At 42.2% G+C, this 57,671-nt stretch carries 58 protein-coding genes and 1 pseudogene (1 of these 59 only partly in view); 51 read left to right on the top strand and 8 right to left on the bottom strand.

Annotated features, from left to right (window positions below; genetic code table 11):
- On the top strand, positions 1-420 hold the 3' end of the coding sequence (locus tag AC3ISE_RS20530; RefSeq protein WP_489222408.1) for a glycosyltransferase family 4 protein. 663 nt of this gene lie to the left of the window's left edge; the window shows 420 of its 1,083 coding nt (coding positions 664-1,083); its start codon lies beyond the left edge, outside the window; it ends in the stop codon at positions 418-420.
- 364 nt (positions 421-784) lie between these two features.
- Here the strand turns inward: AC3ISE_RS20530 and AC3ISE_RS20525 are convergent, their stop codons facing one another.
- Positions 785-1,786, bottom strand: coding sequence for an LCP family protein (locus AC3ISE_RS20525; RefSeq protein WP_489222407.1), 1,002 nt, complete (start codon positions 1,784-1,786; stop codon positions 785-787).
- A 19-nt stretch (positions 1,787-1,805) separates the two neighbouring features.
- Complete coding sequence (locus AC3ISE_RS20520; RefSeq protein WP_489222406.1) at positions 1,806-2,441, bottom strand: YigZ family protein; 636 nt, start codon at positions 2,439-2,441, stop codon at positions 1,806-1,808.
- A gap of 139 nt (positions 2,442-2,580) precedes the next feature.
- On the opposite strand from AC3ISE_RS20520, the gene degS reads away from it, so the two are divergent.
- The 35 genes and pseudogenes from degS (at position 2,581) to AC3ISE_RS20345 (ending at position 34,078) form a co-directional block, all read left to right on the top strand.
- The gene (degS, locus tag AC3ISE_RS20515; RefSeq protein WP_070878233.1) at positions 2,581-3,738 is read left to right on the top strand and encodes a two-component sensor histidine kinase DegS; all 1,158 of its coding nucleotides are present in this window, start codon (positions 2,581-2,583) and stop codon (positions 3,736-3,738) included.
- 72 nt (positions 3,739-3,810) lie between these two features.
- Positions 3,811-4,500, top strand: a complete 690-nt coding sequence (degU, locus tag AC3ISE_RS20510) for a two-component system response regulator DegU (RefSeq protein WP_489222405.1) — start codon at positions 3,811-3,813, stop codon at positions 4,498-4,500.
- A gap of 428 nt (positions 4,501-4,928) precedes the next feature.
- A complete protein-coding gene (locus tag AC3ISE_RS20505; RefSeq protein WP_489222404.1) occupies positions 4,929-5,771 on the top strand; it encodes a DegV family protein in 843 nt (280 codons plus the stop codon).
- 394 nt (positions 5,772-6,165) lie between these two features.
- Positions 6,166-6,345 (top strand): Myb-like DNA-binding domain-containing protein, encoded by a 180-nt coding sequence (locus tag AC3ISE_RS20500; protein WP_070878227.1) that lies wholly within the window; start codon positions 6,166-6,168, stop codon positions 6,343-6,345.
- A gap of 2 nt (positions 6,346-6,347) precedes the next feature.
- Positions 6,348-7,814, top strand: coding sequence for an ATP-dependent helicase ComFA (locus AC3ISE_RS20495; protein ID WP_489222403.1), 1,467 nt, complete (start codon positions 6,348-6,350; stop codon positions 7,812-7,814).
- Positions 7,815-7,895: 81 nt separating this feature from the next.
- Positions 7,896-8,177, top strand: a complete 282-nt coding sequence (comFB, locus tag AC3ISE_RS20490; RefSeq protein ID WP_070878223.1) for a late competence protein ComFB — start codon at positions 7,896-7,898, stop codon at positions 8,175-8,177.
- Entirely contained in the window at positions 8,177-8,869 is a 693-nt protein-coding gene (locus tag AC3ISE_RS20485; protein ID WP_489222402.1) for a ComFC family protein, read from the top strand. Before comFB ends, AC3ISE_RS20485 begins: the two co-directional genes overlap by 1 nt.
- A 57-nt stretch (positions 8,870-8,926) precedes the next feature.
- Positions 8,927-9,343, top strand: a complete 417-nt coding sequence (locus AC3ISE_RS20480) for a TIGR03826 family flagellar region protein (RefSeq protein ID WP_489222401.1) — start codon at positions 8,927-8,929, stop codon at positions 9,341-9,343.
- A gap of 71 nt (positions 9,344-9,414) precedes the next feature.
- Positions 9,415-9,675, top strand: coding sequence for a flagellar biosynthesis anti-sigma factor FlgM (flgM, locus tag AC3ISE_RS20475; RefSeq protein WP_489222400.1), 261 nt, complete (start codon positions 9,415-9,417; stop codon positions 9,673-9,675).
- Positions 9,676-9,692: 17 nt separating this feature from the next.
- Positions 9,693-10,172 (top strand): flagellar protein FlgN, encoded by a 480-nt coding sequence (locus AC3ISE_RS20470; protein ID WP_489222399.1) that lies wholly within the window; start codon positions 9,693-9,695, stop codon positions 10,170-10,172.
- An 18-nt stretch (positions 10,173-10,190) separates the two neighbouring features.
- Positions 10,191-11,711 carry a flagellar hook-associated protein FlgK gene (gene flgK / locus AC3ISE_RS20465; protein WP_489222398.1) on the top strand — a complete coding sequence of 507 codons (1,521 nt, stop codon included), beginning with the start codon at positions 10,191-10,193 and terminating at the stop codon, positions 11,709-11,711.
- Positions 11,712-11,721: 10 nt separating this feature from the next.
- Positions 11,722-12,603 carry a flagellar hook-associated protein FlgL gene (flgL, locus tag AC3ISE_RS20460; protein WP_489222397.1) on the top strand — a complete coding sequence of 294 codons (882 nt, stop codon included), beginning with the start codon at positions 11,722-11,724 and terminating at the stop codon, positions 12,601-12,603.
- Positions 12,604-12,647: 44 nt separating this feature from the next.
- On the top strand, positions 12,648-13,217 hold the full coding sequence (locus AC3ISE_RS20455; protein WP_489222396.1) for a DUF6470 family protein: 570 nt from the start codon (positions 12,648-12,650) through the stop codon (positions 13,215-13,217).
- A gap of 27 nt (positions 13,218-13,244) precedes the next feature.
- Positions 13,245-13,673: a flagellar assembly protein FliW gene (gene fliW, locus AC3ISE_RS20450; protein ID WP_489222395.1), complete on the top strand. Its 429-nt coding sequence runs from the start codon at positions 13,245-13,247 to the stop codon at positions 13,671-13,673.
- Positions 13,673-13,891, top strand: coding sequence for a carbon storage regulator CsrA (csrA, locus tag AC3ISE_RS20445; protein ID WP_489222394.1), 219 nt, complete (start codon positions 13,673-13,675; stop codon positions 13,889-13,891). The genes fliW and csrA overlap by 1 nt, the downstream gene beginning before the upstream one ends.
- A 189-nt stretch (positions 13,892-14,080) precedes the next feature.
- Positions 14,081-14,815 carry a flagellin N-terminal helical domain-containing protein gene (locus AC3ISE_RS20440; RefSeq protein WP_489222393.1) on the top strand — a complete coding sequence of 245 codons (735 nt, stop codon included), beginning with the start codon at positions 14,081-14,083 and terminating at the stop codon, positions 14,813-14,815.
- Positions 14,816-15,158: 343 nt separating this feature from the next.
- Positions 15,159-15,272: pseudogene (locus AC3ISE_RS20435) on the top strand (flagellin); the annotation flags it as partial.
- A gap of 149 nt (positions 15,273-15,421) precedes the next feature.
- Positions 15,422-15,754, top strand: a complete 333-nt coding sequence (flaG, locus tag AC3ISE_RS20430) for a flagellar protein FlaG (protein WP_489222392.1) — start codon at positions 15,422-15,424, stop codon at positions 15,752-15,754.
- Between the two features lie 15 nt (positions 15,755-15,769).
- Entirely contained in the window at positions 15,770-17,548 is a 1,779-nt protein-coding gene (locus tag AC3ISE_RS20425) for a flagellar hook-associated protein 2 (protein ID WP_489222391.1), read from the top strand.
- A 15-nt stretch (positions 17,549-17,563) separates the two neighbouring features.
- Complete coding sequence (gene fliS, locus AC3ISE_RS20420) at positions 17,564-17,965, top strand: flagellar export chaperone FliS (RefSeq protein WP_489222390.1); 402 nt, start codon at positions 17,564-17,566, stop codon at positions 17,963-17,965.
- Positions 17,965-18,315, top strand: a complete 351-nt coding sequence (gene fliT / locus AC3ISE_RS20415) for a flagellar protein FliT (protein WP_489222389.1) — start codon at positions 17,965-17,967, stop codon at positions 18,313-18,315. Before fliS ends, fliT begins: the two co-directional genes overlap by 1 nt.
- Complete coding sequence (locus AC3ISE_RS20410; RefSeq protein ID WP_489222388.1) at positions 18,299-18,697, top strand: DUF8042 domain-containing protein; 399 nt, start codon at positions 18,299-18,301, stop codon at positions 18,695-18,697. Before fliT ends, AC3ISE_RS20410 begins: the two co-directional genes overlap by 17 nt.
- Before the next feature lie 206 nt (positions 18,698-18,903).
- Positions 18,904-19,476, top strand: a complete 573-nt coding sequence (gene hpf, locus AC3ISE_RS20405; RefSeq protein WP_489222387.1) for a ribosome hibernation-promoting factor, HPF/YfiA family — start codon at positions 18,904-18,906, stop codon at positions 19,474-19,476.
- A gap of 455 nt (positions 19,477-19,931) precedes the next feature.
- Positions 19,932-22,442 (top strand): preprotein translocase subunit SecA, encoded by a 2,511-nt coding sequence (gene secA / locus AC3ISE_RS20400; protein WP_489222386.1) that lies wholly within the window; start codon positions 19,932-19,934, stop codon positions 22,440-22,442.
- Between the two features lie 57 nt (positions 22,443-22,499).
- A protein-coding gene (gene prfB, locus AC3ISE_RS20395) for a peptide chain release factor 2 (RefSeq protein ID WP_475423742.1) occupies positions 22,500-23,601 on the top strand; the annotation gives its coding sequence in 2 pieces (ribosomal slippage) (positions 22,500-22,571 and positions 22,573-23,601; 1,101 coding nt in all).
- A 353-nt stretch (positions 23,602-23,954) separates the two neighbouring features.
- Entirely contained in the window at positions 23,955-24,821 is an 867-nt protein-coding gene (locus tag AC3ISE_RS20390) for a YitT family protein (RefSeq protein ID WP_070878185.1), read from the top strand.
- Between the two features lie 53 nt (positions 24,822-24,874).
- The gene (gene cccB / locus AC3ISE_RS20385) at positions 24,875-25,207 is read left to right on the top strand and encodes a cytochrome c551 (RefSeq protein WP_489222385.1); all 333 of its coding nucleotides are present in this window, start codon (positions 24,875-24,877) and stop codon (positions 25,205-25,207) included.
- A 430-nt stretch (positions 25,208-25,637) separates the two neighbouring features.
- A complete protein-coding gene (gene ftsE / locus AC3ISE_RS20380) occupies positions 25,638-26,324 on the top strand; it encodes a cell division ATP-binding protein FtsE (RefSeq protein ID WP_070878181.1) in 687 nt (228 codons plus the stop codon).
- Positions 26,317-27,207, top strand: coding sequence for a permease-like cell division protein FtsX (gene ftsX / locus AC3ISE_RS20375; RefSeq protein ID WP_489222384.1), 891 nt, complete (start codon positions 26,317-26,319; stop codon positions 27,205-27,207). Before ftsE ends, ftsX begins: the two co-directional genes overlap by 8 nt.
- A 67-nt stretch (positions 27,208-27,274) precedes the next feature.
- Entirely contained in the window at positions 27,275-28,633 is a 1,359-nt protein-coding gene (locus AC3ISE_RS20370) for a murein hydrolase activator EnvC family protein (RefSeq protein ID WP_489222383.1), read from the top strand.
- A 337-nt stretch (positions 28,634-28,970) separates the two neighbouring features.
- A complete protein-coding gene (locus AC3ISE_RS20365; protein WP_489222382.1) occupies positions 28,971-30,434 on the top strand; it encodes a S41 family peptidase in 1,464 nt (487 codons plus the stop codon).
- 263 nt (positions 30,435-30,697) lie between these two features.
- Entirely contained in the window at positions 30,698-31,051 is a 354-nt protein-coding gene (locus AC3ISE_RS20360) for a swarming motility protein SwrAA (RefSeq protein WP_286166235.1), read from the top strand.
- A 99-nt stretch (positions 31,052-31,150) separates the two neighbouring features.
- Entirely contained in the window at positions 31,151-32,329 is a 1,179-nt protein-coding gene (locus AC3ISE_RS20355; RefSeq protein ID WP_489222381.1) for a cell division protein, read from the top strand.
- A 347-nt stretch (positions 32,330-32,676) separates the two neighbouring features.
- Positions 32,677-33,405, top strand: coding sequence for a MerR family transcriptional regulator (locus tag AC3ISE_RS20350; RefSeq protein ID WP_489222380.1), 729 nt, complete (start codon positions 32,677-32,679; stop codon positions 33,403-33,405).
- Positions 33,406-33,463: 58 nt separating this feature from the next.
- Positions 33,464-34,078: a hypothetical protein gene (locus AC3ISE_RS20345; protein ID WP_489222379.1), complete on the top strand. Its 615-nt coding sequence runs from the start codon at positions 33,464-33,466 to the stop codon at positions 34,076-34,078.
- An 18-nt stretch (positions 34,079-34,096) separates the two neighbouring features.
- Here the strand turns inward: AC3ISE_RS20345 and AC3ISE_RS20340 are convergent, their stop codons facing one another.
- On the bottom strand, positions 34,097-34,255 hold the full coding sequence (locus AC3ISE_RS20340; protein ID WP_489222378.1) for a hypothetical protein: 159 nt from the start codon (positions 34,253-34,255) through the stop codon (positions 34,097-34,099).
- 159 nt (positions 34,256-34,414) lie between these two features.
- On the opposite strand from AC3ISE_RS20340, the gene AC3ISE_RS20335 reads away from it, so the two are divergent.
- On the top strand, positions 34,415-34,735 hold the full coding sequence (locus tag AC3ISE_RS20335; protein ID WP_133312692.1) for a ribonuclease E inhibitor RraB: 321 nt from the start codon (positions 34,415-34,417) through the stop codon (positions 34,733-34,735).
- Positions 34,736-34,763: 28 nt separating this feature from the next.
- On the opposite strand, the gene cyoE is transcribed toward AC3ISE_RS20335, so the two are convergent.
- A complete protein-coding gene (gene cyoE, locus AC3ISE_RS20330) occupies positions 34,764-35,678 on the bottom strand; it encodes a heme o synthase (protein ID WP_154318545.1) in 915 nt (304 codons plus the stop codon).
- A 235-nt stretch (positions 35,679-35,913) separates the two neighbouring features.
- On the opposite strand from cyoE, the gene AC3ISE_RS20325 reads away from it, so the two are divergent.
- The 6 genes from AC3ISE_RS20325 to AC3ISE_RS20300 all read left to right on the top strand — a co-directional run bounded on the left by AC3ISE_RS20325 (position 35,914) and on the right by AC3ISE_RS20300 (position 40,935).
- Positions 35,914-36,327: a VOC family protein gene (locus tag AC3ISE_RS20325; RefSeq protein WP_489222377.1), complete on the top strand. Its 414-nt coding sequence runs from the start codon at positions 35,914-35,916 to the stop codon at positions 36,325-36,327.
- A gap of 369 nt (positions 36,328-36,696) precedes the next feature.
- Positions 36,697-37,128, top strand: a complete 432-nt coding sequence (locus AC3ISE_RS20320; protein ID WP_489222376.1) for a MarR family winged helix-turn-helix transcriptional regulator — start codon at positions 36,697-36,699, stop codon at positions 37,126-37,128.
- A gap of 203 nt (positions 37,129-37,331) precedes the next feature.
- Positions 37,332-38,282 (top strand): ABC transporter permease, encoded by a 951-nt coding sequence (locus tag AC3ISE_RS20315; RefSeq protein WP_489222375.1) that lies wholly within the window; start codon positions 37,332-37,334, stop codon positions 38,280-38,282.
- The gene (locus AC3ISE_RS20310) at positions 38,275-39,225 is read left to right on the top strand and encodes an iron chelate uptake ABC transporter family permease subunit (RefSeq protein ID WP_489222374.1); all 951 of its coding nucleotides are present in this window, start codon (positions 38,275-38,277) and stop codon (positions 39,223-39,225) included. The genes AC3ISE_RS20315 and AC3ISE_RS20310 overlap by 8 nt, the downstream gene beginning before the upstream one ends.
- Positions 39,219-39,974 carry an iron ABC transporter ATP-binding protein gene (locus AC3ISE_RS20305; RefSeq protein WP_489222373.1) on the top strand — a complete coding sequence of 252 codons (756 nt, stop codon included), beginning with the start codon at positions 39,219-39,221 and terminating at the stop codon, positions 39,972-39,974. The genes AC3ISE_RS20310 and AC3ISE_RS20305 overlap by 7 nt, the downstream gene beginning before the upstream one ends.
- A gap of 22 nt (positions 39,975-39,996) precedes the next feature.
- Positions 39,997-40,935, top strand: coding sequence for a siderophore ABC transporter substrate-binding protein (locus AC3ISE_RS20300; RefSeq protein WP_489222372.1), 939 nt, complete (start codon positions 39,997-39,999; stop codon positions 40,933-40,935).
- Positions 40,936-41,200: 265 nt separating this feature from the next.
- Here AC3ISE_RS20300 and AC3ISE_RS20295 read toward each other — a convergent pair whose 3' ends face one another.
- Positions 41,201-42,184, bottom strand: coding sequence for a zinc-binding dehydrogenase (locus AC3ISE_RS20295; protein WP_489222371.1), 984 nt, complete (start codon positions 42,182-42,184; stop codon positions 41,201-41,203).
- 164 nt (positions 42,185-42,348) lie between these two features.
- Here AC3ISE_RS20295 and AC3ISE_RS20290 point away from each other — a divergent pair, with 164 nt between their 5' ends.
- Together AC3ISE_RS20290 and AC3ISE_RS20285 are read left to right on the top strand one after the other, a co-directional pair.
- A complete protein-coding gene (locus AC3ISE_RS20290) occupies positions 42,349-43,344 on the top strand; it encodes an aldo/keto reductase (protein ID WP_489222370.1) in 996 nt (331 codons plus the stop codon).
- Positions 43,344-43,925, top strand: coding sequence for a TetR/AcrR family transcriptional regulator (locus tag AC3ISE_RS20285; RefSeq protein WP_489222369.1), 582 nt, complete (start codon positions 43,344-43,346; stop codon positions 43,923-43,925). Before AC3ISE_RS20290 ends, AC3ISE_RS20285 begins: the two co-directional genes overlap by 1 nt.
- A gap of 38 nt (positions 43,926-43,963) precedes the next feature.
- Here the strand turns inward: AC3ISE_RS20285 and AC3ISE_RS20280 are convergent, their stop codons facing one another.
- Both AC3ISE_RS20280 and AC3ISE_RS20275 read right to left on the bottom strand, forming a co-directional pair.
- Positions 43,964-44,662: an ABC transporter ATP-binding protein gene (locus AC3ISE_RS20280; RefSeq protein WP_489222368.1), complete on the bottom strand. Its 699-nt coding sequence runs from the start codon at positions 44,660-44,662 to the stop codon at positions 43,964-43,966.
- Positions 44,663-44,675: 13 nt separating this feature from the next.
- On the bottom strand, positions 44,676-46,139 hold the full coding sequence (locus AC3ISE_RS20275; protein WP_489222367.1) for an ABC transporter permease: 1,464 nt from the start codon (positions 46,137-46,139) through the stop codon (positions 44,676-44,678).
- Between the two features lie 189 nt (positions 46,140-46,328).
- Between AC3ISE_RS20275 and AC3ISE_RS20270 the strand changes: the two genes are divergently transcribed.
- From AC3ISE_RS20270 to uvrA, 6 genes are all read left to right on the top strand, one after another.
- Entirely contained in the window at positions 46,329-47,033 is a 705-nt protein-coding gene (locus AC3ISE_RS20270; RefSeq protein ID WP_489222366.1) for a winged helix-turn-helix domain-containing protein, read from the top strand.
- The gene (locus tag AC3ISE_RS20265; RefSeq protein WP_489222365.1) at positions 47,023-48,435 is read left to right on the top strand and encodes a sensor histidine kinase; all 1,413 of its coding nucleotides are present in this window, start codon (positions 47,023-47,025) and stop codon (positions 48,433-48,435) included. The genes AC3ISE_RS20270 and AC3ISE_RS20265 overlap by 11 nt, the downstream gene beginning before the upstream one ends.
- 450 nt (positions 48,436-48,885) lie before the next feature.
- Entirely contained in the window at positions 48,886-50,475 is a 1,590-nt protein-coding gene (locus AC3ISE_RS20260; protein WP_070876464.1) for a peptide chain release factor 3, read from the top strand.
- Between the two features lie 15 nt (positions 50,476-50,490).
- Positions 50,491-50,730, top strand: coding sequence for a DUF2198 family protein (locus AC3ISE_RS20255; RefSeq protein ID WP_489222364.1), 240 nt, complete (start codon positions 50,491-50,493; stop codon positions 50,728-50,730).
- A gap of 315 nt (positions 50,731-51,045) precedes the next feature.
- The gene (gene uvrB / locus AC3ISE_RS20250) at positions 51,046-53,028 is read left to right on the top strand and encodes an excinuclease ABC subunit UvrB (RefSeq protein ID WP_489222363.1); all 1,983 of its coding nucleotides are present in this window, start codon (positions 51,046-51,048) and stop codon (positions 53,026-53,028) included.
- 6 nt (positions 53,029-53,034) lie between these two features.
- Positions 53,035-55,911: an excinuclease ABC subunit UvrA gene (uvrA, locus tag AC3ISE_RS20245; protein ID WP_489222362.1), complete on the top strand. Its 2,877-nt coding sequence runs from the start codon at positions 53,035-53,037 to the stop codon at positions 55,909-55,911.
- Positions 55,912-56,148: 237 nt separating this feature from the next.
- Here uvrA and AC3ISE_RS20240 read toward each other — a convergent pair.
- A protein-coding gene (locus AC3ISE_RS20240; protein ID WP_489221085.1) for an IS3 family transposase occupies positions 56,149-57,506 on the bottom strand; the annotation gives its coding sequence in 2 pieces (ribosomal slippage) (positions 56,149-57,035 and positions 57,035-57,506; 1,359 coding nt in all).
- Positions 57,507-57,671: the final 165 nt, after the last annotated feature.

Here is a 57,671-nt window from a genome sequence, read left to right as displayed (position 1 = left end):
ATCGCGATCCTTTCGACAATGGGATTATTTAAGAACATCACATTATTCGGTTTTATTATACCGATCATTGTTTTGGCTATACCTATTTTCGACACACTCTTTGCGATTGTGCGAAGATTGGTGAACAGACAGAATATCGCTGCACCTGATAAGCTGCATTTGCACTATTGTTTAGTGGACATGGGATTCAGCCACAGAAAATCCGTGCTGCTTATTTATTTCTTCAGTGCATGCTTTGGACTGTCGGCTATTCTTTTCTCAAATGCAACGATGTGGATGGCGCTCTTGATTATGATGATCCTGCTGTTTTTCATCCAGATTACAGCTGAACTCATCGGACTAATTGGGGAAGGCCATAAACCGCTTATCAATGCATTCAGAAAGCTTATGGCTAAGCCTAAGCCTCAAAAAGATAATTAATTCCGCATAGCTGCTGCTGTGCGGTTTTTTTATGTTCTTTTAATGAGGGCTGCGAGTTGGACCAAGTCTTTTACGAGTTGATTAACTCCAGTAAAAATAAAAGGCTGTTTTCGCATAGGTTATTGTTTTCTATTATAAATGTGTCCGTTCCTTTCCGCTCCAGGAACTTGCTTTCCGCGGGGAGCATGGGAGCCTCCTCGGCGTTGCCTGTGGGGTCTTCCATTTCGCTCTATTTTCCCGCAGGAGTCAAGTTCCTTCCGCTACAATCCACTTTAGGTTTTAACATATAGTCTAAAAACAACAATATTTACGATAAGAGTCAAATAAAAAAATCCCTAGCCAATGAGGCTGGGGATTCTCTCTATTAATTACTCTCTAACTTATCATCCTGTGATGTTTGAAGCTCTAAATGCTCTTTCAGTTCATCTCTTACTTCTTCAAGGCTTTCATCATCAGGAATCCAGTAAGCGGCGTTGCCGATGTATTCTCCGACGCCTTCTAGCTTAACTGTATCGATCTTATTCGTGTTAAAGTTGTTGTACTTTTTATAAAAGCCTAATAGCTCGGACATTCTCATGTTGGTTTCAACGTTCTTGCCAACTTCGTTTGTCAGCTGGTCGACCTTCAGCAGAGTGCCTGCTGATACGATTTCATTGATCACTTCTTTTACAACCTGCTGCTGTCTTTCGTTACGTCCAATGTCATTGTTAGGATCCTGCAGCCTCATTCTTGCATAGGCCAATGCGTATCTTCCGTCCATTTTCATCGGGCCTTCGGTGAACTCGAGTTTTTCGGCTTTTGGATCATCACTGTTTTGAGTGAAATCGAAAGGAACATCCACAGTAATGCCGCCAACGATATCGATGATGTTTTTGAAGCCCTCAAAGTTAACTGTTGCATAGTAATCGATCGGAATTTCCAAGAATCCTTCGACTGTTTCAATCGTCAATTCTTTTCCGCCTGTTGAATAGGCTGAATTGATTTTTCGCTTTGTTTCTTTACCTGGGATTTCTACGCGAGTATCACGTGGAAGACTCAGCAATTTCATTGTTTGATCCTTTGGATTGAATGTAGCAACCATAAGTGTATCAGCCCGTCCTCCAGATCCGCCGCTCGAGTAATTTTCAACACCCATTAACAGGATTGAAACCGGATCGTTGGAAATGGTGACCGCCTCATCGCGCAGTTTCGATTTATCTCTTCCTAAATCATCAAATGAATTGTTTGCTGCCTGATAGGTTTGATAAAAAACATATCCAGCGTATCCGCCGACTAATAAAAATAGTATGAAGAACAAAAATAAAATACGTTTAAAGACACTTTTCTTCTTCTTTTTCTTTATTTTTTTAACTTCCTGCCTATTCATAAGTTACTCCTCTGTACATTTAAATTTTTGGCTGTTCCAAATAAATTTGAGCACCTTCGCTGATTTCACCCTGGCCATTAGTCAGCTCCGTCATCCACTCTATGAATTGATCCTTCTGACCTTCTTCGACAAACGTCTCAACCTCAACGTTATCAAGATAATGAATTTCTTTAAGCTGATAGTGTGAGTTTCTCAGTTCATTTTCCACTTTTCCAAGCCATGTATAATCAATCTTAGTATGCATCACCCGAGTTAACTTACGCTCGACGATGCCGATTGCATTCAGGGCTTCAGAGGTTGAGCTTCCGTATGCGCGGATCAATCCGCCTGCACCGAGCTTTATGCCGCCGAAATAACGGGTGACAACGGCAACGGTATCTTTCAGCTGTCTCTTTTTAAGTACTTCAAGGATCGGAACTCCTGCGGTTCCGCTTGGTTCACCGTCGTCATTTGCTTTTTGAATCAGATCGTGTTCGCCGATTAAATAGGCTGAGCAGTTATGTGTCGCATCCCAATGCTTCTTTTTTATCTGCTGAATGAAGGCCTGCGCCTCTTCTTCGGTTTCTGCGCGGTTTATATAACAAATAAAACGTGATTTCTGTATGGATATTTCATGCTCTCCGTATCCTTTTACGGTATAATAGTGTGAAAGCATGCTCGTACACCTCCTTGCAAGCTTATAGAAGGCAAATGGAATTATAAATGCACATTCTTATATTATAAAGCGACAAAATTTTCACTTCAATCATTATATTGTGTGAAGTTTATTTTAACCCATTAGTGGAGGAGATATAGTGGACTCCAAGAAGCTTGACTGCAAAGTGCTTGATCAAATTCTGGATAAGATGGTAAAGACGGTTGACGGCAGCAAAGGCGAGATTTTTAAAATCGGCGAACAGTCCCGTCAGCAATACGAAGAGCTTGTAGAAGAACTAAAACAAATTAAAATACAGGTTAATGATGTGATTGAACAGGGAGACAAGCTTGAGGTCCATGCCAGGTTTGCCAGAAAGCGTCTGTCTGAGGTGAGCAAGCACTTTAAGCAATTCAGCGAGGAAGAGATCCGGGAAGCCTATGAGAAGGCCCACAAGCTTCAGGTGGAGCTCACTATGCTTCAGCAAAAAGAGAAGCAGCTCAGAGACCGGCGTGATGATTTAGAGAGAAGGCTGCTTGGGCTTCAGGAGACGATTGAACGGGCTGAGGTGCTTGTGAGCCAAATCTCTGTTGTCTTGAATTATCTTCATCAGGATCTTCGTCAGGTAGGCATGCTGATTGAAGACGCACAGCAAAAGCAGGATTTCGGTCTGAGAATCATTGAAGCTCAGGAAGAAGAGCGCAAGCGTGTTTCGAGAGAAATACACGACGGGCCTGCGCAGATGCTTGCAAATGTCATGATGCGTTCTGAGCTGATTGAACGGATCTTCAGAGAGCGGGGTTCTGACGAAGGATTTAAAGAAATCCGCAGTCTTCGCCAAAATGTTCGCAATGCCCTGTATGAGGTTCGGAGGATTATTTACGATTTAAGGCCAATGGCACTGGATGACCTTGGACTCATACCGACCCTCAGAAAGTACCTTTATACAATCGAAGAGTATAACGGTAAAACCCGCATCTTATTTTCAAGCCTCGGCGATTTTGAAGAAAACCGGCTTCCGCCGCGTTTTGAAGTAGCGCTGTTCAGACTGGCTCAGGAAGCAGTCACGAATGCTTTGAAGCACGCCGAAGCCCGTGAGATTCAGGTTAAGGTTGAGGTGAATCAGAATAATATCATTCTGATGATCAAGGATAACGGAAAAGGTTTCGATACAAAAGAAATGAAGCAAAATCAGAACAAATCGTTCGGTCTCCTTGGTATGAGAGAGCGTGTAGAGCTCTTAAACGGCCGAATTACAATTGATTCTAAAATAGGTCTTGGGACATTCATAATGATACAAGTGCCTCTCAACGTCTGAAAAAATAGACCAAAGACATATTGACGGCATCACTGTGTAATAGACTAGAATAAAAAAATGGGAGGCGTATGCATGAAGACAAGAATTGCGATAATCGATGATCACCAATTATTCCGAGAAGGCGTCAAACGAATCTTGGATTTCGAACCAAGCTTTGAAGTTGTATCAGAAGGCGATGACGGCGAAGATGCATTAGCCATCGTTGAAGACAGCAAGCCTGATGTTGTCATCATGGACATCAACATGCCAAAAGTAAACGGCGTGGAAGCTACAAAACAGCTCGTGGAAGCAAATCCAGAAACAAAAGTCATCATCCTGTCGATTCACGACGATGAGAACTATGTAACTCACGCTTTGAAAACAGGCGCTCGCGGCTATCTGTTAAAAGAAATGGATGCAGACACACTGATCGAAGCTGTAAAAGTCGTTTCTGATGGCGGATCATACTTGCATCCTAAAGTAACACATAACCTTGTGAATGAATTCAGACGTCTTGCGACAAGCGGATCAGGATCAGGCGGAGGCACAACAACCATCACGACTGAAATCCGACGTCCATTACATATTTTAACTCGCCGCGAATGTGAAGTGCTGCAAATGCTTGCGGACGGAAAAAGCAACCGCGGAATCGGCGAAGCCCTTTTCATCAGTGAGAAAACCGTTAAAAATCACGTAAGCAACATTCTTCAAAAAATGAACGTAAATGACCGTACTCAAGCTGTAGTCGTTGCCATCAAAAACGGCTGGGTGGAAGTGCGATAAAACCTGCTTCGGCAGGTTTTTTTCTTTTCACGGCTCTTTTTTTAGAATGCATTTCTATATCTCTCAAATCCCTGTTATAGTAGATAGCAGGGATTTATTTTTTGTTCTCAATTTATTTACACAGGCTCTTTTCGTAAACATTGTTGTTTTTAGACTATATGTTAAAACCTAAAGTGGATTGTAGCGGAAGGAACTTGACTCCTGCGGGAAAATAGAGCGAAATGGAAGACCCCGCAGGCTCGCCGAGGAGGCTTCCACGCTCCCCGCGGAAAGCAAGTTCCTGTAGCGGAAAGCAACGGACAACATTAATAATCGAAAACAACAATCTATGCGAAAACAGCTTTTACAAACAAAGTAATGAAATGAAAAGGATTATCTTATAAAATAAAAGAACAATAAGAGAAGTCGATTACAAGGATGGTACATATATGAAAACGGCAATAGTTACGGACAGCACAGCTTATATTCCAAAAGAAACACGGGAGCGGTTAAATATTCATATGATTCCGCTGAGCGTGATTTTTGGCGGGGAAGTGTACCAGGAGGAAGTTGAAATTACAGCTGCAGACTTTTATGCAGAAGTCAAAAACAGAGGCGAGCTTCCGACTACGTCACAGCCGTCAGTGGGAAAATTTGTTGAATTATTCGAGGAGCTTTCTAAAGAAAATGATGCGGTCATCAGTGTTCATTTATCAAGCGGAATCAGCGGGACCTACAACGGGGCTGTTTCTGCAGGACAAATGGTCGATAACATTGAGGTATATGCTTTCGATTCAGAAGTCAGCTGCATGGTCCAAGGATTTTATGCTATTGAGGCCGCGGAACTTGCTGCAGAAGGCAAATCGCCTGAGGAAATCATGGCACGGCTGAACGAAGTGAAAAAAACAAATCAAGCTTATTTCATGGTAGATGATTTATCACATTTACAGCGCGGCGGACGTTTAAGCGGTGCACAGGCTATGATAGGCAGCCTCCTGCAGGTCAAGCCAATCCTGCATTTTGTCGACAAACTGATCGTCCCGTTTGAAAAAATCCGCACACGCAAAAAAGCAATTAACCGCATCTACGATCTTTTTGATGAAGTTGCAAGTGCAGGAGACCCAATGCGCGCGGTCATCATTCATGCCAACCGCCCGGATGAAGCTCAGCAAATGAAGGAAGAACTAGAAGCGAAGTATCCCCATGTCGAATACTCCATCAGCTATTTCGGACCGGTTATCGGGACGCATTTAGGAGAAGGTGCGATGGGACTTGGGTGGTATAAGAGATAAGGAATGAGAGACTGACTCTATAGGTCGCAGCTTGCGGCTTTTGGGGTCGGTTTTTTTGATGCAGATGTATTTGTTATATTAGAAAATCTACTAACAAGCAAAATGAAAATTTTAAAAGCGAAAATGAAGATTTGAATCATCATTCTTTTAAGAAACATCCATATAAAAAACGCTCAACTAATTCAATGCACGAGCAATTTTCCCTTGATTTTAGAGGGCCCGCAACGTTCTTTCGGTCCCCGAAACAACAAAATATGAAATTCAACGAAAAAATAACGAAAACGGCACCGAAAATATTGAATCCAGTTTATGTTATTTGTGGATAACACTAGACATTTCCTGCAAAATTTTAGATACTAAGGATAATACTTCATTATGGTAGAGGAGCGATGATATGCAGGAAATTGACATACAGAAACGGGCATACCGACACTGGACGACATTAGAAGACAAAAAACTAGTCGACTTGAGAAAAAAAGGCATTAAATTTAGAGAAATTGCTCAACAGTTAAACCGTACACCTATTAGTGTGGAAAAACGTTTCAGAAAAATCGAAAAAACGAAATTTGATTAAGAATGAGATTTCACATACATAATGGATTGTTGAAACCCACAGAGAAAATCGAAGAAGGACTTCCAATTTCAAAGCATCACCTCCGTGTTAGCCAAATCAATCCATCGTTTACCTATTCCATAGACCTCCAAAAACATCTTCAGGGAAAAAAGCTGCTCATTGATGAAATTCCATTTCCGTTCGAAATCATACAACAGCATTATGAAAACGGCTATATTGAGTATGAGTATGGCTTTGAGAAAGTGAATAAAAAGCAAAAATGCAATCGCTGCAATAACAGTGATCAAAGCATGATTGGTTCATTTAAGTGTGCAAGGTGCGGTGAACATTGCTCTTATTGCCGCGCCTGCATCCTTATGGGAAGAGTCAGCGAGTGTACACCTCTTCTTAAATGGACCGGTCCTGAACCTGAGATCCAGCAGCCTGTTTTTAAAGCGATGAAATGGGATGGACAGCTATCAAAAGAGCAGCAAAAAGGGTCAGACCGTATGCTTGATGCTCTAAAAAATAAAAGCGATCTGCTAATCTGGGCTGTATGCGGTGCAGGAAAAACAGAAATGCTTTTCAAAGGAATTAAACAAGCTCTGCTTGAGAGCAAGCAAGTCTGCATTGCTACCCCGCGCATGGATGTTGTTCTCGAACTTGCTCCTAGACTTAAGTCCGTCTTTCCTCAAGCGGAAATTGCTGCGTTGCATGGAGGAAGCGAAGATCGATTTAAACGAGCTAACCTCGTCATATCCACGACTCATCAGCTTCTCCGTTTTAAACAAACGTTTGATTTAATGATCATCGATGAAGTCGACGCCTTTCCCTACTCAGCTGATCAAAGTCTCCAGTTTGCTGCTGAACGGGCAAGAAAAGAACACAGCTCCCTCATTTATTTAACCGCAACCCCATCCGATGCCCTGAAAAAACAGATCGGCAATCAAGTCAAAATCCCTCAAAGATACCACGGTCATCCGCTTCCTGTACCTGTCTTTTCATGGTGCGGGAATTACAAACGCGCCCTTCAAAAAGGAAGTCTTCCAAAAAATGTTCAAGCATGGATCACTTCCCATCTGGAATTTAAAAAACAAGCCTTTCTATTTGTTCCATCTATACCTATATTAGAAGCAGCGACGGCTCTTTTAAAAAAGCAGAATCCTTTGATAGAAGGAGTCTATGCAGAAAACCCGAACCGCAAGGAAAAGGTTCAGCGCTTCCGAAATGGCGAGGTCCCTATTATTATTACAACCACTATTTTAGAAAGAGGTGTCACCATTCCTAATTCTGATGTCGCTGTGTTAGGTGCAGAGGACAGCGTATTTACAGAGAGTGCGCTTGTGCAAATTGCCGGCCGTGTCGGAAGAAGTGCGAAGCATCCAAGCGGCGATGTGCGCTTTTTCCATTACGGGAAAACGGAAGCGATGATTCGTGCCAAAAAGCATATTCAAATGATGAATGATGCTGCGAAAAAAGTGACTTTGTAACTGTTTAAGGTGTTATTTCTATCCAACATATTCCTTCTGTGGCATAATCATTTAAAAGATGAACAGACAGGGGATAGAGCCTTGGTAGTAAATGCAATGGAACGAATCATGATTGATTTATTATATGAATATAAGACTGCTCTGCAGATGACTTGTACGTGTGAAGAATGCTTAAATGACGTGCTTGCCCTTGTTTTAAACCGTGTTCAGCCAAGATATGTAACCAATCCTGAAAAGGTTGCATATGTAAAAGCGGAATTTGTCGACAAACAGCAGATGACGACATTAATCGTCAATTTAGCTGAATGTGCAAAAATGGTCTCAGATATGCCGCGGTGCGAAAATTATGTTAGAGGTGAGTAATGAACAACTGTCTTATTTGCCATGCTGAACTCGAAAAAGCAGTATCCTGGAGGAGCGTATTTTTTTTAGATGAGCAAGAAACTGCCTGCTGTTCTGATTGTTCATCTAAATTCAGTTTGATAGAAGGTGCTGTGTGCCCGATGTGTGATCGGCCGCAATCGGATGCAAATCCCTGCTATGACTGTGAACGATGGCAAGCAGATCCCGTGTTTGGCAGCGTTCTTGCGGGTAATCGATCTGTTTACCAGTACAATGAATTTATGAAAGAGGTAATCGTCAGATACAAATATAGAGGGGATGCCAAATTAGCGGACCTCTTTTCCGAACCCCTTCGTAACATCTTCTCGAAACACTTCTCAAAGGATTATCTTCTCGTCCCCATTCCTCTAAGTAAAGAGCGGCTTTATGAACGAGGATTCAATCAGGCGCGCCTGCTTGCTGACTTGCTCAATGCTCCCATTCACGAACCTCTCATGCGAATTCACTTAGAAAAACAATCCAAGAAAACAAGAACGGAACGCCTTCAGACTGAAAATGTTTTTTTCATAGAGGATGCCTCTGAAATTTACGGAAAAAAACTGTTTCTGATTGACGATATTTATACAACAGGGACCACAATCAGACACGCAGCCAAACTGCTTATCGACCATGGCGCCGAAAGTGTTTCTTCATTAACACTAGTTCGTGGCTAAACGTTTTTAACCTCAATCCGATAGTAAAGATATAGTACAATGATAGGAGAATCATCAATGGGAGAACTATCGAACTGTCCGGAATGCTACCAGCTATTTGTGAGAACACAGTTTAAAACCGTCTGTGATGCATGTTATAAAGAAGAAGAACAAAAATTCGAAGTGGTTTATGGCTTTTTAAAGCAGAGTAAAAATCGTATAGCAACACTCTTCGAGGTGGAAGAACAAACAGGTGTGGAAGAAGACTTGATTCTAAAGTTCATTAGACAAGGCAGAATTCAGCTGGCTAACTTTCCGAACCTTGGATATCCGTGCCAGAAATGCGGAAAGCTGATCAGAGAAAATAAGCTTTGTACTTCATGCGGAAAAGACATCAAAACTCAGCTGTTTGAATTAGAACAGGAAGAAGAACGCCGGCAAAAAGTCACAGAAAAGCAGGCAACCTACTATACCATTCAGCCTAAAAATAACTAAATATATTAACAACAACTTTTTTCAGCCGATATAGATAGTAACGAGAAGAACGAAAGAATGGAGGAAAAGGGATGAAGATCAATCACTTAAACTCAGCAGGGATTAACCCTTATAAACGGAATACAGAAAAGCCGCAGGAAGCAGCGCAGCCTGCCAAAAAGCAGGATAAGGTAGAAATTTCATCACAGGCTAAAGAGCTTCAGCAGCAAAATGCCATTGATCAGGCAAGACAGGAAAAGGTTGCAGCCATAAAAAAACAGATTGAAACCGGCACCTATACGATTGATCCAAAAGCTATCGCGAACAGCGTGATTAAACACTATCAAAAATAGATTCGGGAGGACTTGCAGTGTCAGCACAGTCATTAATTCTAAAGCTTGAGAAGCTGCTCGGGCTAAATCAGCAGCTATTTCAATTAGCGCAAACGAAAACAGAAGCCTTGAAAACAGAAGACCTGACTGTGTTGCAGCAAACACTCAAGCAGGAACAAATCTATATACAGGCCATCAAGCAAGTGGAAAATGAACGGATCGCCCTTGCTTCGGCTTATTTAAAACGTGAAAATGATTTAACTCTATCGGCCTGCATTGAAAAAGCAGAGGGAGCTGACAAAGAAAAATTTTCAGGTCTTTTTCAGTCATTAACAGAAGTTATGGAGAAGCTGAAGAACGCCAACAAGCTGAATCAGCAGCTTACCATCCAGGCCCTTCAATTTGTCTCGCTTTCATTGGACATGCTGATGCCTAAGGAACAATCTCCAGCCTATAAGCCTCCGGGCGGAACGGCTTCAGCACCGAAACGAAGATCCTTATTTGACTCAAAAGCCTAATGCTCGGAGGAATGAACCATGCGCTCGACTTTTTCAGGTCTAGAAATCGCAAAAAGAGGTATGTTTACACAGCAAAGCGCCTTAAATACAACTGGACATAATATTGCAAACGCCAACACGCCCGGCTACACACGGCAGCGTGTTAATTTTGTGCAGACAGAGCCATATCCTGCGCCATCCATGAACCGCCCTGAGTTTCCGGGTCAGATTGGCACGGGTGTTGAAGCGGGAACCATTGAGCGGGTGAGAGACAGCTTTCTCGATACACAATTCCGCTATGAAAATAACAAAGTAGGCTACTGGGATTCTCGTGCTGATTCTCTTTTGAAAATGGAAGAGATCATGAACGAACCATCGGAAACGGGCCTCTCCAAAAGCTTTGACCGCTTCTGGCAGTCGATGCAGGATCTCGCACTGAATCCTACAAATGCAGGGGCGCGTGCGGTTGTCCGCGAACGCGGGGCTGCAGTAGCAGAAACGTTCAAATACTTATCAACTTCACTTAAAGCAGTTCAAGGAGAGCTGAAAAGTGAATTAGAAGTATCGACAAAAGAAATCAACTCTCTTGCAAAACAGATTAACAGCATCAATATACAAATTTCTGAGATAGAACCGCATGGCTACCTGGCGAACGATCTTTACGATGAACGCGATCGACTGCTTGATCAGTTATCAGGTATTGCGAACATTAAAATTTCAAATGAAAAAAGTGGTGGAAATTCGCTTTCCATTGCTGAAGGATCTGTAACGATTGAAATCATTGGAGCTAACGGGCAATCTCTCGGAACGCTAGTTGATGGTAAAAATAAAGCTGTCAATGATATCAGCATTGGGTTTTCTTCTGATAATGGACTGGTAGACTCAGTTTCCATCGGATCAAATGCAATAGATGTAAAAGATTTTGGCAGTGTTGGAGAAATCCGCAGTCTCATAGATTCGTATGGATACAATCTTGACGGAGAAGCAACTGGGCTGTATCCAGACATGCTGGGACAGCTTGATCAATTGGCCTACAGTTTTGCGACTGAAGTGAATAAAGTTCAGGAAGCAGGATACAGCATCAAGCGGATTGAAGAAGGCGGCGCAAGCAGTACAACATTTTTTGATTTTACTAACATGACCAATCCGCCAAAAGATGCAGCATCTTTGTTAACACTTCATCAATCTATCGTTGACTCAACTGATAACATTGCAGCTTCTTCAAATGGCAACATCGGTGATGGCAAAAATGCGCTTGCACTTGCAGAAGTGAAGAATCAGACCTTCTCATTCGGAGGCAAAACGACAACAATCCAGGACTTTTATGAAAGCTTAATCGGAGGCATGGCCGTTGACGCACAGGAAGCAAACCGCTTAGTCAGCAACAGTGATGTGCTCCGTTCAGCGGTCGACCAGCGCCGCCAATCAGTCAGCGCCGTTTCACTGGATGAAGAGATGACAAACATGATCCAATTCCAGCACGCATACAATGCTTCAGCCAAAATGATTTCCTTGCAGGATGAAATGCTCGATACCATTATTAACGGACTAAGAAGGTAGGTGAACAATCATGCGCGTAACCCAAAGCATGCTCGCAGGCAACTCGCTCCGCAATCTAAGCAAAAGCTATGAAAAAATGGGCACCTACCAGGACCAGCTCGCAACCGGCAAAAAAATCAACCGTCCTTCAGATGATCCAGTGATAGCCATGAAGGGGATGCACTATCGCACAAACTTAACCGAAGTCGAACAATACCAGCGCAACATATCGGAGACCTATCAGTGGATGGAAAACTCAGAAGCTGGGATTGAACAAGGAACACAAGTTTTGCAGCGTGTGCGTGAACTGATGGTTCAGGCCAGTAATGGAACGAACGGACCTGAGGATTTAAAAGCAATCGGTGCCGAGATTAAACAGTTGAAGGAAGATTTAGTCGGTTCTGCGAATACGCAGGTGGCAGGGAATTATATTTTTAATGGGACGCAGACGAAAGTAGCCCCTGTTACTTTGAATGCTGATGGCACAGTATCAGTCAACATAGACAAGTCACCCTTTGAAATTGAGGTTTCTAAAGGTGTTCAATTGAAAGCGAATATTAATTCCGACAATGTTTTCAGCGAGGATTTATTTGCAGTGATGGGCTCTATAGAAAAGGCGTTAAGTTCAGGTAATGCATCCGGATTAGACGGATTACTTTCTGATCTTGACGGCAAAATGGACTTAATGTCAGCGGAACGTGCAGAGCTTGGAGCGAGGTACAACCGCTTAGAGCTCATCGAAGATCGAGTAGGCAAGCAAGAAATTGTCTCCACGCGCATCCTCTCAGAAAATGAAGATGCAGATTTAGAGAAGGTCATCATGAATATGACTGCACAAGAAAGCATCCACCGCGCTGCATTATCGGTTGGCGCAAGAATCATTCAGCCAACATTAATGGACTTTTTAAGATAAGCTATCTTTTTAAAAGATAGCTTTTTTACTAGGAGGACGGCCATATGAATATTCCTCAAATCAGGTTAGAAAGCAGATTTGCTAAAATAGGTTTAGAAACGGTCAATGCTACACTTGCAATTCAGCAGCCCAAAGCTGACCTGTCCATCAAGCAGCCTAAGGCAGAGCTATCCATTCAAACTACACCAGGCAAGCTAACGATCGATCAGACAAAAGCAAGAGAAGATGTTGATTTAAAACATATTTCTAAGAGGATAGCTGAAGCAGCTGATCAAGGTCACCAGGACGTTCTTTCCGGCATTGCAAGACGCATTCAGCAAGGCGATGAACAAATGAGAATTGAAAATGGCGGCAGGCCTCTTACAGCTCAGGTGAAAAAAAACAGCGAACGCGAAATCAAGCAATTCAACATTGGATTTATCCCGTCGCATTTCAGCGTCATGCTCGACTATCAGCCTGCTGAAGTGAATATTGATGTGAAGACCAATGCTCCAATTATTGAGAGTAACATCAACAAACCGATCATGGATTATAAAGCCGGAGAGGTCAAAGTAGAACTCGCTGAGAGAAACCAGCTGAAAATAGACTTCGTTTCAATCGACAGAAAGATTTAATAGACTTTAAACAAAGGAATGTGAAGCATGTTAATTCAAACGAAATATCATGGTGAAGTAACACTTGATGAAGCGCAAAAAATCACTTTCGAACATGGAATTCCGGGTTTTTTAGAGGAGAAGAACTACACCTTGCTTCCGCTAGAAGAGGGTTCATCATTCTTCATTCTTCAATCGATCCAATCCCAAAACACCGCATTCGTCGTCACAAGTCCCTTTTTCTTTTTCAAAGACTATGAATTTGATTTGGATGAATCTACAAAAGAATCATTAATAATAGAATCTCCAAATGATGTTGAAGTTTATGTTATTTTAACAGTGAGTGATCCGTTTACGAACTCCACTGCAAATTTACAAGGTCCGCTGATTTTAAATAAAGGCAAAAAATTGGGCAAGCAGCTCATCCTAAACCAGCCGGAGTACACAACTAAACACCGTTTATGGGAGGGAGCATAATGCTTGTTTTAACTAGGAAAACTGGAGAAGCCATTAAAATTGGCGATGATATTGAACTTTCAGTGATATCTATTGCTGGCGACCAAGTGAAAATTGGCATCAATGCTCCTAAGAATGTAGATATCCACCGCAAAGAAATCTACCTCTCGATTCAAGAAGAAAATAACAAAGCAGCAGACGTTTCCTTAGACATGCTTGCTCAACTAAAGAACAGATAACCTTAAGCACATTCGCTTAAGGTTTTTTTTATAAATATTTTCTAAATGCTATAAAACAACTCCAGATCATGTCGATATAAGTAGTGTAACAAGCAGAACCAACAGGCGGCCGGCTGTTGTGACCTGCATGTATATAAGAATTCACATGGATGTGGATTACTACACTTATTTCAAGGAGGAAATTATAAAATGAGAATTAATCATAATATTGCGGCTCTTAATACTTACCGTCAATTAAACGGTGCTTCTGAAGCGCAAGGTAAATCAATGGAAAAATTATCTTCAGGTCTTCGTATCAATCGTGCTGGAGATGATGCTGCAGGTCTTGCAATTTCAGAAAAAATGCGTGGGCAAATCCGTGGGTTAGATCAAGCATCAAGAAATGCTCAAGATGGTATTTCATTGATTCAGACAGCGGAAGGAGCATTGAATGAAACTCATGCAATTCTACAGCGTATGCGTGAACTTTCTGTTCAATCTTCCAATGATACTAATGATACTACTGTTGATCGTGCAGCACTTGATCAAGAGTTTAAAGACTTAGCAACAGAAATTACAAGAATTTCAACAGATACAAAATTTAATGGTAAAGCATTACTTGATGGTGCTGCTACTACTACATTTGAGATTCATGTTGGAGCAGATGCAGGGCAGGCTATTACAATTAATCTAACAACTACTGGATTTGGAGCGGCACAATTAGGAGGAGACTTAACAACCGTGTCTCTAGCTACACAAACGGGCTCTGATAGTGCAATTACAGCTGTTCAAACTGCAATTGATACAGTCTCAACTGAACGTGGTAAATTAGGTGCTCTTCAAAATAGACTAGAGCATACAATTAATAATGTGGACAATGCCTCTGAAAACCTAACTGCTGCGGAATCTCGTATCCGTGACGTAGATTATGCTTTAGCTGCTTAAGTAGTAACAAGCACAGTCGTCCTGGCTGGTAACGGCCAGAGATCATAATTGGGTGAATTGCTGGAAACCCCTTAGAGCTTTTCTTGCCACAACGCAGTTGGAAACGACAGGCGTGAAGGTCAGAAAAAAGAAAAGATTGGGCAATCAGCAGCCAAGCTCCTGTGAGGAAACTCTGGAGAAGGTTCAACGACTAGGATAGACCATCTAAGGCGAGAGCTATGGTGATGAAATCCGTAGGTGAAGCAGTGTGGTTCAGCATTGTGATCCGAAGTGCCCAACCCCTACTAGATTGCTAGAGGGTGAAGATATAGTCTGGTCATTTATGAAAGTAAATGTTCGCGCGATGGCGAAAGAAATGATGAACCAAACAAAGAATTCTATTCTTTCTCAGGCTGCTCAAGCTATGCTTGCTCAAGCTAATCAACAACCACAAGGTGTTCTTCAATTACTTCGTTAATTGGATCAAAGACTCTAGCCATGCTAGGGTCTTTTTTATGCACATACCTCTATTCAATATTTAAGCTGAATTTAAACTTTAAGCCTTCAACATCCTTTAAGTCCAACCGATATAACCATTAGAACATTAATCCCAAGGAGCGACCCACCATGATGATCGAAAAGATGTCATCGCAGCCTGGTCCACGCATCTCAGAAATCGACACGAACTCTATTAAACTTCCAGAACATATAAAAGAAGAATACAAGCCTGCATTTCCGAAAGAAGAATTAGATAAATTTGTAAATAGTATTAACGATTTCCTTCAGCCGGCTAACACGCATATTCAATTTCAGCTGCATGAAAAGCTGAACGAATATTACGTGACAGTCGTTGATAATCAAACAAAAGAGATTGTACGAGAAATTCCATCGAGAAAAATGCTCGATTTGTATGCAGCTATGACAGAGTTTTTAGGCTTTGTTGTAGACAAGAAAATTTAGAGAGGTGATTTTAGCATGGTTCGAATAGGTGGTTTGGCAAGCGGAATGGATATTGATTCACTTGTAGGCGATCTCATGAAGGCAGAGAGAATGCCGCTTGATAAATTAAAGCAAAACAAACAAACGCTTGAATGGCAGCGGGATGGCTATCGTGAAATGAACAGCCTGCTGTTTGCATTCCGTAATGCGACTTTCGATATGAAGCTCTCCAGCAACTACCGTGCCCGCGCCACGAACAGCTCGAATTCCGATAAAGTGACGGCAACTGCTACGAGTTCGGCAAGCACATCATCCTACAGTATTTCAAAAGTAGACCAGCTTGCTTCGGCTGCAACAAAGGTAAATGCAGGTGCGATTTCAGCAGCTGGATCAAAGGTTGACCCGTCAAAGTCTCTTTATGAAATAAAAGATTCGTTTGCCAACCAAAATTTTAACTGGCAGACAGGTACGGTGAAAAATCAGACGATTACTGCTGCTGCCGATGGAAGTACGTTTATTCTCAAGTTAGAGAGCGGAGAGATTCTAAAAAATTTCGATAAAGATGCTGTCATCAAAGCAGATGGGAAATCTTTTACCCTCGTAACAGGAACGCCTCAGGCTGGTGAAGCTAAGATCGATAGTGACGGGACCCTTACATTCGGAGAGTCAATTAAAAAAGGCAGCTCTATTAAAGTAGATTATGTAATTGAAAGTACAGACAATTACATGTCTTTTGATATGCAGACACACACGTCCAAAGGGCAAATCAAAGAGAACTTTCTTATCCAGGGAACCGAATCCTTAAATACCGTTTTTACTAAAATTAATTCATCTCAGCTTGGTGTTACCGCTTTATATGATTCTTTTTCAGATAAAATTACTCTGACCAGAAAAGAAACAGGTGACTTTAACACGGCTGGCAATGAAATTGTTACTTCTGCGGGTTTCTTGAACAATGTATTGAAATTTGGTTCTGGAACGGAGACGGGAGGCCAAAACGCAAAATTCACGGTGAACGGTCTATCAACTGAGCGTACATCGAACACCTTTGAAATGAGCGGGGTTACGTTCACTCTAAAAGACACATTCACAGCAGCAGACCCTGCAGTATCAATTAACGTCACAAACGACACGAACGCTGTCTTTGACAACATTAAAAAGTTCGTGACTTTATATAATGAAACCATTGCTAAAATCCAGGGTAAAACAGATGAAACACGCTACCGTGATTACCAGCCACTATCGGATGAAGAGCGTGAATCTTTAACGGATAAACAGCAGGAACAATGGGATGAAAAAGCACAAAGCGGACTTCTCAGAAAAGATTCCATCTTAACTGGTGCACTCAGTCAAATGCGTTCAGATTTTTATTCCACTCTATCAGCCGCATCTGGCTCGTCTTTCACTCATTTGTCCAACATTGGCATCTCAACTACTTCAAACTATCGTGAAGGCGGCAAGCTGATCATCGATGAAGCGAAGCTGAAAAAAGCGATTGAAGAGAACCCTGAAGGTGTGGAGAAGCTTTTCACAAGCAATGGGCCGACAAGTGGTGAAAAAGGAATTATCACAAACCTTTATGACAACTTGAAGACTACAATGGATAAGCTGAATGCGAAGGCAGGAACATCAAGCTCAACAAGCCAGCAGTTTACAATCGGCAGAAACCTTACATCGATTGACAATCAAATTTATCGTTTTGAAGACCGGTTAACGCAAGTGGAAGACCGTTATTGGGCGCAGTTCACGGCGATGGAAAAAGCGATTCAGCGCTCGAATGATCAAATGAATTATCTTATGCAGCAATTCGGTTAAAAAGGAGTAATAAAAATGGCACTTAACAACCCTTATCAAGCGTATCAGCAAAATTCTGTGAGTACAGCTTCACCGGGCGAATTAACGCTGATGCTTTATAATGGCTGTCTTAAGTTTATTAAACAGGCACGCCAGGCAATTCAGCAGAAAAATACGCAAGAGAAAAACCTCAATCTGCAAAAAGCACAGCGGATCATTCAGGAACTGATGATTACGTTAAATCCTGAGGCTGCTGTGTCAGAATCGATGATGTCTATGTATGACTATATGAATCGCCGTTTAGTAGAAGCCAATATTTCTAATGACATGGCTATTCTTGATGAAGTGGAAGAGTATGTAACGGAGTTTCGCGATACGTGGAAGCAAGTGATTCAATCCACCCGCAAGCAGCAGTTCGGTCAAGGCGGGCAAGTCTAGTGAGTGCTGTAAACAAACTGCATCAGCTTACGAAGCAATTGCTGTTAGAAGTGCACGGTGCAGCGGATAAAGACATGAGAGACAGCCACATCGTGAACATCCAGGATTGGATTGAGCAGCGTGACAGCCTGATCCATCAGTTAAAGACTCCGTACAATCGTGAAGAAAAACAGCTTGGCAAAGAGATTACGGAATGGAACGCCATCATTCATGAGAAGCTGAGTCTGCTGAAACAGGAAATTAAAAACGATATCACTCAGCTCAGAGTTCAAAAAGCATCGAATCAAAAGTACGTTAATCCTTATCAGAACACCTCAGTCGATGGCATGTATTATGATAAACGCAAATAAATCGCTCACTCAAAGTGAATATGAGCTTTTTTATTCGTATAACGAGCTGCTGAATTTTATAGAGGAGGATCTTCACTATTTGATTCAGAGCTTCGAATCCATGGAATATACTGAAGGAGAACGCGTCATGGATGACCTTGTGGATGCGTTCATCCAAATAGATACGACACATTCCGGCATGTTTCACCTGGCAGAAGATGATGAGTATCTTCAAAATCAGATTCTCTTATTTGATCAGATCATTGAAGAATTGAAGCCGTTTACATTGAATAAGGACGATGCGTTTTTATTCCAAGTTTTTATTAAAGAAGAGCTTTCCGTCATGTTCCTTAAGTGGAAAAGGGAGGTGCAGGCATACCTTATGCCATACCTTCTCCAGTAATCTCATCTGCATCCGGATGGGATTTTTTCTATAGAATAAATAAAGATTCCCCGGCATATTCTATTCACATCCTTCTAGGGCAGTCATTCAGCCGCAATTTTCAACAAAATTCACATAGGTTTAACATTATTTTTACGTTTGAGCAGGAATACTAGAGGGAAAAGAAGAATTAAGTTTACATATCCTTTACAAAGGAGGAGTTCATTTTGAATTATAACGTCAGAGGCGAAAACATTGAGGTAACTCCAGCTTTAAGAGAGTATGTCGAGAAGAAAATCGGCAAACTGGAACGCTATTTTGAGGATTCAATCGAAGCAAACGTAAATGTGAATTTGAAATTCTACAATGATCAAGAATCAAAGATTGAAGTAACGATTCCAATGACCAATTTAGTGTTGCGTGCTGAGGAATACAACGAGGATATGTACGCTGCCATCGATCTTGTAACAAACAAGCTTGAGCGTCAGATCCGTAAACATAAAACGAAAGTAAACCGCAAATTGCGCGAGCAGGGTTCTGCTAAATTCATGTTCGCTAATGGAACAGACGAGCCGGAAGGTGCACAGACACAAACGGCCGTTCAGGAAGAAGAAGATCAAATTCAAGTTGTCCGCACGAAGCGCTTTAACTTAAAGCCGATGGACAGTGAAGAAGCGATTCTTCAAATGAACATGCTGGGCCATAATTTCTTCGTTTTCACAAATGCTGAAACGAATACAACGAACGTGGTTTATCAGCGTAAAGACGGCAAATATGCAATTATTGAACCAACTGAATAATACAAACCATCCAATGCAGTCCGTTCTTTGAGCGGGCTGCATTTTAATGTGACCGGATTTTATCTTGGTCTTATTTTTTTGCTCCTTTCATAAACTTTGTTGCTTATAGACAAAATGTTGATACCTTAAGTGGATAGCAGCGGATAAACTTGACTCCTGCGGGAAATAGAGCAAAATGGAAGACCCCACAAGCAAAGCCGAGGAGGCTTCCATGCTCCCCGCGGAAAGCAAGTTCCTGGAGCGGAAAGGAACGGACAACATTTATCATGAAAGACAACAATCCATATGAAAACACCCTATTCTTCATACTAGAAACATGCTTTTTTTGTGCATACCCGATATACTGTTGAAAACATTAAATATATGGTAAAATAGATAATAGTTTTGAAATTTCTAGCGGGTTCTCATGAATACTGTTCATGTATGGCACTTCATTAGACAGAGGAGCGTATAAAATGCTTGGAATCTTAAATAAGGTGTTTGATTTTAACAAACGTGCATTAAATAAATATGAAAAAATGGCTAATCAAATAGAGTCGCTTGCATCAGATATGGAAAAGCTTTCTGATGAAGATCTAAAAGCGAAAACGCATGAGTTCAAAGGCCGAATTGCAAAAGGTGAGAGCGTCGATGACCTTCTGACTGAAGCATTCGCAGTCGTACGTGAAGCTGCAAAGCGTGTTCTTGGCTTATATCCTTATCCTGTTCAGCTAATGGGGGGTATCGCCCTTCATGATGGGAATATTTCTGAGATGAAAACAGGGGAAGGTAAAACGTTAACTTCCACAATGCCTGTTTACTTGAATGCTCTTTCTGGAAAAGGCGTTCATGTTGTAACAGTCAATGAATATTTAGCAAGCCGTGATGCTGTTGAAATGGGCAAGCTGTATGAATTCCTTGGTTTAACAGTAGGCTTAAATACAAACGGCCTTTCAAAAGAAGAAAAGCGTGCAGCTTATGCGGCTGATGTAACGTATTCTACTAATAATGAATTAGGCTTTGATTACTTGCGCGATAACATGGTGCTTTACAAAGAGCAGATGGTTCAGCGTCCGCTTCATTATGCTGTCATCGATGAAGTTGACTCCATCTTGATTGACGAAGCGCGTACACCGCTGATTATCTCCGGCTCTGCTGCAAAGTCAACCATGCTTTATGTGCAGGCAAACGGTTTTGTCCGTTCTCTTAAACGTGATGAAGATTATACGTTTGATGAAAAAACGAAAGGCGTTCAGCTGACAGAAGACGGTATGTCCAAAGCTGAAAAAGCATTCCATATCGAAAATCTTTTTGATCTTACACATGTTTCATTGAATCATCATATTAATATGGCATTAAGAGCGCATGTTGTGATGCACAATGATGTAGATTACGTAGTTGAAGATGGAAATGTTGTCATCGTTGACCAGTTTACAGGACGTTTAATGAAAGGCCGCCGCTACAGTGATGGTCTTCATCAGGCGATTGAAGCTAAAGAAGGTTTAGAGATTCAAAATGAGAGCATGACGCTTGCGACGATTACGTTCCAGAACTACTTCCGCATGTACGAGAAGCTTTCCGGTATGACGGGTACTGCGAAAACGGAAGAAGAGGAATTCCGCAACATTTACAACATGCAGGTTGTTGCGATTCCTACAAACCGTGATGTTGTCCGTGATGACCGCGCCGATCTTGTTTACCGTTCAATGGAAGGCAAGTTTAAAGCGGTTGTGGATGATGTAACGACTCGTTATTTTGCAGGGCAGCCAGTATTGGTTGGTACAGTCGCTGTTGAAACGTCAGAGCTTATTTCTAAGCTTTTGAAGAAAAAAGGTGTTCCTCATAATGTTCTTAATGCGAAGAACCATGAACGCGAAGCTGAAATTATCGAGAATGCCGGTCACCAAGGCTCTGTTACAATCGCAACAAACATGGCAGGACGCGGTACAGATATCAAACTTGGACCTGGTGTAAGAGAGCTTGGCGGTTTAGCTGTTATCGGTACGGAGCGTCATGAATCCCGCCGTATTGATAACCAGCTCCGCGGACGTTCTGGCCGTCAGGGAGACCCTGGTGTGACTCAATTCTACCTTTCAATGGAAGATGAATTGATGAGACGCTTCGGTTCTGAGAATATGATGGCGATGATGGATCGTCTCGGCATGGATGATTCACAGCCGATTCAAAGTAAAATTGTTACCCGTGCGGTTGAGTCTGCACAAAAACGTGTTGAGGGCAATAACTTTGATGCGCGTAAACAGCTTCTGCAATATGACGATGTTCTTCGTCAGCAGCGTGAAGTCATTTACAAGCAGCGCTTTGATGTTATTGATTCAGAAAACCTTCGCAGCATTGTTGAAGGTATGGTTACATCAACAGTTGAGCGCGTTGTTGCCATGTACACTCCTAAGGACGAGCTTCCTGAGGAATGGAATCTTGAAGGACTGCTTGATTATCTGAATGCCAATCTTCTTGAAGAAGGCATCTTTACAGTGAATGATTTCAAAGGAAAAGAATCTGAAGAAATCACTGAGCTAGTGCTTGAGAAAACAAAAGCACGCTACAGCCAAAAAGAAGAAGCGTTCGGCGAAGAGCAGATGCGCGAATTCGAAAAGGTTATTCTGCTTCGTGCGGTTGATACGAAATGGATGGATCATATTGATGCGATGGATCAATTGCGTCAAGGTATTCACCTTCGCGCATATGGTCAGACAGATCCGCTTCGCGAGTATCAAATGGAAGGCTTTGCAATGTTTGAAAACATGATTGCATCGATTGAAGAAGATGCTGCAAAATATATCATGAAAGCAGAAATCCGCAACAACCTAGAGCGTGAGGAAGTTGCAAAACCACAGGAGGCCGTTCACCCGAAAGAGGGAGACGAGGCGCCTAAGAAAAAACCTGTGAAAAAGCAGATGGAAATTGGCCGAAATGAAGCATGTGTATGCGGAAGCGGCAAAAAATACAAAAACTGCTGCGGTAAGTAAATCAGGAAAGAGAGGTGTTAAGCACCTCTCTTTACCCCATTTTAGAGGAGAATTATTATGGAACTTGCAGATATCCGGAACGAACTTGAAAAAATGGCTAAGAAATTAGCGGCTTTTAGGGGGTCTCTTTGACCTCGATCATAAACAGGCTCGCATTGATGAGCTAGATGAAATGATGTCCCATCCGAATTTCTGGGACAGTCAAAGTGAAGCACAGGCAGTTATTAATGAAAGCAATGCTTTAAAAGAAGCGGTCAATCAATTCAATGAAATGAACGAAACACATGAAAATCTCGAAATGACTCATGAGCTTTTAAAAGAGGAGTTTGATGCTGAACTTCACGCTGAGCTTGAAAGTGAAGTAACAGAGCTGACAACAGCTATGAGCGAATTTGAGCTTCAGCTCCTATTAAGCGAGCCTCATGATAAAAACAATGCGATTCTTGAGCTTCATCCAGGTGCTGGCGGCACGGAGTCCCAGGACTGGGGTTCCATGCTGCTCCGCATGTATACTCGCTGGGGCGAAAAGAAAGGCTTCAAGGTTGAAACACTTGATTATCTGCCTGGTGACGAAGCCGGCATTAAGAGTGTCACGCTTCTTTTCAAAGGTCATAACGCATACGGTTACTTGAAAGCGGAAAAAGGTGTTCACCGTCTTGTCCGTATTTCACCATTTGATGCATCAGGCCGTCGCCATACATCGTTTGTATCTTGCGAAGTGATGCCTGAATTCAATGATGAAATCGACATTGATATCCGCACAGAGGACCTGAAAATTGATACGTACCGTGCGAGCGGTGCCGGCGGTCAGCATATCAATACAACTGACTCAGCCGTCCGTATCACACATGTTCCAACCAATACGGTTGTGACTTGCCAAACTGAGCGCTCACAGATTAAAAACCGTGAGAGAGCCATGAAAATGCTTCAAGCAAAGCTTTATCAGCTGAAGCTTGACGAGCAGCAGGCAGAGCTTGACGAAATCCGCGGAGAACAAAAAGAGATCGGCTGGGGATCCCAAATTCGTTCTTACGTTTTCCACCCATACTCTCTTGTAAAAGATCACCGTACAAGTACGGAGAGCGGAAACGTTCAAGGTGTCATGGACGGCGACTTAGATCCATTCATTGATGCATACTTGCGTTCTAAACTTTCATAAAGAAATGAAGCAGCTGTCCTTTGGGCGGCTGCTTTTTTAGTGGGAAAATGAAAAAAAGAAAGAAAATCTTATACAAACGCAAGTATTTTATTGATTCAGGCAAGTAAATGGGGCATTTTGGACAGTATTTCTCTATTTGGGATAGTAAGCACAATATAGAGCAGGTGTTTTTCACAAAAATAAAGTTCCTACAACCAAATATGGCTAAATCCATCAACTATAGCAAAAACTAATCCCAGCCCTTTACCTCTTTAGCACGTTATTCCACTGTTATTTACAGCTTGATCAGCCGGGTGCTATACTCTGTAAGGTTATGTCAAAAAACAAGTGTTTTCATAGATGGAGGATACAAGATGTTTCAGCGTAAACGCACTCGTACATACAATCCTGTTTTAGAAAAAATTACTTCTTATTTATTTATTTTACTTGGTTCTGGAATCGTTGCCATTGCCTTTAATTTGTTTCTCCTGCCTAACCGCATAGCATCCGGCGGAGTGAGCGGCATCAGTACAATTACCGATTCATTATTTGGATTTGAACCTGCGTATGTTCAGTGGGCTTTCAACATTCCTTTATTTATTGCAGGAGTTCTGCTCCTTGGCAAGCAATTTGGTTTAAAAACACTGATAGGAACCATTTTCCTGCCATTTGTCGTCTTTTTAACGAAAGATATGGCTCCTGCGACCACAGATCCTCTGCTTGGAGCGATTTTTGGGGGAATTGGGGTTGGCCTCGGTCTCGGTCTTGTTTTTAGAGGGAAAGCCTCAACAGGAGGGACAGACCTTGCGGCACAGATCATTCATAAGTTCACAGGGCTCTCTCTCGGAACATGTGTAGCTTTAATAGATGGTCTGATTGTGCTGACAGCAGCGGTTGTTTTTGATATTGAACTCGGTCTTTATGCACTTGTAGCTCTTTATGTTACCAGCAAAACGATCGATATCGTTCAAGTTGGACTTGGGCGTTCTAAGATGACAATGATCATTACGAATCAGGAAGAAGAAGTCAGAAAGGCGATTCTAAGTGAAATTGACAGGGGAGTGACCAAACTGTCTGCTTTTGGGGGCTACACGGATAATGAACGGCCGATTTTGATGTGTGTCGTCGATCAAACAGAATTCACCAAATTGAAACAACTCGTAAAAAGCATTGATACGTCAGCGTTTGTCGTCGTTATGGATGCTTCTGATGTGCTCGGTGAAGGTTTCAAGAGGGCGTAGATAGGATATAATAGAAATGTATTTTATATCCTTATTTGAGGAGGATTTTGGCAATGAAAACAAAACTATTCGCACTATTATTTGGAACATCACTTGCGCTCGCAGCATGCGGTGGCGGAGATAATGCCGGAGAAGAGCCGAAGGACGATACAGGGTCAAACGATTCGGCAAAAGCTGAAGAAATCGTACAGCAAAACTGCATCAGCTGTCATGGGCAAAACCTTGAAGGCGGCGGCGCAGCACCAAGCCTTGAAAAAGTAGGCGCTAAATATGATCAAGAAAAAATTGAAAGCATTATTAATAAAGGTCAGGGCGGAATGCCTGCTGGACTTATTAATGAAACAGACGCAGCTGTCGTAGCAGAATGGCTGGCTCAGAAAAAGTAATTTGCATATAATGGCCAGCCAGAATAATATGGCTGGTTTTCCTGTTTTTTCTCTCCTTTTTAACCTAATTTCATCCAATCCGCAAGTAAAACCTTTCGACACTCAGAAATATTTTCCATTAAAAAATCCCTAAAAAAAGATTGTCTTTTTAGTCAGAAAGTTCTAATATTTACATTAAAGCGCTGCCAATGGCTCTAACATTGGAACCATAAATGATTGTAAAACGATAAAATTCTACAATTTACGACGTTGAAATGAAACTGTAATATTTTTAAGTCTATTTTTGCCGAACTTTGATGTTATAATATTTTTTGTGGGTAATCTTATTAATATATGAAAATATTGGATACATATTCCGAGACTCTCTAATAAACACAAACCAGCGGACACCACGTAATCTACAAAATAAACAGCTTTGGGTGATAAAAATATGATCGAAATGACAGACGTTTTTAAAACGTATTCAAATGGCGTACTCGCCATTAATGGAATAAATGTAAAAATAGATCAGGGCGAATTTGTTTATGTTGTCGGTCCGAGCGGTGCTGGTAAATCAACATTTATTAAAATGATGTACCGTGAAGAAAGACCAACAGACGGCAAAATCGTGATCAATGGAATTAATCTTGCTAAATTGCGGGAAAAGAAAGTTCCTTATTTAAGAAGAAGCATCGGCGTTGTTTTCCAGGACTTTAAACTTTTGCCTAAGTTAACAGTTTTTGAGAACATTGCATTTGCTCTTGAAGTTATTGGAGAGAATCCTAGAATTATCAAAAAGAAAGTGCTGGACGTTTTAGATCTTGTTCAGCTCAAGCATAAGGCTAGATTTTTCCCTAATGAGTTATCAGGAGGAGAACAGCAGCGCGTATCGATTGCACGGTCAATTATTAACAATCCTGGGGTTGTCATTGCAGATGAGCCGACAGGAAACCTTGACCCTGATACGTCCTGGGAGATCATGAGCATCTTCGAGGAAATCAACAATCGAGGAACGACTGTTGTGATGGCGACACACAACCGTGAGATAGTAAACACCATGAAAAAACGAGTCATCGCGATCGAAGATGGAAAGATTGTGCGTGACGAGGCTAGAGGGGAGTATGGGATTTATGATTAGAACCCTTGGGCGTCACTTCAAAGAAACGTTAAAAAGCTTAAGCCGTAATGCTTGGATGACATTTGCGTCAGTCAGTGCCGTAACTGTCACTTTAATCCTTGTTGGAACGTTCCTGGTTATTATGATGAACTTAAACAACTTTGCTTCTAAAGTTGAAGAGGACGTTGAAATACGGGTGCTGGTTGATGTGACAAGCACGCCGGAGGAACAAAAAGAGCTCAGGAACAAGGTAGATAACCTGAGTGGCATCGCATCTGTCAAACTTTCTCCGAAAGAAAAAGAGCTTGATAACCTGATCAGCAGCATGGGAGAACAGGGGAAATCGTATCAGCTTTTTGAACAGAACAATCCATTGAATGATGTGATCGTCATCAAAACGAAAGATCCGCGAGAAACACCTCAAATCGCGAAGAAGATTGAGGGATTTAATGGAGCGTATAAAGTTCTGTACGGCAAGGAAGAAGTAGAAAAACTGTTCAATTTTGTTGAAATCTCAAGAAACATCGGCATCGCATTGATTATTGGATTAGTCTTTACGGCCATGTTCCTTATCTCAAATACGATTAAAATTACGATTTTTGCCAGAAGGCATGAAATAGAGATTATGAAACTAGTAGGCGCAACAAACTGGTTTATCCGCTGGCCTTTCTTCTTAGAAGGATTAATGCTTGGAATTATGGGCTCGATCATTCCGATTGTACTCGTAATGGCCACGTACAACTATTTATTTACATGGGTTGAACCGAAAGTTGCAGGTTCATTTGTTCAATTACTTCCGTTTAGTCCATTCGTCTTCCAAGTATCAGCTATTCTGATCTTAATAGGCGCATTAATCGGAGTATGGGGAAGCTTAATGTCTGTCCGCAAGTTCTTAAGAGTATAAACTGGCAATCTGATAGATTGCTGGTTTCCTCGTTCAGAGGATGATAGATAAAGGGAGGAACTAGAGAGTGAGAAAGAAAATCTTATCGCTTGGGTTGGCTGCTTTAATAGGGACAAGCTCTATTATTATTCCAATTACCCAAGAAAAAGCTTATGCAAACGCTGATCTTGAAAAGAAAAAAGCAGATATTCAAAATGAGCGTTCCGGCATTGATTCAAACATCCAAGAAAAACAAGGTCAGTTATCAGAGCTTGAACAAAAAGAGAAAAGCTTGAATAACGAAATTGAAAGACTTGATAAGCAAACGGCTGATACAAATGAGAAGATCCGTGAGCGTCAAGCTGAAATCGAAGCAGCAAAACAAAAAATCGAAGAATTAAAGGTTCAAATTGAAGAAGTTAAAGAGCGTATTAAAAAACGCAATCTACTTCTAGAGGACCGTGTACGTTCTCTTCAGGAGAGCGGCGGCGTAGTAAGCTATTTAGATGTGCTACTAGGTGCTCAGGATTTCGGTGATCTTGTTACACGCGTAAGTGCAGTAACAACGATTGTTGATGCAGATAAAGAAATTATCAAAGCCCACGAGGAAGACAAAAAACTTCTAGAGCAAAGTGAAGCAGAACTAAGTAGCCAGCTTCAGAAGCTTGAAACAGCTTTAACTGAATTAGAGGCATTAAAACAGCAGCTAAAAGAGCAAGCTGCGGAAAAAGCTGCGTTAGTTAAGCAAGTACAAGCCCAGCATCAAGAAACAGAAGCTGCTATCTATGAATTAGAAGACGAAGCAGCATTCTTGAAAGAGCAGGAAGCAGCGATCCAAAAAGAAATGGAACGTCAAAAACAATTAGAAGAACAGCGTAAACGCGAAGCGGCAGAAGCTGCTTTAAGAGCAAAGCAGGAAGCTGAAGCAGCGGCGGCAGCGAAAGCAGCAGCAGCAAAAGCAGCGGCTAAAAAGCCGGCAGCATCTTCTTCTAACAGTTCATCTAACGAATCACCAGCACCAGCACCAGCACCGGAACCAGCACCAGCACCGGCAGTAACTGGAGGCAAGTTCATGTGGCCTGCACAAGGTACATTCACATCAGGCTATGGTCATCGCTGGGGCAAATTGCACGCTGGTATTGATATTGCAAACAGAGCAAGCAATGTACCGGTTGTAGCATCAGCAGCAGGAACAGTTATCCGTTCTTACTACTCAAGCAGCTATGGTAATGTAGTGTTCGTTTCGCATAATATTGACGGCAAAGTATATACAACGTTATATGCTCATCTAGATGCACGCCATGTAAGCAGCGGACAATCTGTAAGCAAAGGTCAGCAGCTTGGATTCATGGGTAACACAGGCCGTTCTACAGGCAAGCATCTTCACTTCGAAATTCACGATGGTGCCTGGAAAAACCCAGTTAACCCAATGCAGTTCTTACAATAGTAATCAAACTCCTAAAACATTGTGTTTTAGGAGTTTTTTTATTTTGTCACGTATAGAGATGGGGCCACTTTTACTACTATCTTTAATCCTAGCCGGACCGAGGAAAGCAAGTGACTGGAGCGAAAAGAAACAGGTACCATTGATAACCAAAAACATCTATCAATGCGAAATACCAAGAACCACTTATGAAACTAAGCAATAGGATTTTTTTTTCATGTCCCGGATTTTTCACAGAAATCATCTTGTCCTACATGATTTATCCTTTTTTCACATATACTAGAGATACGAGTTTATTCAAAAGACCGTACATATTTTTCTTTTTAGAAGGAGGAACAAGATGAAGCAAAAAGTCACAGCTCTTATGATGATTCTCTCAGTGGCGCTGGGTGCGGGCGGCATGTACGCAGGTCAGCAGTTTATGGAGCATGATCAGCAGGAGACAAAAGCAGAAGAGCTTGCCGTTCCTGCTGTGACTGATGTGTTAAAGCAAGATCGGGATCAGGAAGTTGAAGGGCTTGAAAAAGTGAAACAGGCCTATGACTTAATCTCGAGCAAATATGTGGAAGAAGTCGATGAGGAGGAGCTGCTTGAAGGTGCAATTCAAGGTATGCTGTCGACTCTGGATGATCCATATTCTGTTTACATGGATAAAGAAACGGCCAAGCAATTCTCTGACAGTCTGGATTCTTCTTTTGAAGGCATCGGAGCTGAAGTGGGAATGGATGGCGGGAAAATCATTATCGTCTCCCCATTTAAAAATTCACCTGCAGAAAAAGCAGGTCTGCAGCCGAACGATCAGGTCATTGCCATTGATGGTGAGTCTGTAGTAGGCAGCGACTTGAACGATACGGTTTTGAAAATTCGCGGTAAAAAAGGGACGAAGGTTAAAATTGAAGTGCTGCGGACTGGTTCAAAAGAAAAACTGAACTTTGATGTGACACGTGACGAAATTCCAATTGAAACAGTTTTCAGCTCTGTTAAAACGAAAGGGAAATCTAAATACGGCTATATTGAAATTACCTCTTTCTCAGAGGATACGGCTAAAGATTTCACCGAGGAATTAGCAAAGCTCGAACAAAAAAACATGAAAGGACTAGTCCTTGATGTTCGCGGAAATCCGGGCGGATATTTACAAAGTGTTGAAGAAATTCTGAAGCAATTTGTGACAAAGGAACAGCCTTATATTCAAATTGAAGAGCGCAATGGTGATAAAAAACGCTATTTCTCAAGCTTAACTGAGAAAAAAGACTATCCGGTTACGGTCCTGATTGATAAAGGAAGTGCATCTGCTTCTGAAATTCTTGCAGGAGCTTTAAAGGAAGCCGGACAGTATGAGATTATTGGTGAGACCTCTTTTGGAAAAGGCACTGTTCAGCAGGCTGTTCCTATGGGTGATGGCAGCAACATCAAGCTGACTCTTTACAAATGGCTCACACCAGAAGGCAATTGGATTCATAAAAAAGGGGTTGAACCAACCATCAGGGTTTCACAGCCTAAACATCTGACAACCCCGCCGATTCAGCTGGAAAAACCGCTCGCAGTCGATATGAATGATGAGCAAATAAAAACAGCGCAAATTCTTTTAAAAGGATTGGGCTATGATCCAGGCAGAGAAGATGGATATTTTGGCAAGAAAATGGCTGAAGCCGTCAAGGATTTCCAAAAGAAAAACAAGCTTGCAGCTACAGGAAATATTGATGTTCAAACAGCAGAAACCATTAATCAAAAGGTTTCTGAGCAGCGTTTGGATGGGAAGCATGATCTTCAGCTTGAAAAAGCGATTGAAACATTATCTAAATAAAAACAGGGCCAGCTTGCAAACTAGTGAGCTGGCTCTATTTTTATGGAATTTACTAACAAAATAACTACATTTAGGGCGATTTTCAATTTTTTTGTGTAAAAAACGACGAAAATCAGAAGGAATTTCCGTATTTTTATAAATAGTACAGACTTTTCGCGCACATAAAAATGAAACTTTAGCTAGTTGATTAATCAGGATAATAGTTTTACGATGGAAGTACTGTTCTACAACACACTCTAAACACAGAAAGATGGGGAGATCAATTGAAAAAAAGGGCAAGTGTGATGAGAGAACAAACTTATCGACAGTTGACAGAAGAATTTAAAGAAAGACTACAAACTGCAAATTCCTCACATGCGAAGGTCAGCAAATGGGTTCAGCTGTTCTGCATGTACTTGGCAAACTACACAGATGTTAAGAGACTGCAGGAAATCGATAAAGTTTGCATTCAAGAATACTTTCACTATTTAACGGAGAACTACAAGCGTCTTTCGTTAAACCTCACGGATATAAAACGGTCTATGCAGCTGATTGAAGAAGTGCTGGATTTTAAAGTAGATGATTCACTCCTTGATTTTTCACTTTCGAATTTGCATCTTTGGAGCAAATTAAAGTAAACTCGGTCAGAATATGATATTCATCCTATTCTATTTCTGATAAAATAGCATTAATCGTTTACTTAAACAGACGAAAGCAATCAAGGTGGTGTATGAAGTTTGCTCGAAAACTGGTTGCTGGAATTTCTTTTGGCAATGGGAAGGTTTTTTATTCATCCTCTCGTTTATTTTTTCCTTATTTATTCACTTGTGCTTGGGTTTATTCGCATTAAGCGGGAGCGTAAATCCTTCCATACAAGAATACAAGATATCTATGAAGAAGTGCGGTTTACATATTCTAAAGGGCTGATGGCTGGTCTTCTTTTGTCTGCCGTTACATTTGGACTTGGCATGATGATTCCGCTAGGTTCCATTATTCTGCTGGCAGCCGTGACCGTTATTTTGTCACTTACTTTTCAGCTGCGCTTTCTTTCGCCTGCTTATACGATGGGACTGACCATCTTGGCTGTTTTTCTCTTTATGCAGGCAGATGCCGTCACTTTTTTACCTGATTTAAATGAGACAAGCTTTTCCATACTTGCAATAGTAATGGGACTGCTTATGATCGCGGAAGGTGTTCTTGCTTACCGGACAGCTCATCTAAAGACTTCACCGTTTTTATTAAAAAGCAGCAGGGGACTTCCGATCGGAAATCATGTCGCAAACCGCACATGGCTGCTGCCGCTGTTTTTGCTCATTCCAGGTGGCTCATTAACGGAAAGCCTGTCTTGGTGGCCTGTGATTACCATTGGAGACGAGCCATTTCTTTTTGTCTTCATTCCTTACATCATTGGGTTTCATCAAAGAGTTCAGGGTTCATTGCCTAAAGAAAGTATTATGGTGACGTCTAAGCGCGTCATTTGGCTTGGATTGATCATTTCTGCCGTTGCTGTCGTAAGTGTCTGGTTTATGCCGCTTGCATTCGCAGCAGCACTGCTTGCCATCATCGGCAGGGAATTTTTGACCGTCAGGCAGCGGATGAATGATAACTCGGCAGCTTTCTATTTCTCAAAGCGGGATCATGGCCTGATGGTGCTCGGCATTTTGCCGCACTCACCTGCCGTTAAGCTTGAGCTTGAAGTTGGCGAAATCATTATGAAAACAAATGGAGCCTCGGTCAAGACGGTCGATGAGTTTTACCAGGCCCTGCAAATTAACGGTGCTTTCTGCAAAATGGAAGTCATCGGCTTAAACGGAGAGATCCGCTATGTCCAGGGAGCCATTTACAAAGGCGAACACCACGAGCTTGGCATTCTGTTTGTGCAGGATGAGAAGAAGTGGGGGACAGAAGCAGTCTGACCAACTAGACTTTAGCATGATGCTAAAGTCTTTTTTTTTGGAAGGCTCTTTTAGTAAATATTGTTGTTATTAGACTAAACTAAAGGTTGAAAACCGTAAGTTTGATTGCAGCGGAAGGAACTTGACTCCTGCGGGAAATAGAGCAAAATGGGAGACCCCACAGGCAACGCCGAGGAGGCTTCCATGCTCCCCGCGGAAAGCAAGTTCCTCTCGCTGCAAGGAACAGACAACATTTATAATCGAAAACAACAATCTATGCGAAAACAGCCTTTTGGAAAAATAAAAACATATTGACTCTAACGTTACGTCACACCTTAAAATGAATAGTGAGGGGAGGCTGACAGCTTATGAAAGTAAAAGAAGTCGCGGATTTAGTTGGAATTAGTGTGCGCACACTGCATCATTATGATGAAATCGGATTGTTGACGCCAGATGAGATGACCGCCTCTGGATACCGGCTTTATTCCAGCGAAAATCTCGAAACGCTGCAGCAGATCTTATTTTTTAAAGAGCTTGGTTTCCCTTTAAAGAAAATAAAAGAAATTATCAGCAGTCCTTCATTTGACCGGGAAGAAGCGCTCAGGCTGCACAGAAAAATGCTGCTTGAGAAGCGGAACCGGCTGGATCAGATGATTGCAACGGTTGAGAAAACAATCAAACATGCGAAAGGAGAAATTGAGATGTCACAAAAAGAAAAATTTGAAGGCTTTGACTTCAGTCAAAATCCTTATGAACAGGAAGCGCGTGAACGCTGGGGAGACGAGGCGGTTGATAAAGCAAGCGCAAAAGCAGCCGGCATGACAAAAGAGATGCAGGAGAACTTTAACAATCTTTATAGAAAGCTTGCAGATCTGCGTCATGAATCACCTTCTTCAGAAGAGTCGCAGGCTGCAATCGGAGAATGGTATGTGCTGCTGAACGAGTTTGGCGATTATTCCCTTGATGCTTTTAAAGGACTCGGACAAATGTATGTGGATGATGAACGGTTTACGAAAAACATTGATAAGTTCGGTGAAGGGTTAGCTGCATACATGAGAGATGCGATGGCTGTTTACGCGGATAACCATAAAAAATAAAGAGGGACGGCGATTGCTGAGAGAGGGTCGCCGTTTTTAAAGTGAGGAGGGAACCTGGATGATATACTGGATTGGCGGTTCTTCTTGTTCCGGCAAAAGTACACTTGCAAAAATGCTTGCTGAAAAACATAGTCTTCAACTGTACTCATGTGATGATCACTTTTATAAGCATGTACAATTCATCTCGCCTGAAAAGCACCCGGCTATGAAAAAAGTTGCAGAGATGAATCCAAATGAAGCCTTTTACTCAAGAGGCCTTGATGATCAATTAAGGGTCTACATTCAATCCTTTCAGGAAGATTTCTCATTTGTTTTACAAGACCTCCAAAAGATCAACAAGCCTGTTATCGTCGAAGGAAATCAGTTAATGCCTTCACTCGCAGCGCCCTATATAAAAGAAAATCATAAAGCCATCTGGCTGATCCCAACAGAGCCTTTTCAAAGAAAGTATTATCAGAAGCGTGATTGGATTAAAGGTGTACTGAAAGATACTGAGGACCCGGAGATTGCTTTTAACAATTGGATGAAGAGAGATGCCTTATTTACAAAGCTTGTGAATGAAGAAGCGAAGCGCTTGGGATTTAAGGTTTTACATGTGGACGACAGCTCGAATTTAGATGAGAATTTTATAAAAATTGAGCGGTTATTTGAATTGGAAAACAGCCAGATTTAAAATCTGGCTGTTACTCCGTTAAATGCAAATTTTAAACAAGATAAAGTCCGCGCATACTTTCTTTCTTGGTACCTCAGAATATAAATGATATGTTTCGTTATACTGCATTCTTTTAAGAAGGTTCTCCTGCTCCAATTTTCTAAGTTCCTCTAAAACGTAAAAGTTGTTTGTATCCATCGTCTCCGCCTCCTTTTGTTACTTTCATTATATGGAAAAGATTACGGGAAGAAATTCATCATTGGAATGAAGTTTTCTCAGACTTTAGATGGGGATTGCAATTTTTGATTGTTATAAGATAATGAAGATGCACTTTTTTTAATGAATGGAGGGATTCATATGAATTTTCCAAAGGATGAAGATGGAAAAGTACTGAATATGCTGTATAAAGAGGGCGTTAATTTTAAAAAGCCCCATATGGTTGATTTTTATGTGGCGGTTCCGGATCAGAAGAACGGAGAAGCCATCTTGAAAGCATTAGCTGATAAAGGCTACAAATTTATGATGGAGTATGACGATGATGTGGAAGAATGGACATGCTTTGGCTCTGTTAAGATGCATTTAAAGCATAACGAGATTACGGCCATGCAAAAGAAGCTTGATGCCATCACCAAGCCTCTTGGCGGCTATGCAGATGGATGGGGCGTCATGACGGAATAGAAAAAAGTCAGCCGAAGGGCTGACTTTTTTATAGGAAAGAAACAATAATTAGCATCGTAAAAATAATCGTCAAATGATTCAGTGAGAAAATGAACATCATTGTTGCCCACTTGTAATCATCCATCTTTTTAAAGCTGATGATTCCGGCAAGCATCCATGCAAGCGTCAGTGCGAACATTGAGAAAGCGACGACTTTGCTGAACGATAGGAACAGGAATGATGATGCAAGCAGCAGAATTAAATAAACGATTGTTTGAATTTTAGCGCGCGGTGTTCCTTTGACAACAGGAAGCATTGGCACACTTGCATTCTTGTAATCTTCTAAACGTCTGATGGCAATCGCATAGAAATGCGGAGGCTGCCATAAAAACATTAATACAAATAGTCCGATTGCTGCAGGGTGGAACATGTCAGGCGAAATGGCTGCCCAGCCGATCAGCGGGGCAATGGCGCCGGATAAGCTTCCTACCTCAGTGTTATAGATTGTTTTTCTTTTTGTCCACATAGTATAAGGGACAAGGTATAAAAATAAGCCAAGAGCTCCAATAAAAGCTGTTAACGGTGAAATGATAAACAAGAACACAATTCCGCTTATTGAAAGAGCGGTGCCAAGCCATAAAGCGAACTTGGGATGAATGGACCCCGTAACGGTCGGTCTCTCCATCGTGCGTTTCATAAGAGAATCGATATCGCGGTCGTAATAGTTATTGATCGCACCGGCACCGCCTACAACAGCTGCTGTGCCAAGCAGAGCAAGAATGACGACCAGAATATTATCCACGAAGCTGACATTATATACAGACAATGCTACAGAAAGGCCGGCAAACATCCCGAGAAGGTTAGACTTCACGATGCCGTCTTTGACGATAGCTTTAAAATTACTCCAAGAAAAGATGCTTTTTATAGAAAGAGAATCCTCTACGATTACCTCTGTACTTTTCATCACAATTCTCCTTTTCTTTTTAAATCCAAAACTCAACCTAATATACTTGATTATCTAACATATTAACAGTTATTTGTACTGGAAAGTAATAGTCGGGAGCATTTGACAAAAAGATGTCGCATCTTTGTGAACATTTTCCATACGTTTTCATATTCTTCAGATAATTACTGGATTGAGTATCTGGAAGCTGTCCACTATAATGACAGTATCATCCATTATGAAGGAGTGTTTGTTCATGAAGCATCAAGCAACACCTTATTTCATGTTTAATGGGAATGCGAAAGAAGCGCTGGAATACTATAGAGGAGTTTTCGGCTGCGAGATTGCTGAAATGCAGACGTATGGCGAAGCGGATTATCCAACTCCGCCTGAGGCTGAACATAAGATCATGCATGCCCGCTTGAAAAAAGATGAGTTTCTTCTGATGGTTTCAGATGCTTTTCCAGGCAACACCGTTGAAACTGGCAACAACCTTTCATTGGTGCTGGAGTTTGAAACAGAGGATGAAATCAGAACTGTTTACAGTGCTCTGCTTGAAAAAGGAACGATTTTAATGGAGCTTCAGGATACATTCTGGGGGGCCACTTACGCAAAGGTGAAGGATACATTCGGGATTATCTGGGATTTGAATTTTGAAAAAGCTAAATAAGTTTTAAGGGAGCTGTCCGATAAGTCCCTAAAATAAAGCACGCAGAGTAAATGTTATTTCCTTTCTGCTTTTTTCAGTAAGCTCTTTAGTAACCTTTGTTGCTTTTAGACTAGATGTTAAAAACATAAGTGGATTGTAGCGGAAGGAACTTGACTCCTGCGGGAAATAGAGCGAAATGGAAGACCCCGCAGGCTCGCCGAGGAGGCTTCCACGCTCCCCGCGGAAAGCAAGTTCCTGGAGCGGAAAGGAACGAGCAATATTTATCATCAAAACAACAATATATGCGCTTTTGTTGAATAATACTTGCATAAACAAGTATCTTCTACTACCATTATTTGTGGACATACTGTTAAAAAGAGGTGTGCACCTATGGTCAAAAAATATTATTTGGACAACTCACTCGGATATAAGCTGTTTCATGCTTCAAGACTTATCTGCAGCCGTTTGAATCAAAACTTAAGAGATTATTCTGTTACATATGAGCAGTGGCAAATTCTGTGCAGGCTTTATGAAAAGGATGGCCAAACGCAAAATCAGCTGGCTTTGCTTAATGAAAGAGATCAAGCAAGTGTTTCACGGCTTATTGATAATATGATCAAGCGCGGGCTGGTGAAACGACTTCCTCACGAAAGTGATAAGCGCATAAACCTGATTTTTTTAACTGAATCAATGAAAGATCTGCAGTCAGAGCTTGAAGGATTAGCCAGTCAAACCATTGCGGATGCTTCAGCAGAGATTAGTGAACAAGACATGGAAATCTGTCTAGCAGTCCTTGATAAAATCAGAAATAACTTAAAATAAATGTTTTTTCATAAATACTTGTTTAAACAAGTAAATTTATATTGACAAATGACAATGAAAATCATTATCATTTAAAGTGAAGATAACAACAAAGCGAAAGCTTCTTTTTTTTAGGATTAAATGAGAATGATTATCTTTATTAGAGCGGATGAGGTGATACCCATAAAATGAGCTTCAAAAATACATGCATGTAAGGAAACGTTATGAAAAAGAGATATTTGTTTTTAGCGCTGACCATTTTATCAATAAGCTCCCTTTTCATCGGGGTCAAGGACATTACGCCATTAGATCTTCTTAATCTGCAGGATGACCAGGTGCAAATCCTCCTGATAAGCAGACTGCCGCGGCTCATCAGCATTCTGATTGCCGGAGTAAGTATGAGTATTTGCGGCTTAATCATGCAGCAGTTAACAAGAAATAAATTTGTCTCTCCGACCACGGCCGGAACGATGGATTCAGCAAGATTGGGAATCTTAGTATCGCTGATGATTTTCACTGCGGCTAGTCCGCTTGAAAAGATGGGTGTTGCTTTTCTTTTCGCATTAGCAGGTACGTTCATTTTTATGAAAATTTTAGAGAGAATCAGATTTAAAGATACGATCTTCATTCCGCTTGTGGGTTTAATGTTCGGCAACATCATCGGTTCAATTACCACCTTTTTCGCCTACAAAAATGATTTGATCCAAAATATGTCGTCGTGGCTCCAGGGCGATTTTTCAATGATTGTAAAAGGACAGTATGAGCTGATCTACATAAGTATTCCTCTTGTCATTATTGCCTATTTCTATGCGAACCGGTTTACGGTAGCAGGAATGGGAGAAGAGTTTTCAGCCAATCTTGGACTGAATTATAAGCAGGTTGTCAATATCGGGCTTGTTATTGTAGCACTTGTGACAACAGTCGTTATTTTAACAGCAGGCGTCATTCCGTTCCTGGGTTTAATCATACCGAACATCGTCAGCATTTATTTAGGAGACAACCTGAAAAAAAGCCTGCCTCATACAGCCTTGCTTGGTGCAGTATTTATCCTGTTCTGTGATATTTTAGGACGCATCATCATTTATCCGTATGAAATATCGATTGGGTTAACTGTCGGTGTGATCGGAAGCATCATTTTCATTTATTTACTGTTTAGGAGAAAGGCCTATGAATAATAAAACAAAACTGATCATCCTTGCTATTATCTCAGTATTATTCGCGGCTGTTTTCCTATTCTATGATGTCGGACGGAATCCCGATTATGTAATCCCCAAACGCGCAGTCAAGATTTTGGCGATTGTTTTGACCGGAAGCTGCATCGCATTTTCGACGATGATTTTTCAAACGATTACAAACAACCGAATCTTAACGCCAAGCATCATTGGATTAGACTCTCTTTATCTTTTTATTCAAACGTTCATCATCTTTGTCTTTGGCTCACAGTCCATGACGATGGCCAATAAGAATATAAACTTTCTTTTATCTGCAGGGTTAATGGTGCTGTTTGCCCTGCTGCTCTATCAGCTGCTTTTTAAAAGAGAAGGGAGAAACATCCATTTTCTCCTGTTAGTCGGGATTGTATTTGGAACGTTATTCGGAAGCATGTCCTCGTTTATGCAGGTGCTGATCGATCCGAATGAGTTTCAAATCGTGCAGGACCGGATGTTTGCAAGCTTTAACAATGTAAATACAGATCTGCTGCTTGCTGCCATTCTTATCGCAGGCGCAATTGCGGTCTATTTTATGAAATTCAGTCATTTCCTCGATGTGCTCTCGCTTGGGAGGGAGCATGCTGTAAATCTTGGGATCGACTACGATGGCGTGGTCAAAAGACTGCTGATCATTATTGCTATTCTAGTCTCCGTTGCAACAGCTCTCGTTGGTCCGATTACATTCCTTGGCCTGCTTGTTGCAAATGTGGCGCATGAGTTTTTAAAAACCCATCAGCACAAGTACTTGATTACAGGATCAATTTTAATCAGCATCATTGCTTTGCTCGGCGGTCAATTTATCGTTGAGAAAGTATTCACCTTTTCAACAACACTCAGCGTGATCATCAATTTCATTGGCGGCGTGTACTTTATTTATCTGCTGCTCAGGGAGAATAAATCATGGTAGAAGTCAGCAAGGTTTCAAAACGGTATGGAAATAAAAATGTAGTGGAAGATGTATCGGTCAGGGTCGAGAAAGGGAAAATCACCTCTTTCATCGGACCGAACGGAGCGGGAAAAAGCACGCTGCTGTCGATGGTCAGCCGGTTGATTAAAAAGGATACGGGGCAGGTGTTTATAGACGGCACAGACATTGGAGAATGGAAAAGCAATGATCTGGCCAAAAAAATCTCGATTCTGAAGCAGTCCAATCATTTGAATATCCGATTAACAATCAGAGACCTCGTCAGCTTTGGAAGGTTTCCATATTCTCAGGGGAAACTGACAAACGAAGATGTGAAGCACGTCGATGAGGCGATTCAATATATGGAGCTTCAGGACATGGAGGATAAATATTTGGATCAGCTGAGCGGAGGCCAGCAGCAGCGGGCATTTATTGCCATGGTCATCGCTCAGAATACAGAATATGTCCTCCTTGATGAGCCGCTGAACAACCTCGATATGAAGCATTCCGTGCAGATCATGAAAGTGCTGAGAAGGCTTGTGGACGAGCTTGGGAAAACAGTCGTAATTGTGATTCATGACATCAACTTTGCTTCCTGCTATTCCGATTTTATTGTCGCGTTAAAGGACGGAAAAATCGTGAAGGAAGGTCCTGTTGAAGAAATCATTACATCACCTGTTTTAAAAGAGATCTATGAAATGGATATCGATATCCAAACAATAAATGGCAATCGTATTTGTGTTTATTTTTAAAAACTAATAGGGGTGAAAGAAGATGAAGAAACTATTAATCTTAGCACTAAGCTTAGTGCTTGCAGTGTTCGCAGCAGCATGCGGATCGAATGAAGCAGAAGAAACAACAGCCAGCGCAGAGAAAGAAGAACTGACAATTAAGCATCAATTAGGCGAAACAAAGGTACCTAAAAACCCTGAAAAAGTTGTTGTTTTTGATTTTGGAACGCTGGATTCAATGAATAAACTGGGCGTTGAAGCAGAGGGAGTGCCGCAGGAAAACGTTCCTTCTTACCTTTCAAAATATGAAGATGCAAAATACGAAAATGTCGGCGGCTTAAAAGAGCCTGACTTTGAAAAAATCAATGAAATGGAACCTGATCTCATCATTATTTCAGGCAGACAGCAGGATTCATACGAAGAGATGAGCAAAATTGCCCCAACGATTTTCATGGGTGTGGACACAACGAAGTACATGGAATCATTTAAAGAAAATGTCACAACATTAGGCGAGATCTTCGGCAAGGAAGAAGAAGCAGAAAAAGAGTTTGCTAATGTAGAAGAGTCTATAAAAGCGCTTAAAGAGAAAGCTTCAGCAGGGAATGAAAAAGCGTTAATTGTCTTCGCAAATGACGGCAAGGTAAGTGCATACGGAGCAGGCTCACGCTTTGGAATCATCCATGACGAATTTGGGTTTGCACCAGCTGATGAAAAGATTGAAGTATCTACACATGGACAAAGCATTTCATTTGAGTACATTGTAGAAAAAGATCCTGACTACTTATTTGTAATTGATAGAGGTGCAGTTGTCGGCGGTGAATCTTCTGCGAAGCAAGTAGTAGAGAATGATTTGGTTAAAAATACGAAAGCCTATAAAAATGGGAAAATCATTTATCTTGATCCTGACTACTGGTACCTCTCAGGCGGCGGACTTGAATCTGTTGCAGGCATGACGGAGGAAGTAAAGGGAGCTATTCAATAATAAAGTGAGACTGCGGGGACATGTTCCCCGCAGTTTTTTGATAGAGAGTCCAGTTAAACTGATCTTTTTTAGGGGGGAAATGGAAAAAAGAAAGTAAATCAGACAGATCGGCTAGTATTTTAGCAGTTTTCGCCAGTAAAAAGGTCAAACTGGCAAGTAGCGGCCTTGATTTGGAAAGTAAACCTGGTTTCAGCAAAAACAAAGACCGGACCTGAGTAATCAGCTTTCAGCAATAACAAAAACCGGACACAATGCCCGGTTTCCTTTAATCATTCACTCTAGCAACTATTTTCCCTTTCACATGGCGCTCAGACAGCTGAACCAATGCTTCCGGCACTTCTTCAAGTGAAATGACCTGCTCAAGCAGAGGGGATAGCTGTCTTTCAGCAACGAGCATCAGCATGTCATCACCCATGACAGCTAAGTCCTTCTGCTGCTGGATGTTATTTGACTGATGAACGGCGCCAAGAGCAATTTCATGATAAGAAACAGCTTTCGTAAATGGCTTCACTTTTGTAAAGTCAGGCGCTCCGGCAATGTACGCAATTCTGCCGTTGAAAGAGAGGCAGTCAAGAGAATCTGTTGCATTTTGACGGCTTACCGTATCAAGAACGGCATCCACGCCATTGCCTGCTGTTAATTCCATCACTTTTGCGATGACATCCGATTCTTTATAGTCGATTGCGTAATCTGCGCCAAGTGACTTAACGTATTCATGATTAGCTGCAGATGCTGTTGTAAACACAGTTAGGCCTGAGCGTTTTGCCATTTGAATCGCAAATCCGCCGACACCGCCGGCTCCCCCATGAATTAAAATGGATTCACCCTCGGTAATGCGAAGCTTTCTGTATAAAGCCTGATATGCTGTATAGCCGGCTGTTGGAAGAGCAGCTGCATCTTCAAAAGATACAGAGTCAGGAATAATGGAAACTGTGTGTGCGGTTGTAACTGCATATTCCGCAAATCCGCCTTTTTTTGTTAAGTCACCGTGGTAAACAACACGGTCACCTATTTGTACATTCGTTACTTCAGCACCGGTTTCTTCAACAATCCCAGCCGCATCAAGCCCAAGAATATGAGGATAGCTCCAAAGCGGATTTCCGCCAGTGGCCGTTTTATAATCAACCGGATTCAGTCCGGCAGCTTTTACTTTAATCAAAATTTCGCCTTTACCCGGAGAAGGCTTTTCTGTCTCTCCAACGCGCATTTCTTTCCATTCGCCTTTACCTTCAAGCAATAGTGCTTTCAAAAGTGAACACTCCTTAATTCAATGTGTATATACAACTATTCTAACCAATTATAGAAAACGAAGAAGTTGACTTTCAATTTTCCTGCTTGAAAATTAACGAATGACAAATATTGATTTTTGTCATTCGTCATGATAAAGTTTTTTTATAACTAGGAGGTGTCGATATGGAAAATCGAAAAATAGGTCAAAATGGTTCTGCCGTATCATCTATTGGATTGGGATGTATGGGAATGTCAGATCTTTACGGGGCTGCAGACAGAAATGAGAGCATCGCCACCATTCACGAAGCTCTTGAAAAAGGCATTACGTTATTTGATACGGGAGATTTTTATGGTGTCGGCCATAATGAAATGCTTTTAGGCGAAGCCCTTAAAGGCGGTAAAAGAGACAATGCGTACATCGCGGTAAAATTTGGTGTGCTCCGTTCTCCGGATGGAGAATGGATTGGTTTTGACGGAAGTCCGCGCTCTGTGAAGAATTCACTTGCCTATACCCTTAAGCGATTAGGAGTCGATCACATCGATCTTTATCAGCCTGCGAGAGTGGATCCGAACGTTCCGATAGAAGAAACAGTCGGTGCGATTGCAGACATGGTAAAAGCTGGCTATGTGCGTCAGATTGGGTTATCAGAAGCGGGTGCAGACACGATTCGCCGTGCGCACGCTGTTCATCCGATCAGCTGGCTGCAAATTGAATATTCTCTTTTCAGCCGCGGCATTGAAAAAGAAATCTTGCCAACACTTCGCGAGCTTGGCATTTCCCTTTCGGCATACGGCGTTTTATCCAGAGGCTTACTGAGCGGTGCCTGGTCTAAAGACCGTGCAATGAGCGCTTATGATTTCAGAAGCCACTCCCCGCGTTTCAAAGGGGAAAATCTTGATCAGAACTTAAAGCTTGTTGATGCTTTAAAAGGGATTGCTGAAGAAAAATCAGCTAACGTTGCGCAGCTTGCAATTGCCTGGGTTCTTTCAAGAGGAGATGATGTTATTCCGCTGATCGGAGCGCGCCGCAGAGAACACCTTCAGGATGCACTTGCTGCTGTGAACCTGCAATTATCAGCCGAGGATGCAGAAAGAATTGAAAACGCGATTCCTGCACATGCAGTTGCCGGAGAAAGATATGCGGCAGATCAAATGAAGATGCTGGATAGTGAGCGCTGATGTCTGAACCTTTAACAACAGAAGCAATCTTAGACACAGCTGAAAAAGTACTTCGCCGTTTTGGCACCCAAAAAGCAACGGTAGTCGATGTGGCAAGAGAGTTAAATGTCAGTCACGGTACAGTTTATCGTCACTTTTCAAGCAAAGAAGCCTTAAGAAGAGCGGTTGCTGAACGATGGCTGCACCGTGTCTCATCACCGCTTGCAGAGATTCCGCATCAATCTTCAAGCGCCGCAGAAAGGCTTCATACATGGTTCCAGACCCTTATGACGATCAAGCAAACAAAAGCATTAGAGGATCCGGAATTATTTAACGTGTATACGGAACTTGCAGAAGAAGCAGTAGATATAGTGCAAGCCCATGTGGAGGAGCTTGTAAAACAAATAGCTGAAATTGTTGAATATGGAATCAGTCTGAACGAATTTAAAGCAGGGGATGCACGTGGCCTTGCCTCTGCGATCTTCGTGTCGACTGCAAAATTTCATCACCCATTTCACGCAAAAGAGTGGGAAACGCCGCGAATCAACGAAGAGTTTGAAGCCGTATGGCAGCTGATTCTTTCTGGCATCGCAGAAAAATAAAAACGAAAGGCCGGCTCCGATAGAGAGCCGGCCTTGTTTTATTTATTATGAACCAATTCCCGATTCTGCTGCACATAAAAACTGCCCTTCGAAAGCTTTACCGTCACATCTGAGATCGCCGCGATGTTTTGATCATGTGTGACAACAATGATGCATTTATCTTCCTTATGGGCCAGATCCTGAAAGAGCCGGACGATGTCTTTTGCTGTGTCCTCATCTAAATTTCCCGTTGGCTCGTCTGCAATAATTAAATCAGACTTGCAGGAAAGCGCCCGGGCGATGGAAACGCGCTGCTGCTGCCCGCCGCTTAAGGTCAGAACTTTTTGCCGCGCCTGTTTTTCAGAAATGCCTACCTTCTCAAGCATCTGCAAAGCAAATTCTTTTTTGTTTGGCTGGGCTGATCCCGTGATCTCCATAGCCGTCGTTACGTTTTGAAGGGCTGTCATATACGGCAGCAGGTTATAGGATTGAAAAACAACCGATACGTATTTGTTGCGGAAGTTGGCAAGGCCGATTTTCTTAATGTTTTTGCCTTCATATAAGACAGAGCCTTCTTTCGCAACGTCCAGTGCGCTTGCAAGTGCCAGAAAGGTTGTTTTTCCTGATCCGGATGGACCGACGATGGTATAGAAGCTTCCTTTGTTAAAGCCAATGGAAATGCCGTTCAAAATCACATGCTTTTTATTTTCATGATGGTACCAGTAGCTGACGTTTTCAAATTGCATCAGATTTGTCATGGATGTTTCCTCCTTAGTCTTGTTTCGTTAAAATGGTTTTCGGCTGAAGTCTTAAAACAGATAAAGCTGGGATTAGCGCTGAAATAATGGCGATTAACAGCCCGATGCCAAAGAGGATGCCTAAATCCTTGCCGGTCACTTCAATTTGAAGCTCATCAATTGGTTCTGCCTCTGCTGCAGACTGCTGCATCCCAATCGGTCCGCCCATTGCCATGCCGCCTCGTCCGCCTCCAAATGAAGCTGGATTTGATGCGGTTTCTTCTGTCTGAGTAAGCTCCTGGGAAAGCAGCTGATCCCCGAATTGTTTTGCCACGGCCTGGCCGGAAAGAGATGATACGCCAAGAGCCAGGACAGCGACGATTAAGATTTCAAACAGGAATTGTCCTACGAGCTTCCACTTCTTTTCCCCAATCGCAAGCAGGACGCCCATTTCGTATTTGCGTTCACGAATAGACATCATGATGATGAGTCCTAAAATAACGGCTCCGGCGATCGTTACTAAATACACGACATTTTTTGAAAAAGAAGCCACATTGTTAATTGGCCCGATCATTTGCTGGTACGTCTGATCGTCCGCATCCAATTTGAACGTTTCAAAATCGATGCTGCTGTTTTCTTTTGCCTCATCTGTGAAGCTGTCAATTTTCTCAGGGTCATTCATGTAATATACCGCCTGATCAATGGTTCCTTCGTAATCTGCTCCTTTAAGAGCGGAGGCTGCTGTATAAGGAACATAAAGCAGGTTGTATGGATTCATAGCTGTGACGTTTCTTCCGCCTAAATCTGTGCCTGCAGAAGCTGTTTCGTAGATGCCTACAATCTCAAGCTCTAAAGATGTCTCTTCATCAGCTGTTGATTGCACAGTGACCTTATCGCCGACTGCCAGCTCATTGTCTTTTGCGAGTGTTTTTTCTATGACTGTTACATTTTTCTCTAAATCTTCATCTGTCAGGTGACGGCCTTCTACTATAGTAGATTCGCTGTTTAAGAAGGACTGGACAGAATCTGTAAACATAACACCCTGAAGCGTAATATCTGCTGCAGACATAGGTCCGCCGCCCATGCCGCCGCCCGGACCACCTTCTTCTGTTTCTGCCGTATCAGTGGATTCATTTTCGATCGGCTCGAAGTTCGCTGCTGTTCCGAAAGTAGAGGATAAGAAATTATAGCCTTTTACTTGAGAGTAGGAAGTTAGTTCTTCAGCTGATTCTTCTGGTATGGGAACAGGCTGAAAACGGACTCTTTCCCCTTCAGTGCTTTGGCTCCGCTGCTGTTCCATTAATTTTTCCATATCAACATTCAGAGTCACTTCGCCTCCGAGAGATTCTCTCGCAAGCAAGCTTGATTTTTCAGCAGCTGACTGAATCGAGAGCCCTGATAGAACAAACACGCAAATGACAGTAAAAATAAAGACTTGGAGCAGGCTTTTTCCTGCACGTGCTTTGACACTTAAAAAACCGCGTTTGATAAAATTCATTTTGTTTCTCCTTTGTATTAGACTTAGGACAACTTTCTTGCTTTCACAGAATAGGCGACAGAAATGAACAAACTATGTCCAAACTATTTCTTAACCTTTAAAAAACAGGGAACAATTTAGAAAACTGTTGCGAAACGATGAAATTCACTTTACTTTGAAAAGAAAGTCATATTTTTGGATGGTGCAAATATGAAGGTTCTAGTTATAGAAGATAATCAAAGTGTCAGTGCGATGCTTGAAATGTTTTTTTCAAAAGAAGGCATTCAGGGTGCTTTTATAAATGATGGACTTGAAGGCTACAATGCATATAAGCGGGAAGACTGGGACGTGCTGATTATTGATTGGATGCTTCCGGGGATGGACGGGGTTACTCTTTGCAGAAAAATCAGGGAAGAGAAAAGCTCGGTTCCGATCATTATGCTGACAGCAAAGGACAGCGAGTCGGATCAGGTGCTTGGTTTAGAGATGGGAGCGGATGATTATGTAACGAAGCCTTTCAGCCCGCTTGCTCTTATGGCGCGTATTAAAGCGGTATCCCGCAGGCACTCCGTTTCGCATGCGCCTAAAAAAGAGACAGGCAGTCTTGAAACAGCTTATTTCAAAATCAGCAGGCAGACACGGGAAGTCTTGCTTGAAAATAAAAAAGTCGAAAACTTAACGCCTAAAGAGTTTGATCTCCTTTATTATTTTGCGGAGCACCCGCGTCAGGTTTTTACGCGCGAACAGCTGCTTGAGCGTGTTTGGGGCTATCAGTTTTACGGAGATGAACGGACGGTTGATGTTCATATTAAACGATTGCGGGCAAAGCTGGGCTCGCAAACAAGGCCCTTTTTCCATACGGTATGGGGAGTGGGCTATAAATTCGATGAAACGGTAGATCCGAATGAGAATTAAGTATATTTATCAGCTGTTTTTAAGTCATATCAGCATTCTGATTATCGCTTTTATGATTTTAAGTCTTGTTGTAGCCCAATATGCGGAATCCTTTGTTTATGAAAACAAAGTGGAAGAGCTTGAGCAGTATGGCAACAGAATCATAACAGACGTGCAAAATAATAGGGGCGAGCGGGCGCTGAGAGAGTATGAGCACGTGCTCAGTGCTAGAGGCATACGTTTTAGTCTTTTTGACGATAAAGGGATGATTTTTTACCCTTATCCAGGCAACGCTCCAAGGTTTCAGCCGACAGAAGAAGAGTGGCAGAACCTGAAGGCTGGCGAGAGAATCGTTGTAAAGCATGAGATCAAGCGTTTTGACCAGGAGGTTTCTTTGGTTGCCCTTCCGTATCTTGAGAACGGCAATCTCTCCGGCGGGATTCTTCTTGTTTCGCCGATTAAAGGATCCAGAGAAACAATCAGCGAAATTAACCGCTATCTTCTCTATACCATTTTAATCTCTTTATCCATTTCGCTTTTATTAAGCTGGTTTCTCTCAAACGTTCATGTGAAAAGAATTCAGCGGATCAGAAACGCGACCTCAATGATTGCGGAAGGGAAATATGATATTTCGGTGCCATCGTCCAATATTGATGAAATCGGCGAGCTTGCGAATGATTTTAATAATATGGCAGAGCAGCTTAAGCAATCCAATCAGGAAATCGAAAGTTTAGAGAATCGAAGAAGAAAATTCATGGCGGATGTCTCTCATGAATTAAGAACGCCGCTCACGACCATCAGCGGCGTGATTGAAGGGCTTAAAAACAACATGATTGAAGAGACTGAAAAGGATAAAGGCATTCAGCTTGTTAGTCAGGAAGCAAAACGCCTCATCAGACTTGTAAATGAAAACCTTGATTATGAAAAAATCCGTTCCAATCAGGTGAAGCTTTTTAAAGAAGAAATTCAGCTGACAGAAGCTTTTGAAATCATTAAAGAACATTTATTTTTTCAGGCAGAAGAAAAACAGGTGGAATTGAAGATTGATGGAAATGAAGAAATAACGGTTTTTGCTGACTATGACCGCCTCATTCAAATCTTAATCAATATAACGAAAAACAGTATTCAATTTACAGAGAGCGGGACCGTTTGGCTGCGCGGGAAAAAGGGGTATAAGGAAACAATTATTGAAATTGAAGACACAGGAATCGGAATGGATCCCAAAGAGGTTGAATCAATTTGGCAGCGTTTTTACAAAGTAGATATGTCCAGAACCGGCCAACAATTTGGCGAATTCGGCCTGGGACTATCGATTGTCAAACAGCTTGTTCACCTTCATCAGGGGGAAATTGAGATTCACAGCCAAAAAGATCAAGGCACCAAATTTATTCTGAAATTTCCTGATAAGAAACATGATTTCTGATTGGTTCTTTTCGTAAACTTTGTTGTTTTAGGACTAAATGTTTAAAACCTAAAGTGGATTGTAGCGGAAGGCACTTGACTCCTGCGGGAAAATAGAGGGAAATGGGAGACCCCGCAGGCAAGGCCGAGGAGGCTTCCACCCTCCCCGCGGAAAGCAAGTGACTGGAGCGGAAAGAAACGTTCAACATTAACCATGAAAAACAACAATCTTTGTTAATAGTTTAGACATAATTTCCTGATACACTATGTGAAAACAAATTTATAAGGAGGGAAAAAACATGAAAAAGAAGGATACAGCATTTATTATTATCGGCGCAGTCGTGATGGCTGCAGTGAATGTGCTCTTTTTTACAGCGCCGGTATAAAGCAGGAGAAAGTCCAGAGTGAAATTGTTCTATTGCTCCAAATGTGATATATTTCAAACGAAGTAAACTTTGTGAGGGTAATGTAAATGAACATAGATAATGAAATATCAAAGAGACGGACTTTCGCCATCATCTCCCATCCGGATGCGGGAAAGACGACACTAACAGAGAAATTATTATATTTCGGCAAAGTCATCCGTGAAGCAGGTACGGTTAAAGGGAAGAAGACGGGCAAATTTGCGGCTTCCGACTGGATGGAAATTGAAAAAAAACGCGGAATCTCCGTTACATCAAGTGTCATGAGCTTTCCATACCATGATTTCCACGTAAACATTCTGGACACTCCTGGACATGAAGATTTCAGTGAAGACACATACCGCACGCTTACAGCAGTAGACAGCGTAGTGATGATCATCGACTCTACAAAAGGGGTCGAGCCTCAGACGATCAAGCTTTTCAAAGTCTGCCGCATGAGAGGCATCCCTATCTTTACATTTATTAATAAGCTTGACCGTGAAGGAAAAGATCCGCTTGAGCTGCTTTCTGAGATTGAGGAAGTACTCGGCATTGAATCTTATCCAATGAACTGGCCGATCGGCATGGGTAAGCGTTTCCTGGGCATTATCGACCGTGAACAGCATACCGTCGTACAGTTTAAAGGAAACGAGCAGGAAGAAATCATCCCTTCAGATGAAGTAGATGCAAGTGAGATTGGCAGCCATCCGACTTATTTGGAAACAAAGGATGAAATGGAGCTGCTTGAGGAAGCCGGCAATCAGTTCGACGCTGAACGTGTTAAGCGCGGAGAATTAACACCTGTCTTCTTCGGAAGTGCGCTTGCGAACTTTGGTGTAAAATCATTTTTTGATGTGTTTTTACAATATGCCGTTCCTCCGCAGCCGCGAAGAACAAACCATGGCTTCATAGCTCCTGAGACAGAAGATTTTTCAGGCTATATCTTTAAGATTCAAGCCAATATGAATCCTGCCCACCGCGACCGCATCGCATTTCTGCGCGTGTGCTCCGGACGATTTGAGCGCGGCATGAGCGTGCAGCTGAGCAGAACGAATAAAACGCTTAAGCTGAATCAGACGCAGGTGTTTATGGCAAAAGACAGAGAGACAGTTGATGAAGCATTCGCAGGCGACATCATCGGAATCTATGATCCGAACGTTTATCAAATCGGCGATACTTTAACGGTTGGAAAAGAAGGCTATCATTATGATGAGCTTCCACAGTTCCCGCCGGAGATGTTCAAAAAAGTACGCGTGAAAAACGTCATGAAAGCGAAGCAGTTCCGTAAAGGAATTGACCAGCTTGTTCAAGAGGGCGCCATCCAGTATTTCCGTCAGGATTCAACGGACGACATCATTCTTGGCGCTGTCGGACAGCTTCAGTACGAGGTATTTGAATACCGGATGAGAGCTGAGTACAACGTAGAAATCGAATTTGTTCCTATGGGCGACCGTATTCCAAGATGGATCGGCAATGAAAAATTCGAAAAACGCTTCTTTGATTCAAGAAGCCTGCTTGTACGCGACCGCAATGATCAATATGCAGTCCTCTTTGAAAATGATTTTACCTTCAGACATTTTAAAGAAAATCACAAAGAGATTGAATTGATCGATCTTCTTCAGGAAAACGACTATCAAAGCTTTTCTGCTTCAGAGAAGTAAGCAGGAGCTGATTCCATGTTACTAAAAGCCGTTTTGGCCCTGACTCTGCCTTTTATTATTTTGACATTGTTTGCCAGGGTCTCATATAACCATTACGTAGCGACTGTCCTGACCATTGCACTTTTAGCTGCAGCATATACAAAAGGCTATATGGATTCATGGATCATCATTGTTTTAGATGTGATATCCGTTACGGCCGGATTCTTGTATGCGGCAAAAATGGCACGGCGCACAAGACGCGAAAAAACGAATTAAGACTTAAACCTGTTCCCTTTGGGAGCGGGTTTTTTGTTTTACAGCGGACCCAGTGTCATTGATGTATCAGTCTCAAATGGACTTTTATCCGTTTTCATGTTTTCACCGCCTGGCTGCTGCCGGTTTACCATCCCTCCTAAAAAGGTATTGAAAAAGATAAGTCAGGCATTTAAATAGCAAAATCAGGCGATAATGATAGAATCAAATACAAAATGTCGAACGAAACATACGAACTATAGTTCGTATTTTTGGTGATTTTTCACTCGTTTATGGTAAAATATGAATACTGATTACATATGAATGGAGGTCCTCCTGTTGAGCGATCGTTTTGATTTAGTCTCGAATTATAAGCCAGAGGGCGACCAGCCTCAGGCTATAAAACAGCTCGTCCAGGGCATTAAAGAAGGAAAGAAGCATCAGACGCTTCTTGGCGCTACAGGTACAGGGAAGACGTTTACCGTTTCAAACGTCATCCAGGAAATAAACAAACCGACGCTGATTATTGCTCATAATAAAACATTGGCGGGACAATTATACAGCGAATTCAAAGAGTTCTTTCCAAACAACGCAGTCGAATACTTCGTCAGCTACTATGATTATTATCAGCCGGAGGCCTATGTGCCGCAGACTGATACATTCATAGAAAAAGACGCAAGCATCAATGATGAAATCGATAAGCTCAGACACTCCGCAACAGCCTCGCTGTTTGAGCGGAAGGACGTCATTATCATCGCGAGTGTATCGTGCATTTACGGCTTGGGGTCGCCTGAAGAATACCGTGACCTGGTCGTTTCTCTCCGCACGGGCATGGAGATTGAACGCAATCAGCTGCTCAGAAGACTTGTTGATGTGCAGTATGAAAGAAATGATATTGATTTTAAGCGAGGGACCTTCAGAGTGCGCGGAGATGTTGTGGAAATTTTCCCGGCATCAAGAGACGAGCAGTGCGTCAGAGTTGAATTTTTCGGCGATGAAATCGACCGGATCAGAGAAGTGGATGCACTAACGGGCGAAATCAAAGGAGACCGCGAACATATCTCCATTTTCCCTGCATCTCACTTCGTTACCCGCGAGGAAAAGCTGAAGGTTGCGATAACGAATATCGAGCAGGAGCTTGATGAACGGCTGAAAGAGCTTCATGAGAACGGCAAGCTGCTAGAAGCTCAGCGGCTCGAACAGCGTACCCGCTATGATCTTGAAATGATGCGGGAAATGGGCTTTTGTTCAGGGATTGAAAACTACTCAAGACACCTGACGCTTCGCCCTGCTGGTTCAACTCCATATACATTGCTTGATTTCTTCCCGGAAGATTTCATGATTGTCGTGGATGAATCCCACGTGACCATTCCCCAGATCAGAGGAATGTTCAATGGTGACCAGGCAAGAAAGCAGGTGCTCGTTGATCACGGGTTCCGTCTGCCATCAGCAAAAGACAACCGTCCGCTTCAATTTGAAGAGTTTGAAAAACATATCAATAACATTCTGTTTGTATCGGCCACACCAGGCCCATATGAGCTTGATCATACACCAGAAATGGTTCAGCAGATCATCCGCCCGACGGGACTTCTTGATCCGACCATTGATGTAAGGCCGATCCAGGGTCAGATTGATGATCTGATCGGTGAAATTCAGGCAAGAACAGAACGCAATGAGCGTGTACTTATCACAACACTGACGAAGAAAATGTCAGAGGATCTGACTGATTATCTGAAGGACATTGGCATCAAGGTGAACTACCTGCATTCGGAAATCAAAACTTTAGAGCGGATTGAAATCATCCGTGAACTCCGGCTTGGGAAGTATGACGTTCTGGTCGGAATCAACCTTCTGAGAGAGGGGCTCGATATTCCTGAGGTGTCCTTAGTAGCCATTTTGGATGCAGATAAGGAAGGCTTCCTGAGATCTGAGAGATCGTTGATTCAGACGATCGGACGTGCAGCCCGGAACTCAAACGGACATGTTATTATGTATGCCGATAAAGTGACGAAATCAATGGAAATTGCCCTGAACGAAACGAAACGCCGCCGCGAAACGCAGGAGGCTTTCAATAAAAAGCACGGCATTGAGCCAAAAACGATACAGAAAAAAATTCGCGAAACGATTCGCGCTGTTATTGCACCGGAGGATGGGGAAGAATTGGGTGCACAAGTTCCAAAGCTCGGCAAGCTGACGAAGAAAGAGCGCGAAAAGGTTATCGAACAAATGGAAGCAGAGATGAAAGAGGCTGCAAAAGGCTTGAACTTCGAGCGTGCAGCTGAGCTTCGCGATCTGATTCTAGAGCTAAAAGCGGAAGGATGAAACTAGATGGCAATTGATAAAATTATTGTGAAAGGTGCGCGCGCTCACAACTTAAAAAATATAGATGTGACGATTCCGCGGGATAAGCTTGTGGTTCTGACAGGCTTATCAGGTTCGGGGAAATCGTCGCTTGCATTTGATACGATTTATGCAGAAGGCCAGCGCAGATATGTTGAATCTCTTTCTGCTTATGCCCGTCAGTTCCTGGGGCAAATGGATAAGCCGGATGTCGATTCAATTGAAGGACTTTCACCTGCGATTTCAATCGATCAAAAAACAACCAGCCGCAATCCGCGTTCAACCGTCGGAACCGTGACAGAAATTTATGATTACCTGAGACTTCTATTTGCGCGTGTAGGCAGACCGACCTGCCCGAATCATGACATTGAAATCTCATCACAGACGATTGAGCAAATGGTTGACCGGATTTTAGAATATCCCGAACGTACAAAGCTTCAGGTCCTTGCACCGATTGTCTCCGGCCGAAAAGGGACTCATGCCAAGGTTTTTGAAGAGATCAAAAAGCAAGGGTACGTAAGGGTTCGCGTAAACGGCGAGATGATGGAGATCGGTGATGAGATTACCCTTGAGAAAAACAAAAAACATAGTATTGAAGTAGTAATTGACCGTATCGTCATCAAAGAAGGAATTGCAGCCCGGCTTGCAGATTCGCTTGAAGCTGCACTTGGTCTTGGCGAAGGCAGAGTCATGATTGATGTCATTGGAGAAGAAGAGCTTCTTTTCAGCGAGCATCATGCTTGTCCGCTTTGCGGATTTTCAATCGGCGAGCTGGAACCGAGAATGTTTTCTTTTAACAGTCCGTTCGGTGCATGTAATGAGTGTGACGGCCTTGGAACGAAGCTTGAAGTCGATGTAGACTTAGTCCTTCCAAACAAGGATTTATCATTAAAGCAGCATGCGCTGGCTCCGTGGGAACCGACGAGCTCTCAATATTACCCTCAGCTGCTTGAGGCTGTGTGCAATCATTACGGCATCCCGATGGATGTTCCTGTAAAAGAAATCCCATCCCACTTGCTGGACAAGATTTTATACGGCAGCGGAAACGATGAAATTTACTTCCGCTATGAAAATGACTTCGGTCAGGTGCGTGAAAATTACATTCAGTTTGAAGGCGTCATCCGTAACGTAGAGCGCCGCTATAAGGAAACAAGCTCAGACTATATCCGTGAGCAAATGGAAAAATACATGGCACAGCAGGCCTGCCCTAAGTGTAAAGGCCATCGTTTGAAAAAAGAAAGTCTGTCTGTGCTTGTCGATGGCCATCACATTGGGAATGTCACTTCTTTATCTGTTCATGAAGCCATCGATTTCTTTGAAAAGGTCAACTTGACAGAAAAAGAAATGCAGATTGCAAGACTGATTTTAAGAGAGCTTGAAGAAAGGCTCGGCTTTTTAAATAATGTCGGTCTTGATTACCTGTCTTTAAGCCGTGCTGCAGGAACACTTTCAGGCGGAGAAGCACAGCGGATCAGGCTTGCGACTCAGATTGGTTCTAGATTAACAGGTGTTCTGTACATTCTTGACGAGCCTTCAATCGGACTTCATCAGCGTGACAATGACAGGCTCATCCAGACGCTTCAAAGCATGAGGGATATCGGCAACACCCTTATCGTTGTTGAGCATGATGAAGACACAATGCTCGCTGCCGACTATTTAATAGATATCGGTCCTGGAGCAGGCGTTCATGGAGGGGATATTATCTCTGAAGGAACACCCGAATATGTGATGAATGATAAGAATTCCTTAACCGGCCAATATTTATCGGGCAAAAAATTCATTCCGCTGCCGGTAGAACGCAGAAAACCGGACGGCCGTTTCATTGAGATAAAAGGCGCTAGCGAAAATAACCTGAAAAACGTTTCAACGAAGTTTCCGCTTGGCACGTTTGTGGCCGTTACTGGAGTATCGGGATCCGGCAAGAGTACGCTTGTAAATGAAATTCTTCATAAGTCACTTGCTCAAAAGCTGAACAAAGCAAAAACGAAGCCTGGGGAGCATAAAGAAATCAAAGGAACAGAAGAGCTTGATAAGGTCATCGATATCGATCAATCGCCGATTGGCCGGACTCCCCGCTCTAACCCGGCAACCTATACAGGTGTTTTTGATGACATCCGCGACGTTTTTGCCACAACAAACGAAGCGAAGGTGCGCGGCTACAAGAAAGGCCGCTTCAGTTTTAATGTAAAAGGCGGCCGCTGTGAGGCATGCCGGGGAGACGGAATCATCAAGATAGAAATGCATTTCCTTCCTGATGTTTATGTACCATGCGAAGTGTGCCATGGAAAACGGTATAACCGCGAAACACTGGAAGTGAAATACAAAAACAAAAACATTGCTGACATTTTAGAAATGACCGTTGAAGATGCAGTCGCATTTTTCGAGAACATTCCTAAAATCAGACGGAAGCTCCAAACCATTTATGATGTAGGACTCGGATACATTACACTTGGTCAGCCTGCAACAACCCTGTCGGGAGGAGAAGCGCAGCGTGTAAAGCTTGCTTCTGAGCTGCATCGCCGTTCAACAGGACGTTCACTGTACATTCTGGATGAACCGACAACAGGCTTGCATGTGGATGACATTGCAAGACTATTGAAAGTCCTTCAGCGCCTCGTCGAAAATGGAGATACTGTCTTAGTGATTGAGCATAACCTTGATGTCATTAAAGCAGCAGATTATCTGATCGATCTTGGACCGGAAGGCGGAGATCACGGCGGACAAATCGTCGCAACAGGAACTCCGGAACAGGTTGCCAAGGTAGAAGGATCTTATACAGGCAAGTATTTAAAGCCTATCTTAATAAGAGACCGCGACCGGATGAAAAAGGCCATAAAAGAAAAAGAAGCAGTAGCCAAAGCCTGAAAGAGGGACGGGATTGTCCAATAAGTCTCTATAATGAAGCAGGGAGGAAAAACAAATGTTATTTCCTTCCGGCTTTTTTCTGTAGGCTCTTTTCATAAACTTTGTTGTTTTTAGACTCCATGTTACTAACTTTAAGTGGATTGCAGCGGAAGGAACTTGACTCCTGCGGGAAATAGAGCGAAGTGGGAGACCCCGCAGGCACGTGCACTGCCCCCTATAAATTGGACACTTTATTTACTAAGCAGCTTGCTCAAAACTAGTTCGATAAGACACTGGACTTTTACGTTGTAATCGTGATTTGATTCTCAAATGATTGTAGTAGTGTATATACTCTTCGAGTTCTTTCTTGAAGTGGTCTATACTCTCGAATTGTTGTAAGTACAGAAATTCTGATTTCAATATCCCGAAAAAGTTTTCTATAACGGCGTTGTCGTAACAGTTTCCTTTTCGAGACATGCTTTGAGTAATGTGATTTTCTTTTAATATGTGCTGGTATCGAGGCATTTGATAATGCCAGCCCTGGTCAGAATGAAGTAAGAGTTCGTCGTTTTCGTTCACGCGCTGTAGGCCTTCTATCAACATCGTCTCTACTAAATCAAACGTAGGCCTTGTATTGAGCGTATACGTGATAATCTCGCCATTAAACAGGTCCAGAATAGGGGACAGGTATAATTTCTGTCCAAACAATTTAAATTCCGTGATGTCTGTCACCCACTTCTGATTTGGTTTTTCGGCCTTGAATTTACGATTTAAGATGTTTGGAGCTGTTTTTCCGACCCCGCCCTTATAGGATTTGTACTTCTTCATTCGTACGATGCATTGAAGCCCTATCTCTTTCATAATACGAAGGACTTTCTTCTTGTTAATCATATACCCTTTGGCTTGAAGGACATCTGTGATACGGCGATGGCCAAGGCGTCCTTTGTGCTTACGGTAAATGAAGCGAATTCTCCTTTTCCACTTGCGGTCAGGATCCGGCTGTTTCCATAATTGAACGCGGTGATAGTAGGTGCTTTTCGGCAAATCAGCAATCTTCACCAGTTGGTTAACAGGGAATTCGTGCCTTAGTTCATAGATTACTTGCGTTTTGAGTGTTTTACTGATTCTTTCTGAACTAAGGCTCGCAGCTTTTTTAAATACGCATTCTCCATACGAAGAAGTTCGTTTTCTTTTTTCAGTTCTTCTATAGATGGGTCAGAGGAATTTTCTTTCTTATTCTTTTTCTTTTGATTATGAGATGACATGGCAGATGGCCCCTTTTCCTTTATTTTAAGGGCATCTTCACCACCAATCTCCCACTTTTTCTTCCACCTACGGAGCATACAAGGATCTGGTAGGTGGAAAATGGCCGATGCCTCTCGAATCGAGTAATTCGTTTCATTTGTAAATTGAATTACCCTCAGTTTAAAGGCTGGCGAATAGTTTGTATAGGGAAAGGAGAATGCTTGGTCACCATGATGTTTGAACAGCATCACCCAGTTTCGGAGAACGGAGTGATCGACTCCAACCTCTTTAGCTAATTCTCGATAACTTACTAAACCATTCAAATAACGTTGTACGGCTTGAATTTTTTCTTCTAATGTAAAATTACGCAATTGAAGTACACCTCCTGTTGTTAGATGTGTGTCCAACAATAGGGGTGCACTTCAGCACGTCGAGGAGGCTCCCACGCTCCCCGCGGAAAGCAAGTTCCTGGAGCGGAAAGGAACGGACAACATTTATAGTCGAAAACAACAATTTTTGCGATGGCGGATATCAGG

Source organism: Metabacillus sp. KH_069, assembly GCF_057838075.1.
This window is presented reverse-complemented; position numbering and strand designations above follow the sequence as displayed.

Coding starts and splice junctions, on each gene's coding strand:
- AC3ISE_RS20300 (WP_489222372.1), top strand. CDS start 39,997: ATGAAGAAACTATTAATCTTAGCACTAAGCTTAGTGCTTGCAGTGTTC.
- AC3ISE_RS20365 (WP_489222382.1), top strand. CDS start 28,971: ATGAAGCAAAAAGTCACAGCTCTTATGATGATTCTCTCAGTGGCGCTG.
- AC3ISE_RS20325 (WP_489222377.1), top strand. CDS start 35,914: ATGAAGCATCAAGCAACACCTTATTTCATGTTTAATGGGAATGCGAAA.
- AC3ISE_RS20485 (WP_489222402.1), top strand. CDS start 8,177: ATGAACAACTGTCTTATTTGCCATGCTGAACTCGAAAAAGCAGTATCC.
- secA (WP_489222386.1), top strand. CDS start 19,932: ATGCTTGGAATCTTAAATAAGGTGTTTGATTTTAACAAACGTGCATTA.
- fliS (WP_489222390.1), top strand. CDS start 17,564: ATGGCACTTAACAACCCTTATCAAGCGTATCAGCAAAATTCTGTGAGT.
- AC3ISE_RS20425 (WP_489222391.1), top strand. CDS start 15,770: ATGGTTCGAATAGGTGGTTTGGCAAGCGGAATGGATATTGATTCACTT.
- AC3ISE_RS20315 (WP_489222375.1), top strand. CDS start 37,332: ATGAAAAAGAGATATTTGTTTTTAGCGCTGACCATTTTATCAATAAGC.
- AC3ISE_RS20525 (WP_489222407.1), bottom strand. CDS start 1,786: ATGAATAGGCAGGAAGTTAAAAAAATAAAGAAAAAGAAGAAGAAAAGT.
- AC3ISE_RS20455 (WP_489222396.1), top strand. CDS start 12,648: ATGAATATTCCTCAAATCAGGTTAGAAAGCAGATTTGCTAAAATAGGT.
- flgL (WP_489222397.1), top strand. CDS start 11,722: ATGCGCGTAACCCAAAGCATGCTCGCAGGCAACTCGCTCCGCAATCTA.
- AC3ISE_RS20255 (WP_489222364.1), top strand. CDS start 50,491: ATGTTACTAAAAGCCGTTTTGGCCCTGACTCTGCCTTTTATTATTTTG.
- AC3ISE_RS20340 (WP_489222378.1), bottom strand. CDS start 34,255: ATGGATACAAACAACTTTTACGTTTTAGAGGAACTTAGAAAATTGGAG.
- AC3ISE_RS20320 (WP_489222376.1), top strand. CDS start 36,697: ATGGTCAAAAAATATTATTTGGACAACTCACTCGGATATAAGCTGTTT.
- fliW (WP_489222395.1), top strand. CDS start 13,245: ATGTTAATTCAAACGAAATATCATGGTGAAGTAACACTTGATGAAGCG.
- AC3ISE_RS20305 (WP_489222373.1), top strand. CDS start 39,219: ATGGTAGAAGTCAGCAAGGTTTCAAAACGGTATGGAAATAAAAATGTA.
- AC3ISE_RS20285 (WP_489222369.1), top strand. CDS start 43,344: ATGTCTGAACCTTTAACAACAGAAGCAATCTTAGACACAGCTGAAAAA.
- AC3ISE_RS20335 (WP_133312692.1), top strand. CDS start 34,415: ATGAATTTTCCAAAGGATGAAGATGGAAAAGTACTGAATATGCTGTAT.
- AC3ISE_RS20280 (WP_489222368.1), bottom strand. CDS start 44,662: ATGACAAATCTGATGCAATTTGAAAACGTCAGCTACTGGTACCATCAT.
- csrA (WP_489222394.1), top strand. CDS start 13,673: ATGCTTGTTTTAACTAGGAAAACTGGAGAAGCCATTAAAATTGGCGAT.
- AC3ISE_RS20350 (WP_489222380.1), top strand. CDS start 32,677: ATGAAAGTAAAAGAAGTCGCGGATTTAGTTGGAATTAGTGTGCGCACA.
- degU (WP_489222405.1), top strand. CDS start 3,811: ATGAAGACAAGAATTGCGATAATCGATGATCACCAATTATTCCGAGAA.
- AC3ISE_RS20310 (WP_489222374.1), top strand. CDS start 38,275: ATGAATAATAAAACAAAACTGATCATCCTTGCTATTATCTCAGTATTA.
- AC3ISE_RS20520 (WP_489222406.1), bottom strand. CDS start 2,441: ATGCTTTCACACTATTATACCGTAAAAGGATACGGAGAGCATGAAATA.
- AC3ISE_RS20270 (WP_489222366.1), top strand. CDS start 46,329: ATGAAGGTTCTAGTTATAGAAGATAATCAAAGTGTCAGTGCGATGCTT.
- AC3ISE_RS20440 (WP_489222393.1), top strand. CDS start 14,081: ATGAGAATTAATCATAATATTGCGGCTCTTAATACTTACCGTCAATTA.
- AC3ISE_RS20410 (WP_489222388.1), top strand. CDS start 18,299: ATGATAAACGCAAATAAATCGCTCACTCAAAGTGAATATGAGCTTTTT.
- cyoE (WP_154318545.1), bottom strand. CDS start 35,678: ATGAAAAGTACAGAGGTAATCGTAGAGGATTCTCTTTCTATAAAAAGC.
- AC3ISE_RS20500 (WP_070878227.1), top strand. CDS start 6,166: ATGCAGGAAATTGACATACAGAAACGGGCATACCGACACTGGACGACA.
- cccB (WP_489222385.1), top strand. CDS start 24,875: ATGAAAACAAAACTATTCGCACTATTATTTGGAACATCACTTGCGCTC.
- AC3ISE_RS20260 (WP_070876464.1), top strand. CDS start 48,886: ATGAACATAGATAATGAAATATCAAAGAGACGGACTTTCGCCATCATC.
- AC3ISE_RS20495 (WP_489222403.1), top strand. CDS start 6,348: ATGAGATTTCACATACATAATGGATTGTTGAAACCCACAGAGAAAATC.
- ftsE (WP_070878181.1), top strand. CDS start 25,638: ATGATCGAAATGACAGACGTTTTTAAAACGTATTCAAATGGCGTACTC.
- AC3ISE_RS20505 (WP_489222404.1), top strand. CDS start 4,929: ATGAAAACGGCAATAGTTACGGACAGCACAGCTTATATTCCAAAAGAA.
- ftsX (WP_489222384.1), top strand. CDS start 26,317: ATGATTAGAACCCTTGGGCGTCACTTCAAAGAAACGTTAAAAAGCTTA.
- uvrA (WP_489222362.1), top strand. CDS start 53,035: ATGGCAATTGATAAAATTATTGTGAAAGGTGCGCGCGCTCACAACTTA.
- flaG (WP_489222392.1), top strand. CDS start 15,422: ATGATGATCGAAAAGATGTCATCGCAGCCTGGTCCACGCATCTCAGAA.
- AC3ISE_RS20480 (WP_489222401.1), top strand. CDS start 8,927: ATGGGAGAACTATCGAACTGTCCGGAATGCTACCAGCTATTTGTGAGA.
- flgM (WP_489222400.1), top strand. CDS start 9,415: ATGAAGATCAATCACTTAAACTCAGCAGGGATTAACCCTTATAAACGG.
- AC3ISE_RS20275 (WP_489222367.1), bottom strand. CDS start 46,139: ATGAATTTTATCAAACGCGGTTTTTTAAGTGTCAAAGCACGTGCAGGA.
- AC3ISE_RS20290 (WP_489222370.1), top strand. CDS start 42,349: ATGGAAAATCGAAAAATAGGTCAAAATGGTTCTGCCGTATCATCTATT.
- AC3ISE_RS20265 (WP_489222365.1), top strand. CDS start 47,023: ATGAGAATTAAGTATATTTATCAGCTGTTTTTAAGTCATATCAGCATT.
- AC3ISE_RS20390 (WP_070878185.1), top strand. CDS start 23,955: ATGTTTCAGCGTAAACGCACTCGTACATACAATCCTGTTTTAGAAAAA.
- flgK (WP_489222398.1), top strand. CDS start 10,191: ATGCGCTCGACTTTTTCAGGTCTAGAAATCGCAAAAAGAGGTATGTTT.
- AC3ISE_RS20345 (WP_489222379.1), top strand. CDS start 33,464: ATGATATACTGGATTGGCGGTTCTTCTTGTTCCGGCAAAAGTACACTT.